This window comes from Methylocella tundrae (genome assembly GCF_901905185.1).
Classification (GTDB): domain Bacteria; phylum Pseudomonadota; class Alphaproteobacteria; order Rhizobiales; family Beijerinckiaceae; genus Methylocapsa; species Methylocapsa tundrae.
Genome location: NZ_CABFMQ020000057.1, coordinates 1 through 56,245 on the forward strand (window position 1 = coordinate 1; position 56,245 = coordinate 56,245).

55 protein-coding genes, 1 tRNA gene and 1 pseudogene (1 of these 57 cut by a window edge) are annotated in these 56,245 nt (G+C 60.2%); 16 read left to right on the forward strand and 41 right to left on the reverse strand.

What is annotated here, in order from left to right; all coding sequences use genetic code 11:
* The 3 genes and pseudogenes from MPC4_RS05370 to MPC4_RS05380 all read left to right on the forward strand — a co-directional run.
* Positions 1 to 128, forward strand: a pseudogene (locus MPC4_RS05370) (IS5/IS1182 family transposase); the annotation flags it as partial.
* A 392-nt stretch (positions 129 to 520) separates the two neighbouring features.
* Positions 521 to 1,093, forward strand: a complete 573-nt coding sequence (locus MPC4_RS05375) for a TetR/AcrR family transcriptional regulator (RefSeq protein WP_174511618.1) — start codon at positions 521 to 523, stop codon at positions 1,091 to 1,093.
* Between the two features lie 141 nt (positions 1,094 to 1,234).
* Positions 1,235 to 1,453 (forward strand): hypothetical protein, encoded by a 219-nt coding sequence (locus MPC4_RS05380; protein WP_174511619.1) that lies wholly within the window; start codon positions 1,235 to 1,237, stop codon positions 1,451 to 1,453.
* 163 nt (positions 1,454 to 1,616) lie between these two features.
* Here the strand turns inward: MPC4_RS05380 and MPC4_RS05385 are convergent, their stop codons facing one another.
* The 4 genes from MPC4_RS05385 to MPC4_RS05400 all read right to left on the reverse strand — a co-directional run bounded on the left by MPC4_RS05385 (position 1,617) and on the right by MPC4_RS05400 (position 7,138).
* Positions 1,617 to 3,293, reverse strand: a complete 1,677-nt coding sequence (locus MPC4_RS05385) for a formate--tetrahydrofolate ligase (protein ID WP_174511620.1) — start codon at positions 3,291 to 3,293, stop codon at positions 1,617 to 1,619.
* Positions 3,294 to 3,319: 26 nt separating this feature from the next.
* A complete protein-coding gene (locus MPC4_RS05390) occupies positions 3,320 to 4,261 on the reverse strand; it encodes a D-2-hydroxyacid dehydrogenase (protein ID WP_174511621.1) in 942 nt (313 codons plus the stop codon).
* A 254-nt stretch (positions 4,262 to 4,515) separates the two neighbouring features.
* A complete protein-coding gene (locus MPC4_RS05395) occupies positions 4,516 to 5,709 on the reverse strand; it encodes an aminotransferase class V-fold PLP-dependent enzyme (protein ID WP_134490998.1) in 1,194 nt (397 codons plus the stop codon).
* A gap of 157 nt (positions 5,710 to 5,866) precedes the next feature.
* The gene (locus MPC4_RS05400) at positions 5,867 to 7,138 is read right to left on the reverse strand and encodes a glycerate kinase type-2 family protein (RefSeq protein WP_174511622.1); all 1,272 of its coding nucleotides are present in this window, start codon (positions 7,136 to 7,138) and stop codon (positions 5,867 to 5,869) included.
* Positions 7,139 to 7,561: 423 nt separating this feature from the next.
* On the opposite strand from MPC4_RS05400, the gene MPC4_RS05405 reads away from it, so the two are divergent.
* From MPC4_RS05405 to cutA, 5 genes are all read left to right on the forward strand, one after another.
* Positions 7,562 to 8,746: a malate--CoA ligase subunit beta gene (locus MPC4_RS05405; protein ID WP_134492606.1), complete on the forward strand. Its 1,185-nt coding sequence runs from the start codon at positions 7,562 to 7,564 to the stop codon at positions 8,744 to 8,746.
* A 78-nt stretch (positions 8,747 to 8,824) separates the two neighbouring features.
* The gene (sucD, locus tag MPC4_RS05410; RefSeq protein ID WP_174511623.1) at positions 8,825 to 9,757 is read left to right on the forward strand and encodes a succinate--CoA ligase subunit alpha; all 933 of its coding nucleotides are present in this window, start codon (positions 8,825 to 8,827) and stop codon (positions 9,755 to 9,757) included.
* A 312-nt stretch (positions 9,758 to 10,069) separates the two neighbouring features.
* The gene (locus MPC4_RS05415; RefSeq protein WP_174511624.1) at positions 10,070 to 12,829 is read left to right on the forward strand and encodes a phosphoenolpyruvate carboxylase; all 2,760 of its coding nucleotides are present in this window, start codon (positions 10,070 to 10,072) and stop codon (positions 12,827 to 12,829) included.
* A 40-nt stretch (positions 12,830 to 12,869) separates the two neighbouring features.
* Positions 12,870 to 13,847 carry an HpcH/HpaI aldolase/citrate lyase family protein gene (locus MPC4_RS05420; RefSeq protein WP_134490992.1) on the forward strand — a complete coding sequence of 326 codons (978 nt, stop codon included), beginning with the start codon at positions 12,870 to 12,872 and terminating at the stop codon, positions 13,845 to 13,847.
* A 95-nt stretch (positions 13,848 to 13,942) separates the two neighbouring features.
* Positions 13,943 to 14,260, forward strand: a complete 318-nt coding sequence (gene cutA, locus MPC4_RS05425) for a divalent-cation tolerance protein CutA (RefSeq protein WP_174511625.1) — start codon at positions 13,943 to 13,945, stop codon at positions 14,258 to 14,260.
* On the opposite strand, the gene MPC4_RS05430 is transcribed toward cutA, so the two are convergent.
* Entirely contained in the window at positions 14,257 to 14,688 is a 432-nt protein-coding gene (locus MPC4_RS05430; RefSeq protein ID WP_174511626.1) for a hypothetical protein, read from the reverse strand. The two genes, cutA and MPC4_RS05430, sit on opposite strands and share 4 nt — an antisense overlap.
* 172 nt (positions 14,689 to 14,860) lie before the next feature.
* Here MPC4_RS05430 and MPC4_RS05435 point away from each other — a divergent pair, with 172 nt between their 5' ends.
* Positions 14,861 to 15,349 (forward strand): molybdopterin-dependent oxidoreductase, encoded by a 489-nt coding sequence (locus tag MPC4_RS05435; protein ID WP_174511627.1) that lies wholly within the window; start codon positions 14,861 to 14,863, stop codon positions 15,347 to 15,349.
* Between the two features lie 31 nt (positions 15,350 to 15,380).
* Here MPC4_RS05435 and ada read toward each other — a convergent pair whose 3' ends face one another.
* The 17 genes from ada to MPC4_RS21120 form a co-directional block, all read right to left on the reverse strand.
* Entirely contained in the window at positions 15,381 to 16,466 is a 1,086-nt protein-coding gene (gene ada / locus MPC4_RS05440) for a bifunctional DNA-binding transcriptional regulator/O6-methylguanine-DNA methyltransferase Ada (protein WP_174511628.1), read from the reverse strand.
* Between the two features lie 232 nt (positions 16,467 to 16,698).
* Entirely contained in the window at positions 16,699 to 17,148 is a 450-nt protein-coding gene (locus tag MPC4_RS05445; protein ID WP_174511629.1) for a hypothetical protein, read from the reverse strand.
* A gap of 587 nt (positions 17,149 to 17,735) precedes the next feature.
* A tRNA-Glu gene (locus MPC4_RS05450) sits at positions 17,736 to 17,811 on the reverse strand.
* Positions 17,812 to 17,903: 92 nt separating this feature from the next.
* Positions 17,904 to 19,721 carry a single-stranded-DNA-specific exonuclease RecJ gene (recJ, locus tag MPC4_RS05455; protein WP_174511630.1) on the reverse strand — a complete coding sequence of 606 codons (1,818 nt, stop codon included), beginning with the start codon at positions 19,719 to 19,721 and terminating at the stop codon, positions 17,904 to 17,906.
* A 66-nt stretch (positions 19,722 to 19,787) separates the two neighbouring features.
* Complete coding sequence (locus MPC4_RS05460; RefSeq protein ID WP_134490973.1) at positions 19,788 to 20,243, reverse strand: arsenate-mycothiol transferase ArsC; 456 nt, start codon at positions 20,241 to 20,243, stop codon at positions 19,788 to 19,790.
* A gap of 40 nt (positions 20,244 to 20,283) precedes the next feature.
* Positions 20,284 to 20,772, reverse strand: a complete 489-nt coding sequence (locus MPC4_RS05465) for a UPF0262 family protein (RefSeq protein ID WP_174511631.1) — start codon at positions 20,770 to 20,772, stop codon at positions 20,284 to 20,286.
* Entirely contained in the window at positions 20,769 to 22,070 is a 1,302-nt protein-coding gene (gene hisD, locus MPC4_RS05470; RefSeq protein ID WP_174511632.1) for a histidinol dehydrogenase, read from the reverse strand. Before hisD ends, MPC4_RS05465 begins: the two co-directional genes overlap by 4 nt.
* A gap of 1,257 nt (positions 22,071 to 23,327) precedes the next feature.
* Complete coding sequence (locus MPC4_RS05475; protein WP_174511633.1) at positions 23,328 to 23,597, reverse strand: hypothetical protein; 270 nt, start codon at positions 23,595 to 23,597, stop codon at positions 23,328 to 23,330.
* Positions 23,584 to 23,814 carry a hypothetical protein gene (locus MPC4_RS05480; protein ID WP_174511634.1) on the reverse strand — a complete coding sequence of 77 codons (231 nt, stop codon included), beginning with the start codon at positions 23,812 to 23,814 and terminating at the stop codon, positions 23,584 to 23,586. The genes MPC4_RS05475 and MPC4_RS05480 overlap by 14 nt, the downstream gene beginning before the upstream one ends.
* Positions 23,811 to 24,260 (reverse strand): hypothetical protein, encoded by a 450-nt coding sequence (locus MPC4_RS05485; RefSeq protein WP_174511635.1) that lies wholly within the window; start codon positions 24,258 to 24,260, stop codon positions 23,811 to 23,813. The genes MPC4_RS05480 and MPC4_RS05485 overlap by 4 nt, the downstream gene beginning before the upstream one ends.
* Positions 24,261 to 24,264: 4 nt before the next feature.
* Complete coding sequence (locus tag MPC4_RS05490; RefSeq protein WP_174511636.1) at positions 24,265 to 24,630, reverse strand: hypothetical protein; 366 nt, start codon at positions 24,628 to 24,630, stop codon at positions 24,265 to 24,267.
* A 75-nt stretch (positions 24,631 to 24,705) separates the two neighbouring features.
* Entirely contained in the window at positions 24,706 to 25,482 is a 777-nt protein-coding gene (locus MPC4_RS05495) for a glycosyl hydrolase 108 family protein (RefSeq protein ID WP_174511637.1), read from the reverse strand.
* An 81-nt stretch (positions 25,483 to 25,563) separates the two neighbouring features.
* The gene (locus MPC4_RS05500) at positions 25,564 to 26,829 is read right to left on the reverse strand and encodes an SGNH/GDSL hydrolase family protein (protein ID WP_174511638.1); all 1,266 of its coding nucleotides are present in this window, start codon (positions 26,827 to 26,829) and stop codon (positions 25,564 to 25,566) included.
* Positions 26,830 to 26,833: 4 nt separating this feature from the next.
* Positions 26,834 to 27,838, reverse strand: a complete 1,005-nt coding sequence (locus MPC4_RS05505; RefSeq protein ID WP_174511639.1) for a hypothetical protein — start codon at positions 27,836 to 27,838, stop codon at positions 26,834 to 26,836.
* 14 nt (positions 27,839 to 27,852) lie between these two features.
* Positions 27,853 to 28,326, reverse strand: coding sequence for a hypothetical protein (locus MPC4_RS05510; RefSeq protein ID WP_174511640.1), 474 nt, complete (start codon positions 28,324 to 28,326; stop codon positions 27,853 to 27,855).
* A 71-nt stretch (positions 28,327 to 28,397) separates the two neighbouring features.
* A complete protein-coding gene (locus tag MPC4_RS05515) occupies positions 28,398 to 29,321 on the reverse strand; it encodes a hyaluronate lyase N-terminal domain-containing protein (protein ID WP_174511641.1) in 924 nt (307 codons plus the stop codon).
* Positions 29,318 to 31,915, reverse strand: a complete 2,598-nt coding sequence (locus tag MPC4_RS21120) for a phage tail protein (protein ID WP_244628862.1) — start codon at positions 31,913 to 31,915, stop codon at positions 29,318 to 29,320. Before MPC4_RS21120 ends, MPC4_RS05515 begins: the two co-directional genes overlap by 4 nt.
* Positions 31,916 to 32,025: 110 nt before the next feature.
* On the opposite strand from MPC4_RS21120, the gene MPC4_RS05525 reads away from it, so the two are divergent.
* Positions 32,026 to 32,298 (forward strand): hypothetical protein, encoded by a 273-nt coding sequence (locus tag MPC4_RS05525; protein WP_174511642.1) that lies wholly within the window; start codon positions 32,026 to 32,028, stop codon positions 32,296 to 32,298.
* Between the two features lie 74 nt (positions 32,299 to 32,372).
* Here the strand turns inward: MPC4_RS05525 and MPC4_RS05530 are convergent, their stop codons facing one another.
* From MPC4_RS05530 to MPC4_RS05610, 17 genes are all read right to left on the reverse strand, one after another.
* Positions 32,373 to 33,218 carry a DUF2163 domain-containing protein gene (locus tag MPC4_RS05530; RefSeq protein WP_244628863.1) on the reverse strand — a complete coding sequence of 282 codons (846 nt, stop codon included), beginning with the start codon at positions 33,216 to 33,218 and terminating at the stop codon, positions 32,373 to 32,375.
* Positions 33,219 to 33,235: 17 nt separating this feature from the next.
* On the reverse strand, positions 33,236 to 33,844 hold the full coding sequence (locus MPC4_RS05535) for a DUF2460 domain-containing protein (protein ID WP_174511644.1): 609 nt from the start codon (positions 33,842 to 33,844) through the stop codon (positions 33,236 to 33,238).
* Positions 33,841 to 36,105: a baseplate megatron protein TIM-barrel domain-containing protein gene (locus tag MPC4_RS05540; protein ID WP_174511645.1), complete on the reverse strand. Its 2,265-nt coding sequence runs from the start codon at positions 36,103 to 36,105 to the stop codon at positions 33,841 to 33,843. Before MPC4_RS05540 ends, MPC4_RS05535 begins: the two co-directional genes overlap by 4 nt.
* A gap of 17 nt (positions 36,106 to 36,122) precedes the next feature.
* Positions 36,123 to 37,382, reverse strand: coding sequence for a hypothetical protein (locus MPC4_RS05545; RefSeq protein ID WP_174511646.1), 1,260 nt, complete (start codon positions 37,380 to 37,382; stop codon positions 36,123 to 36,125).
* 128 nt (positions 37,383 to 37,510) lie between these two features.
* A complete protein-coding gene (locus tag MPC4_RS05550; RefSeq protein WP_174511647.1) occupies positions 37,511 to 37,747 on the reverse strand; it encodes a hypothetical protein in 237 nt (78 codons plus the stop codon).
* A 62-nt stretch (positions 37,748 to 37,809) separates the two neighbouring features.
* Positions 37,810 to 38,118 carry a hypothetical protein gene (locus MPC4_RS05555; protein ID WP_134490938.1) on the reverse strand — a complete coding sequence of 103 codons (309 nt, stop codon included), beginning with the start codon at positions 38,116 to 38,118 and terminating at the stop codon, positions 37,810 to 37,812.
* Positions 38,118 to 38,855, reverse strand: coding sequence for a hypothetical protein (locus tag MPC4_RS05560; protein WP_174511648.1), 738 nt, complete (start codon positions 38,853 to 38,855; stop codon positions 38,118 to 38,120). The genes MPC4_RS05555 and MPC4_RS05560 overlap by 1 nt, the downstream gene beginning before the upstream one ends.
* 90 nt (positions 38,856 to 38,945) lie before the next feature.
* On the reverse strand, positions 38,946 to 39,392 hold the full coding sequence (locus tag MPC4_RS05565; protein ID WP_174511649.1) for a hypothetical protein: 447 nt from the start codon (positions 39,390 to 39,392) through the stop codon (positions 38,946 to 38,948).
* 48 nt (positions 39,393 to 39,440) lie between these two features.
* Positions 39,441 to 39,887: a phage virion morphogenesis protein gene (locus MPC4_RS05570; RefSeq protein ID WP_174511650.1), complete on the reverse strand. Its 447-nt coding sequence runs from the start codon at positions 39,885 to 39,887 to the stop codon at positions 39,441 to 39,443.
* A complete protein-coding gene (locus MPC4_RS05575; RefSeq protein ID WP_174511651.1) occupies positions 39,884 to 40,711 on the reverse strand; it encodes a hypothetical protein in 828 nt (275 codons plus the stop codon). The genes MPC4_RS05570 and MPC4_RS05575 overlap by 4 nt, the downstream gene beginning before the upstream one ends.
* Positions 40,712 to 40,794: 83 nt before the next feature.
* Positions 40,795 to 41,259, reverse strand: a complete 465-nt coding sequence (locus MPC4_RS05580; protein WP_134490928.1) for a hypothetical protein — start codon at positions 41,257 to 41,259, stop codon at positions 40,795 to 40,797.
* Positions 41,260 to 41,343: 84 nt separating this feature from the next.
* Complete coding sequence (locus MPC4_RS05585; RefSeq protein ID WP_174511652.1) at positions 41,344 to 42,861, reverse strand: hypothetical protein; 1,518 nt, start codon at positions 42,859 to 42,861, stop codon at positions 41,344 to 41,346.
* Between the two features lie 172 nt (positions 42,862 to 43,033).
* Positions 43,034 to 44,158 carry a hypothetical protein gene (locus MPC4_RS05590; protein ID WP_244628864.1) on the reverse strand — a complete coding sequence of 375 codons (1,125 nt, stop codon included), beginning with the start codon at positions 44,156 to 44,158 and terminating at the stop codon, positions 43,034 to 43,036.
* 148 nt (positions 44,159 to 44,306) lie between these two features.
* Positions 44,307 to 45,662 carry a phage portal protein gene (locus tag MPC4_RS05595; RefSeq protein ID WP_174511653.1) on the reverse strand — a complete coding sequence of 452 codons (1,356 nt, stop codon included), beginning with the start codon at positions 45,660 to 45,662 and terminating at the stop codon, positions 44,307 to 44,309.
* Positions 45,663 to 45,714: 52 nt separating this feature from the next.
* Positions 45,715 to 47,022 carry a phage terminase large subunit gene (locus tag MPC4_RS05600; RefSeq protein WP_174511654.1) on the reverse strand — a complete coding sequence of 436 codons (1,308 nt, stop codon included), beginning with the start codon at positions 47,020 to 47,022 and terminating at the stop codon, positions 45,715 to 45,717.
* A 1,031-nt stretch (positions 47,023 to 48,053) separates the two neighbouring features.
* Positions 48,054 to 48,569 carry a hypothetical protein gene (locus MPC4_RS05605; protein WP_174511655.1) on the reverse strand — a complete coding sequence of 172 codons (516 nt, stop codon included), beginning with the start codon at positions 48,567 to 48,569 and terminating at the stop codon, positions 48,054 to 48,056.
* 2 nt (positions 48,570 to 48,571) lie between these two features.
* Positions 48,572 to 48,913 (reverse strand): hypothetical protein, encoded by a 342-nt coding sequence (locus tag MPC4_RS05610; protein ID WP_134490920.1) that lies wholly within the window; start codon positions 48,911 to 48,913, stop codon positions 48,572 to 48,574.
* Between the two features lie 141 nt (positions 48,914 to 49,054).
* Here MPC4_RS05610 and MPC4_RS05615 point away from each other — a divergent pair, with 141 nt between their 5' ends.
* From MPC4_RS05615 to MPC4_RS05635, 5 genes are all read left to right on the forward strand, one after another.
* Positions 49,055 to 49,690, forward strand: coding sequence for a S24 family peptidase (locus MPC4_RS05615; RefSeq protein WP_134490918.1), 636 nt, complete (start codon positions 49,055 to 49,057; stop codon positions 49,688 to 49,690).
* A 91-nt stretch (positions 49,691 to 49,781) separates the two neighbouring features.
* Positions 49,782 to 50,126 carry a hypothetical protein gene (locus MPC4_RS05620; RefSeq protein ID WP_174511656.1) on the forward strand — a complete coding sequence of 115 codons (345 nt, stop codon included), beginning with the start codon at positions 49,782 to 49,784 and terminating at the stop codon, positions 50,124 to 50,126.
* A 243-nt stretch (positions 50,127 to 50,369) separates the two neighbouring features.
* On the forward strand, positions 50,370 to 51,659 hold the full coding sequence (gene egtB, locus MPC4_RS05625) for an ergothioneine biosynthesis protein EgtB (RefSeq protein WP_174511657.1): 1,290 nt from the start codon (positions 50,370 to 50,372) through the stop codon (positions 51,657 to 51,659).
* Positions 51,659 to 52,630 (forward strand): L-histidine N(alpha)-methyltransferase, encoded by a 972-nt coding sequence (gene egtD / locus MPC4_RS05630; protein ID WP_174511658.1) that lies wholly within the window; start codon positions 51,659 to 51,661, stop codon positions 52,628 to 52,630. Before egtB ends, egtD begins: the two co-directional genes overlap by 1 nt.
* Positions 52,631 to 52,739: 109 nt before the next feature.
* A complete protein-coding gene (locus MPC4_RS05635; protein ID WP_174511659.1) occupies positions 52,740 to 53,408 on the forward strand; it encodes a sterol desaturase family protein in 669 nt (222 codons plus the stop codon).
* 118 nt (positions 53,409 to 53,526) lie between these two features.
* On the opposite strand, the gene MPC4_RS05640 is transcribed toward MPC4_RS05635, so the two are convergent.
* Positions 53,527 to 54,690, reverse strand: a complete 1,164-nt coding sequence (locus tag MPC4_RS05640; protein WP_174511660.1) for a glycosyltransferase — start codon at positions 54,688 to 54,690, stop codon at positions 53,527 to 53,529.
* Between the two features lie 201 nt (positions 54,691 to 54,891).
* Here MPC4_RS05640 and mutM point away from each other — a divergent pair, with 201 nt between their 5' ends.
* Positions 54,892 to 55,770, forward strand: coding sequence for a bifunctional DNA-formamidopyrimidine glycosylase/DNA-(apurinic or apyrimidinic site) lyase (gene mutM / locus MPC4_RS05645; protein ID WP_174511661.1), 879 nt, complete (start codon positions 54,892 to 54,894; stop codon positions 55,768 to 55,770).
* A 95-nt stretch (positions 55,771 to 55,865) separates the two neighbouring features.
* Here mutM and MPC4_RS05650 read toward each other — a convergent pair whose 3' ends face one another.
* On the reverse strand, positions 55,866 to 56,245 hold the 3' portion of the coding sequence (locus tag MPC4_RS05650; protein WP_174511662.1) for a L,D-transpeptidase. It continues 370 nt past the right edge of the window; 380 of the gene's 750 nt are visible here — the last part of the coding sequence; its start codon lies beyond the right edge, outside the window; the stop codon is at positions 55,866 to 55,868.

The window sequence follows — 56,245 nt, forward strand, 5'->3', positions numbered from 1 at the left end:
TCTTCAACAAGATCAAGCACTACCGCGGCGTCGCCACGCGCTACGACAAACGAGCCGACAATTTCCTCGCCGGAGTCAAGCTCGCCTCAATACGCATCTGGTTGCGCCATAATGAGTCGATGACCTAGAGCGGAATGCGTTCAAGCAAAATCGCATTCCGCTCTTTAAGCCTTTGTTTTACCGCATGATGTGGGCCGGAAAGTCTGCAACTTTTCGGCATCATGCTCTAAAGAGCCGGACGCGATTCTTATTGGATCGCATTCTGCTTTAGAGTTTCGGCGGCGAAACGAAAAAGCGCCGCCAATTTGCGGCTCTGATGCAATACACAGAAGGCGTGTTTTGGACCGAGCGGATCAGTCCCGCCGATGCCTGGCTCCCGCCTCCCCTACGCCTCGCCGAACGCTCGAGGGCGCCGCAATCATCGGGGTCGCCTTGCGTTTAAGGCGACCGGTCATATATGACCCTTACGACCGTTACACATAAAAAAATCAAATAAAAATCAAAAATAGGGGAGGAGACGATGGCTAGAGCGAGCCTGCGCGAGAAGATCGTTGACGCCGCCGTGGAGTGCTTTCACGCGCAAGGCTTCAACGGCTGTAGCGTCCAGGATATCACCGAAGCGGCCGGTGCGCCGAAAGGGTCCTTTTACAATCATTTTAAAACCAAGGAACTGTTGGCGCTGGAAGCTTTGACCCGCTATCGCAAGGAGAGTCGAACCGCCATGCTGTTTGAAGGCGACAAGCCGCCCTTGCAGCGTTTGAGGGCTCATTTCGAGTTTCTCGCCGAGAGGCTGGAAGGCTGGAAATTCGAGAGGGGATGCATGGTCAGCAACTTCGGAGCAGAGATGGCCGATGCTTACCCCGACATGCGCCGGGCGCTTGCGGAAACCCTGCTGGTTTGGAGCGCCAACATCGCCTCGGTCCTGCGTCAGGCTCAGGCCGCGGGGGATTTATCCAAAGACAAAGACCCGGAGCTTTTTGCGCGTTTCCTGGTCGACGCATGGGAGGGAGCCGTCAACAGGGCCAGAATGGTCAAGAGCCGCGCCCCTTTCGACGAATTCCTGATCGTCGCCTTCAAAGCGCTTCTGGCCTGAAGGGCGCCCTCATATGGCGAATTGCATTCGTTGACAGCACATCCCCATTATCCGTAAGCGGCGCCGTATTAGCGCCGCATCTTGAGCTTTCCATATGGTTACCGGCCGCGCCGACGGTCGGGCTCAGGAGGGGGAAATCATATGCTTCACGAGCTCAAGGCGCGTCGAAAAGAGATCGAAACGCTGGTCCAATCCTCTGAAAAGGCTCTTGTCGAGGCGCGCAATTCGGCCGCCCTCGGCGGACACAGCCGCGCCGTGCTGCTTCATCTTGAAAGAAAGGTCCACGCCGGCAAAAAGGATCTGGCCCGGCTTGATTCGCAATTGGCGATCGGGGCCGCCCCCATGGATGCGCGCGAATAGGCAGAGCGATCTCTATCGTCACGCGCAGAGCGATGACGAAACTTTGCCGAACGATCAAAACTCTGCTTTCGGCCTCAATATGAAATAACCGGCGGACGCGGCCGCCGGCTGGATGATTGACGGCATGAACATAAACGCGAGGAGCGGCTCGCGCCCTGCTCAATCAGAACAGCCCGACAACATTGCCCTTATCGTCGAGATCGATTTTCGTCGCCGACGGAACCTTTGGCAGACCCGGCATGGTCATCACATCGCCGCAGACGAGCACAATGAACTCGGCGCCCGCCGCGAGCCGCACTTCGCGAATGTTGATCTCGTGGCCGGTCGGCGCGCCGCGTTGCTTTGCGTCGGTCGAGAAGGAGTATTGCGTCTTGGCGATGCAAATCGGGAAATGGCCGTAGCCATCGTCCTGCAGCTTCTTGATCTGATTGCGAACCTTGGCGTCCGCCGTGACTTTGCTGGCGCCGTAAAGCTTGGTCGCAACCGTCGTCGCCTTATCCCACAACGTCGCAGACTCGTCATAGACAAAATGAAAATCGCTGGGGACCCTGTCGATCAGGTCGACAACCGTGCGAGCTAGTTCTTCGGCGCCCTTGCCCCCTTCCGCCCAATGGCGGCAGACGACGATTGGCGCGCCTAGATCGGCGACGCTCTTGCGCAACAATTCGACTTCCCCTTCCGTGTCGGCCGTGAAGTGATTGAGCGCGACGACGACGGGCAAGCCGTAATGATTGCGGATGTTGTTGACATGCCGCTCGAGGTTGGCGAGCCCTTTACGCAAGGCATCGAGGTTTTCGACGTTGAGCTCTTTGAGTTCAACGCCGCCATGATATTTGAGCGCGCGTATTGTTGCGACGATGACCGCCGCCTGCGGGCGCAGGCCAGATTTGCGGCATTTGATGTCGACGAATTTTTCGGCGCCGAGATCGGCGCCAAATCCCGCCTCCGTCACAACATAGTCAGACAGTTTGAGCGCCGTCTTGGTGGCCAGCACTGAATTGCAGCCATGCGCGATATTGGCGAAGGGACCGCCGTGAATGAACGCCGGATTGTTCTCGAGGGTCTGCGCGAGATTCGGTTTCAGCGCGTTCTTCAACAGCACGGCCATCGCCCCATGCGCGTGCAGATCGCGGGCGTGAACGGGCTTTTGATCGATGGTGTAGCCGATCACGATAGCGCCGAGCCGCTGCTTCAGATCATCGATCGAGGTGGCGAGACAGAAGATCGCCATCACCTCGGAGGCGACGACGATGTCGAAACCGTCCTGGCGCGGAAAGCCGTTGGCGGTTCCACCCAAAGCAATCGTAATGTCTCGAAGCGCGCGGTCGTTCATGTCGACGACCCGCTTCCATGTGATGCGGCGAACGTCGATCCTGAGCTCATTGCCGTGATGGACATGATTGTCGATCATCGCCGCCAGCAGATTTGTCGCGAGCGCGATGGCGCTGAAATCTCCGGTGAAATGAAGGTTGATATCCTCCATTGGAACGACCTGCGCGTGGCCGCCGCCCGCCGCGCCGCCCTTCATGCCGAAGACCGGACCAAGCGATGGCTCGCGGAGGCAGATCGAGGCTTTTTTGCCGATGCGATTGAGCGCGTCCCCGAGCCCCACCGTCGTCGTCGTCTTGCCCTCGCCAGCGGGCGTCGGGCTGATCGCAGTAACGAGAATCAGCTTGCCATCCGGCCGGTCTGCAAGGCTGTCGATATAGTCGAGCGAAACCTTGGCCTTGTAGTGTCCGTATGGCTCAAGATGTTCATCATCGATGCCGAGCTTTTCAGCGGCTAATTTGGTGATGCGCTCCATCTTGGCGCGCTGGGCGATTTCAATGTCCGAGGACATGGCGGCTCCTGAAACTGTCTTGAGGCTTAGGCTTCGACGACATTCTGCGGCTTGCCGGCGGCAAAGGCTTCGACATTGTCGATCAGCTGATCGGCGAGGATTTGCATCGCCTCCCGGCTGGCCCAGGCGACGTGGGGCGTGATGATGAGATTGGGAAGCCGGAGATCGAGCAGAATATTGCCTTGCTTTGGCGGTTCGACAGTCAAAACGTCGAAGCCCGCGCCGCCGATTTTGCCTGCCGTCAATGCCTCGGCCAAAGCCGCTTCATCGACGAGGCCGCCCCGGCCGGTGTTGATGAGCAACGCGTCGGGCTTCATCATGCCGAGTTCGCGCGCGCCGATCATGTTCTTGGTCTCGGACGTCAGCGGCGCATGCAGGGTGATGATGTCGCTTTCGCGGATCAAAGTATCGAGGTCGACGAGGCCCGGCTGCGGAAACACGTCATAGGCGAGCACCTTCATGCCGAAAGCCTCGGCGATGCGTCCGACCACTTTGCCGAGGGCGCCATAGCCGACGATGCCGATGGTCGAGCCGCGCATGTCGCGGATCGGATGATCAAAGAAGCAGAACTGGTCGCTTTGCTGCCAGCGGCCCGCGCGCACGTCTTCGACATAAGGAATTATGTTGCGGCGCAAAGCGAAGGCCAGCGCGAAGACATGTTCGGGAACAGTATTGAATGCATAGTTTCGAATGTTCGAAACAACAACGCCATGTGCTTTGGCGTAGGTCTTATCGACGACATCAGTGCCCGTCGCAGCAACCGCAATCAATTTGAGATTGGGCAATTGCGCGAGAGTCGCTTCGCGCAGCGGCACCTTGTTGATGATCGCGATTGTCGCATCGCGCAGGCGATCGACGATCTCCTCGGGCGCAGTGACCGCATATTCTTTGTAGCTGTGCGGAAAGGACGGCCTCCGCACATTGGCTTCAAGAGTCGAACGGTCGAGAAAGACGATCGAATGTGACACGGCGCTCCCTTCTGAAACTGTTATTTGAGACAATGTTGGCCAGCACGTCGCAGGACGGCGTCAATTCCCTAGCATAGTCCCGCGCCGGTCGGCAGCATCGACGCTCAACAAGCGAGACGGCCGGCTCATTGCAAGGCAAGGGGAAGGCTCCAAGGCCACGCGCGGCGAGCGAACGCGGCTCAAGGAAGGCGCGGGTCATGGGCCGCGCGGCAGGGAGCGGGAAAGCGCGTGGCGCTTTCCCCATTTTGAAAAGGCTAAGCCGCCTTTTCAGCCTTGGCCGCCGCGTTTGCGGCACGATAATGGGCCTGCGCCGCCGCGACGCCGCTGCCGAGTTCAACGGGGATGCCGACATCGGCCATCGCCATCTCGGCTCCGGAGATCGCGCCAAGCAACATCAGTTCGTTGAGGTCGCCAAGGTGGCCGATGCGGAACACTTTGCCAGCGACCTGCGACAATCCGGCCCCGAGCGACATATTGTAGCGATTGTAAGCCGTGCTGATAACGTCGACGGCGTTGTAGCCTGGCGGCACGACGATCGCCGTCACGGTGTCAGAATACCATTTCGGTTCTTTGGCGCAGGGCTGCAGGCCCCATGCCTTGACGGCCGCGCGCACGCCGCCAGCCAGCCGGTGATGGCGCGCAATGACGTTATCGAGGCCTTCTTCGGACAGGATCTTCAGCGCTTCGCGGAGGCCGTAGAGCAGCGGCAGCGGCGGCGTATAGGGGAAATAGCCGGTTGCGTTGGCCTTGGTCATATCCTCGAAGTCGAAATAGCAGCGCTTTGACGTCGCCTTCTTCGAGGCGGCGATCGCTTTCGGGCTCGCCGAAAGCACGCTGAGGCCGGCCGGCAGCATCAGACCTTTTTGCGAGCCGGAAATGGCGAGATCGACGCCCCATTCATCCTGACGGAAATCAAGGCTCGCAAGCGAGCTCACGGTGTCGACATAGAGCAGAGCCGGATGGCCGGCCGCGTCAATGGCCTTGCGCACGGCCCCAATGTCGCTCGCGACGCCGGTGGCGGTTTCATTGTGGCACGCCGTGACCGCCTTGATCTGGTGCGACTTATCGGCGCGCAAAATCTCCTCGATCTTTTCCGGCTTCACGCCGGTGCCCCACTCCTCCTCGAGAACCTGCACCTCGAAGCCGAGCCGCTGCGCCATATCGATCCACAAATGCGTGAACTGGCCGAAACGAGAAGCGAGAACCTTGTCGCCGGGCGACAAAGTGTTGGTGAAGGCGGCTTCCCACGCGCCCGTGCCGGAGGAGGGGTAAAGGAAAACCTGCCCATCCGTCGTCTTGAAGATCTTCTTCAGATCCTGAAACAGCGGCAGAGTCAGCTCTGGGAACTTCGGCGACCGGTGGTCTTCCATCGGCACGACCATAGCGCGCAGGACTCGATCCGGGACATTGGTCGGCCCTGGGACGAAAAGAAAGTGGCGGCCCGCCATTATGCATCCTCCATTAGTACTACTTTTGTAGTGTCCACGAAAAAGCCGACAACCGCAAGTCTTCGGCTAGAGCTAGACCGATTTCGCAAGAAATCGAATAAATTCTACTTCGCTCAGAACCCGGCGCGCGGCGCATGACCGCCCGCTCAATCAAGAGCTAGCCTTGCCGAGCGACCAGAATGGCCCGGAAATCATTCACATTAGTGCGCGTCGGCCCAGTCACGACTAGATTGTTAAGCGACGCGAAGAAGCCATAGCCGTCATTATTGGCGAGCCGGTCCTTCGCGAAGACGCCCGCAGCCGCGGCCTTCGCCAGACTATCAGGAAAAAGCAGCGCGCCAGCATTGTCTTCAGTGCCGTCGATCCCGTCGGTATCGGCTGCAAGCGAGCAGATGCCGGCATGCCCGTCGAGAGCGACGGCAAGCGCGAGCAGAAATTCCGCATTGCGCCCGCCGCGTCCCGCCCCGCGCACAGTGACCGTTGTCTCGCCGCCCGAGATCAGCACGCATGGCGCCGCCGCCGGCTGATCGAAATGATAGACTTGGCGCGCAATAGCGGCATGCACCAGGGCCACATCGCGCGCCTCACCCTCGACGTCATTGGCGAGAATGAGCGGCGCGACGCCGGCGCTTCGCGCGACCGCCGCGGCTGCCTCGAGCGACATTTGCGGCGTCGCGATGATCTTATTGACAACCCCATCAAGCCGGGGATCCCCCGGCTTCAGCGTTTCCGACTGCGTTGATTCCAGATAGGCCCGAACATGCGCCGGCGCGGCGATCTGATATTTGTCGATAATCGCGAGAGCGTCGGCCGACGTCGTCGGATCGGCGACGGTCGGTCCAGACGCAATGACGCTTGGATCATCGCCCGGCACATCGGAAATCAGCAATGCGATGACCCGCGCCGGCGCCGCCGCGGCCGCAAGCTTGCCGCCTTTGATCGCCGACAGATGTTTGCGCACGCAGTTCATTTCGGAAATGGTCGCGCCACTCTTCAACAACGCTTTGTTGACGCCCTGCTTGTCAGCGAGGGTGACGCCCGGCGCTGGCAGGGCGAGCAACGCCGAGCCGCCGCCCGAAATAAGGCACAACACCAGATCATCCGCGGTGAGACCTTCGACGGAGGCGAATATGCGCTCGGCCGCCTCCCGGCCCGCCGCGTCGGGCACAGGATGGCCCGCCTCGATCACCTCGATATGGCGGCACGGCGCGCCGTGACCATAGCGTGTGACGACCAGGCCTTCGAGCGGCCCCGTCCAATGATCCTCGACCGCCTTGGCCATTGCCCCCGCCGCTTTGCCGGCGCCGACCACGATCGTGCGGCCAGCCGGGGCAGGCGGCAGATGCGGCGGCAGACATTTCCCAGGCGAGGCTGCGTCAACGGCCGCCTCGAACATATCCAGAAGAAGTTTGCGCGCGTCGAAAGCCATGGAGAGTTTAATTGCCTAATGTTTTTTGTCGGGTTCTTATCGACGCTTTTCTGATCAGCCGCAACCCATCTAAGCATTGTGCGGCGCATAATTTTAATGAGGCTAAACTAAAAAAAATGAAGGCGCGTCCGCTACGGCGATGAAGCTATAAGAACTCCGGCGGCAAGTTACGGAAACTATGCCGAAGCCGTTAAGCTATTGTGATTGACTATAGCTTGATTGAGATTTTCTATAGCGCGTGGCTGAGGCGCGGATGGCCAAGGATCGAAAGGGCTGATAGTCTTGAGATTGGGTCCCGCGCCTTATTCAGCTTAGCGTAGAACTTCGTTAAGGAAGCTGGCGGCCTTAACGCCCGCCGCGAAAAAATGCAATATCGGGCAGGCCCGCGCGAAGCGGAGCGCCTTCAATGTGGAGGAGGGGAAGCTGGACATTCACGAGTATCAGGCCAAGGAAATATTGGCCAATTTCGGCGTCGCAATTCCGCGCGGCGCTGTCGCCTATAGTCCCGATCAAGCCGTCTATTGCGCGACGGAGCTCGGCGGCTGGCACTGGGCCGTGAAGGCGCAGGTTCACTCGGGCGGACGCGGCAAAGCCGGCGGCGTCAAGCTCTGCAAAACATACAATGAGGTGCGCGCGGCTGCGAGCGACATGCTCGGCAAGACGCTCGTCACCAACCAGACCGGGCCCGAAGGCAAGGTCGTCCAGCGCGTCTATATTGAGGTCGCCGAGCCCTTCGAGCGCGAGATCTATCTGGGTTTTGTGCTCGATCGCAAAGTCGAGCGCGTGCGCATCATCGCTTCGCGTTTCGGCGGCATGGAGATCGAGGAGATCGCCAAGGAGCATCCCGAGGAAATCCTGCAAGTCGTCGTCGAGCCCGCAGTCGGCCTGCAGCCTTTCGAGGCGCGCGAACTCGCCTTCGGCCTTGGCCTCAATCTGAAGCAGGTCAGCCGCGCGGTGCAGAGCATGCTTGGCTGCTATCGCGCCTTCCGCGACCTCGACGCAACGATGGTCGAGATCAATCCGCTCGTCGTGACAAAAGACGATCGCGTGCTCGCGCTCGACGCGAAAATGTCCTTCGACGACAACGCCTTGTTCCGCCGCGGCGCCATCGCCGACATGCGCGATCATTCGCAGGAAGACCCGCGCGAAGTTCAGGCCGCCGAACATAACCTCAACTATGTCGGCCTTGAAGGCGACATCGGCTGCATCGTCAACGGCGCCGGCCTCGCCATGGCGACGATGGACATGATCAAATATGCGGGCGGCAACCCGGCGAACTTCCTCGACGTTGGCGGCGGCGCTTCGCCGGAGCGGGTCGCCGCGGCGTTTCGCCTCGTTCTGTCCGACCGCAACGTCAGAGCGATCCTGGTCAATGTGTTCGCCGGCATCAATCGGTGCGACTGGGTCGCCGAGGGCGTCGTCCAGGCCTGCCGATCGCTCAACGTCGACGTTCCGCTGATCGTGCGGCTGGCCGGAACCAATTACCAGGCTGGCCGCGACATCATCGTCAACAGCGGACTGCCGATCATCTCCGCCGATACTCTCGCCAACGCCGCCCGGGCGGCGGTTGACGCGGTGGCCGCCGCGCCAGCCCGCGCCACGGCCTGAGCTGAACTGGGATCAAGAGGGCCTTTCCTGCGCGAGCCATAACCGGGCGAGCGGGAACAGGCCCGGGGAGCTAACGAGATGAGCATTCTAATCGATGAAAAAAGCCGGGTCCTGATCCAGGGCTTCACCGGCGACAAGGGCACTTTCCACGCCAAGGAAATGATCGAGTGCGGCACCAACGTCGTCGGCGGGGTGACGCCCGGCAAAGGCGGCTCGACCCACCTCGGCCTGCCGGTCTTCAACACCGTCAAGGACGCCGTGCGCGCGACCGGCGCGAACTGCAGCATCACCTTCGTCGCTCCGGCCTTTTGCGCCGACGCGATCATGGAGGCGGCCGACGCCGGCGTCGCGCTCGTGTGCTCGATCACGGACGGCATTCCGGCGCAGGACATGATGCGCGTGAAACGCTATCTGCTGCGCTATCAGCGCGGCCGCCGGACTTTGCTGGTTGGGCCGAACTGCGCCGGCATCATCAGCCCCGGTAAAGCCATGCTCGGCATCATGCCAAGCAACATTTACATGAAAGGCTCGGTCGGCATCGTATCGCGCTCCGGCACGCTCGGATATGAGGCCGCTTCGCAAATGAAGGATCTCGGCATCGGCGTTTCGACCAGCGTCGGCATCGGCGGCGATCCGATCAACGGCAGTTCGTTCCTTGATCATCTCGTTCTGTTCGAGCAGGATCCCGAGACGGAAGCCGTCATGATGATCGGCGAAATCGGCGGTCCGCAGGAAGCCGAAGCCGCCGCATGGATCAAGAGCAATATGACCAAGCCGGTCGTCGGCTACGTTGCCGGGCTCACGGCGCCGAAAGGACGCCGCATGGGTCATGCGGGCGCCATCATCTCAGCGTCCGGCGACAGCGCCGCCGAAAAAGCGGAAATCATGAAGTCCTATGGGCTGACCGTCGCGCCGAGCCCAAGCGAACTCGGCTCGACTATGGCCAAGGTGTTGGGGCGCACGGGCGCTGCAGGCCAAACGCCGGCGCAACAGCCCGCGCACGCGCACTAATCCCCAGGCTGGACTGCGGCGAAGCGCATTGCCGCAGTCCAGCAGCGCAAGGGGGCGCTCAAAGCCCGGCCGCTCCATGCTCCAGGAAATCCGCGAGAGTTGAGATTGGCTGGGAGGACGGCGGCTCGGCAAAGGATCGCACCGCCTCATATCCATTGAAGCGAACCGCCTGGCTTGGTTCGCTCGCGTTGTTTCACCATTCGATGCCGACGGGGGAAGCCAACCTCCGCAATCCAGCCAAATTCAAAAAGAGGGGACGTGCCCAGATGACGAACGGAAACGCTTTCTGGCGGTCTCTTCGGAGCGTTCGCCATGACTGAGGCCAAGTTTCACGGGCGCCGCGACCCGATCGTGAGCGCGGTCGACGTCAGCGACGGCGCGCCGTCCGGGGATCGCATCGCCGCCATCCTGTTTCAGCTGCTGCTCGAGGTCGTGCAGCGACAACACCCTGAGATCGCGCCGGTTCTCGCCGGCGAGTCCGTCATCAAGAGCGCGTCGCCTGAAACGCTCTCGCGCATCTTCCAGGCGCATGGCATCTGGTTCCAACTGCTGTCAATCATCGAGCAGGACGCGGCGATGACGGAACGGCGCCAGACCGAAAGCGAACGTGGCGAACAAGCGGTTCCGGGCACATTCGCCAACGCGATCGCAAAAGCCGCCAAGCTCGGCGTCGCCGCTCAAGATCTCGGCGAGAAACTGGCGTTGACCCGCGTGCGCCCGGTTATCACGGCGCACCCGACCGAAGCCAAGCGCGTGACCGTGCTGGAAAAGCATCGTCGCATCTACCGCCTCCTGGTCGAGCTCGAACAACCGCGCTGGACGCCACGTGAACGCGCCGGCATCATCGACCAGCTACGCGACGAAATCGAACTCCTGTGGATGACCGGCGAACTGCGGCTGGAAAAGCCCTCGGTCGAACAGGAAGTCGCCTGGGGTCTGCACTTCTTCCATGAAACGCTTTTTGACGGCGTCCCCGAACTTCTGAAAAAACTTGATCGCGCGCTGCAGCGCTCCTACCCCGGCGAGCATTTCGCGCTTTCACATTTCTTTCAGTTCGGCTCCTGGATCGGCGGCGACCGCGACGGCAATCCTTTCGTCACCAATAGAGTTACGCGGCGGGCTCTTACCGCCAACGCGATCGCGAGCCTGCGCTACTACGAGCAGCGGCTTCTTCAGTTGATGCGAAGCCTCTCGATCGCTGAGCGAGCGCTTCCGCCGCCGGCTGGTTTTCGCGAGGCGCTCAATCGCGCTCTGGCGGAAAGCGGCGAAGGCCCCGAAATTGCGCTGCGCAATCCCGGCGAGCCTTATCGCCAATTTCTGTTCTGCGTCCATCGCAAGCTCAAGGCCACTCTCGCGCTTTACGAAGGCGCGCGGCCGTCGGCTTCCCCTTACATCAGCGCTGACGACCTCATAGCCGATCTCGCCGTGACCGAGGAGGCGTTGGCCGAAAGCGGCAGCGTGGGGCTTGCGCTGGACCTCGTGCGGCCGCTGCGCTGGGCTGTGGAGGTGTTCCGCTTCCGCACGGTCAGGCTCGACCTGCGCGAGAATACGACGCGGCTGACCCAAACCTTGCAGGCGCTTTGGCGCTCCATGCACACTGAGGCGGACGGGGAGCCGCCGGCGCACGATTCCAAGGAGTGGAAGGCCTGGCTCCTTGCCGAACTTGCGCGTCCACACAGCGGGCCTTCGATCCATCGCTCCTTGCCGCCGGAAGCCGAAGAAACGCTCGGCATGTTCAAGCTTGCGCGCGACCAGAACGAAGAATTCGACCGCGAGGCTTTTGGCAGCTTCGTGCTCAGCATGACGCGATCAGCCGCCGATGTGCTTGGCGCCTATCTTCTCGCCAAGGAGGCTGACCTCTACCACGACGCAACGCGGGTCGAGGCCTGCAACCTGCCCGTCTCGCCCCTTTTCGAGACGATAACGGACCTTCGCGCGGCGCCTGCGATCATGCGCGAATTGCTGTCGCTGCCGCTTGTCCGGCGGAGCGCGCGCATGCAGGGCGGAACACAGGAAGTCATGATCGGCTATTCCGACTCGAACAAGGACGGCGGCTTCCTGTCCTCGAACTGGGAGCTCGCGAAAGCGCAGGACCGGCTGACGAAGATCGGCGCCGAAGCCGGCATCCCGATCTCCTTTTTCCACGGCCGCGGCGGGTCCGTCAGCCGGGGCGGCGCGCCGACGGCGCAGGCGATCGCGGCGCAGCCGGCGGGATCCATCAGCGGGCGCTTGCGCGTCACCGAGCAAGGCGAGGTGGTCTCCTTCAAATATGCCAATAAAGGCACCGCCGCCTATCAGATGGAGATGCTGGGGGCGAGTGTTTTCGAGCATGCGCTGATCTCGGAACGCGCCGCCCCGGCGCTGCGCGCCGAATTTGAAGAGGCGATGGAAGCCTTGTCCGGCGCCTCGCACGCGGCCTATGCGGGCCTCATCAATCATCCGGACCTTCTGACCTATTTTCAGTCGGCAAGCCCGCTTGACGAGATTTCGATGCTGAATATCGGCTCGCGTCCAGCGCGCCGCTTCGGCGCTCGTTCGCTGAGCGACCTGCGCGCCATTCCGTGGGTCTTCGCCTGGGCGCAGAACCGCCACGTCATCACCGGCTGGTACGGCGTCGGCAGCGGCGTCGCCAGCTTCCTTGATGTCCGCAAGGAGCGTGGGCTCGCTCTGCTCCGTCGCATGTTTGCAGAGTCCGAGCTGTTTCGCATGATCGTCGGGGAAGTGGAGAAAACCCTCGGCCTCGTCGATCTCGACATCGCGCGCGAATATGCCGGGCTCGTCTATGACGATGACGTGCGCGAGGCGATCTTCGGCATGATCACGGCCGAATATGCCCTGACGCACAAAATGATCTTGAAGATTACAGAGGAAGACGAAATCGGGCAGCGCTTCCCCTCTTATCGAAGCCGGCTCGAACATCGGCTGCCGACCATCAACAAGATCAATCGCGAGCAGGTGGAGCTCTTGCGCGGGTTCCGGGCCTGCACAAACGAACTGAGCAAAGAGGCCTATAAATCCAATCTTCTGCTCTCGATCAACTGCATCGCCAGCGGTCTCGGCGCCACCGGATGAAGCCGCACCAATATAGTATTTAGGAAAAGGAAATGACGCTATGAGCTTCACCATCATCGAACAAGCGACGCCGCGCTTGCATCGCTCGGAACTCGCCGTTCCCGGCTCCAACCCCGGCCTCTTCGAGAAAGCCGCGACGTCAGCAGCCGACATCATCTTCCTCGACGTCGAGGACGCCGTCGCGCCGGACGACAAGGAGCAGGCCCGCAAGAACATCATCGCAGGTCTCAACGAGATCAATTGGGGTTCAAAGACCATGATGGTGCGCATCAATGGTCTTGACACCCATTACATGTACCGCGACGTCGTCGACATCGTGGAGGCATGCCCGCGCCTCGACATGATCTTGATTCCGAAGGTCGGCGTGCCGGCCGACGTCTACGCGATCGACATGCTGGTGACGCAGATCGAGGCCGCCAAGAAGCGCCAGAAACGCATCGGCTTCGAGATCTTGATCGAGACCGCGCTCGGCATGGCCAATGTTGAAGCCATCGCGCAATCGAGCAAGCGCCTCGAAGCAATGTCTTTCGGCGTCGCGGATTATGCCGCCTCGACCCGCGCCCGCACCACCGTCATCGGCGGCGTTAACGCGGATTACGGCGTGCTGACCGATAAGGACGCCAAGGGAGACAGACAGTATTTTTGGGCTGATCCCTGGCACGCCGCGCAAACCCGCATGATGGTCGCCTGCCGCGCCTATGGCCTGCGCCCCATCGACGGACCCTTCGGCGATTTCTCCGATCCCGACGGCTTCATCGCGGCGGCCAATCGCGTCGCAGTGCTCGGCTATGAAGGAAAATGGGCGATCCACCCTTCGCAGATCGAGCTCGCCAATAAGGTCTTCACGCCGTCCGACGCGGAGGTCAACAAGGCGCGCCGGATCGTGGCGGCGATGGACGAGGCGGCGAAAGCCGGCAAAGGCGCCGTCTCGCTCGACGGCCGCCTTATCGATATCGCCAGCATTCGCATGGCGGAAGCCCTTCTGGCGAAAGCCGATTCGATCGGCGTCGCCGCCTGAGTCCAAACGGCAGCTCTTGAAAAGGTTGACGGCTCGGCCGAAACTCGCCCGCGGCGCAAGCTGCGGGCGAGTTCATTTGGCGATCGGCCTATCCGATGAAGATCTTTTACGTCACGCTCAACACTGTCGAAGAGGCTCGCGAGATCGCGCGGGCGGTCTTGGAGCGGCGCCTGGCCGTCTGCTGCAACTGGTTTCCAATTACCTGCGCCTACCGCTGGGAGGAGGAAATCAAGGAAGAGCCCGAGGTGGTTCTGCTCATCAAGACGCGGGCTGGTTACCGGCCAGCGGTCGAGGCGGCGATTGGCAGCGTCGTCAGTTACGTCAATTGCATTGCCGAATTCGCGCCCGACTCGGTGAATGCCGCATTTCTCGACTGGCTCAACCGCGACGTGCCTGAACCCGTGAAAAGCTAGGCTGGAACCGACAAGTGGACAGCTGCGCCTGCCGATCGCGCGCGCTCTTTCGCTTGCATGACGCCGTCCCAATCAGGAGCGCCGGTCGTCAGAAAATTGACGATCGCGCGGGCGGCGCCGCACGCCTCCGCCCGCCATCCGGGATGGCGATGGTTGACCGTGAAATCTGGGAAAAAGAGCGCCGCCAGCGGGCTGTCGCACTGGGCTTGATTTTGCACGTAACGGCGAGCGCCGCGAACGGAAATACCATGCGCGAGAGCCATGTGGCCGCCGATGCAGCCAACCGAACCGCAATCTGCAGCCGCTCGCGTCATGTCGAGCGCAACGGTTCCGTCCATAAGCTTCAACGCGAGCGTGATCAGCTCTTCTCTTTCCCATTCTTCGATGCCGAGCGCGGTTGCCGGCTGATAGGGGTCGTGGTGCTTCATCGACTGCTCCTGGAGGCGATTAACCTTACACGCAGTGACTTGTGAGTCTTGAAGCCTCTCATGAGAGTCAGGATGTGACAAGAGGCGCGTCGCCAAGGGCGGCTTTGATATGGAGCTTATGATTTCATTAGGATATGAAAGCGTGAGATTGGATCCAAGATTGGAAGATCTCATGAGACCGCTCTGCACGCTGACTGCCTTTTTTTTGATCGTCAGCGGCCCCGCGAGCGCTGAAGATGGCGCCGCGGGCGTTGCGCTCACGGGGCTCGGCGGCGAGCAGGCGTCGATAACGCGCGCCGAGCTCGACGCTCTCCCCCGCGTAAAAATCAACGTCGACCAGCATGGCGCCACTCATGCTTATGAAGGCGCCCTCCTCGGCGAGGTTCTGGCTAAAGTCGGCGTTCCTCGAGGCAAGGCCATCCATGGACCGGAGATGGCCGACATCGTCATCGTCGAGGCGCGTGACGGCTACAGGATCGCGCTCGACCTGGCCGGAACGGATGCGGCGACGAGAAGCGATCGCGTGATTCTGGCTGACACTATGGACGGCGCGCCGCTGGAAGATGAGAAAGGCCCGTTTCAGCTCGTCGTCGAAGGCGATCTGCGTCCAGCGCGGGCCGTCCGCATGGTTTCAGCGATCAAGGTCGAGCGCGTCCGCTGAGGCGCAAGGCAGCTGCTGGGTTAAGGAGCTTTCATTTCGCTTTTATTTCACGCGCGAGCAAAGCGCGTTTGCGCTCGACGCCCCAGCGATAGCCTGACAATGCGCCATCCTTGCGGATCACGCGGTGACACGGGATCGCGAGCGCCACCGGATTGGCGGCGCATGCGCCTGCTACCGCGCGGACTGCCTTTGGCGCTCCGATCCGCCGGGCGATCTCGGTATAATTCTCTGTCGAGCCCATTGAGATTTCCTGAAGGGCTTTCCAGACGCGCTGCTGAAAGGCGGTGCCGCGCACATCGAGCGGCAGCTCAAGACCAAGCGCTGGCGCCTCGACAAAACCGACTACCTTCGCGATCAGCGCCTCGAATGCCGCGTCAGCGCCAATGAGCCTGGACTGCGGGAAGCGATCCTCAAGGTCGTGCAAAAGCGCGGACGGATCATCGCCCATCGAGATGGCGCAGACCCCTTTGGCGCTGACTGCGACAAGAATCGCGCCAAGAGAGGATTGACCGATGGCGAAGCGGATTTCCGCGCCAGCGCCGCCGGCCTGAAAATCGGTGGGAGTCATGCCCAAGATCTGATTGGCCTTTGCATAGAAGCGGCCGCTCGAGTTGAAGCCCGCATCGAAAATAGCTTCGGTCACCGTCTTGCCGCTGGCAAGTTGGCCCCTGAGCTTGCGGGCCCGATGCGCGCTCGCGTAGTCGGTCGGCGTCAATCCCGTCGCCGCCTTGAAAACATGATGAAAATGAGAGGCGCTTAACCCTGCCGCCTTGGCCAGCCGGGCCAACCGCGGAGGTTCTTCGGCGGCTTCAATCAAGCGGCAGGCGTCAGCCACTTTCGCGGCGTATCGTTGCGCTAGCGGCGCGCCGTCGGGGCGGCAGCGCTGGCAAGGACGAAAGCCTGCGGCCTCCGCCGCCGCCGCCGTGGCGTGGAACCGGACGTTCTTCGGGTTGGGCCGCCGCGCCGGACAGGATGGGCGGCAGTAAACGCCGGTCGTTTCAACGGAATAGAAAAACGAGCACTCCGCCGAATGATCGCGGGCGACGATTAAAGTCCAGCGCGGATCTTGCGTCGCTGGCGCGTCGGGCTGCTGTCGTTGCCTAGGGCGCGGGTTCATGAACGGATCCTTTCACGATTCGTATCGTGAAGCGTCACCTGCCAGCTGACCGCTCGCGCCGCACTGCGAGTCTTGCTATTGAATCGAAAAACCTTTGGTCATCGTCGTCGCCGCGGACGGCGGCGCAAATATCGCGAAACGTCAACAATGCCGCTTCTCGTCGCAATTCTTTGTTTCGCGACGGCCAGATTTCAACACGTCGGAACGCGTTCCGCATGCTTAACCAATCCCGTCAATTGTAATAGCCCGCGAAAAAGGGCGTACCATAACCATCGACGGGGTCGAAAATGCCATGGCTATTGGTATTAACAAAGCCGTAGCCTTGATCAAAATCATAGCCAATTGCTTCGCTGGCCATCGCTGTGCCTATCGCGTTCCGATACTGGATTTTGCGATGCTGCCGCTCTTGCGCGGCGCCGATGCGATATTGTGGCGGCAGCGGATAGAACCCCGCTCCGCTCTCCCCGTCTTGCGAGAGGGCGACAAAGCCGGAAGATCCGTGTGCGGGCCGCCGCCGCCTTTCTTCCGCAGCGTAGCTGAGGCTGGTGCGCTCCGCATGAGCGCGGCGGTGGGACGCCGCGGTCCCTTTGGTCGCCTCGGAGGCCTGTCCAGCGGACATCATGAAAGCGAGCGCAAGAGTTGCGATGGCCGCAAGGGTGGCCGCCGTCTTTTGAAAGCGCATTATCCTCATCTCCAAATGCCGGCGAATCTCGCGTCTCGACCAAAAGAAAAGCCTCAAGCGGATCCGCCTTGGACGCATCCGCCAATAAAGAGGCAAGGCAATTGAGCTTCCTTGAATCGCTGTCCTCGACCTCCAACTTGGCATGTTTTCTTTAAGCCAACATCTTTCTGGCGAGAAGCTTTTATCGATACCAGGAGAAATCGCCTTCCCGAGGGGGCCTCGAGAGGGATTGGCCGGATTCGCGAAAATTCAAGCCATCCCCTTCATTTCTACGCGCCAAATGCGCGTTCGATGACGCGAAGGGCTGAATCGTTCTTTGTCATTTCGCGGCCCTCGTTTCCTCGCGGCGATCGGCCTGCCCGACTCCGGACGCAGACCCCTCCCTCGCCGGCCTCATTGCGCTTTTGGGTGTCGATTGGCCGGTCCGTTCCGACGTTCCACACGGCCACTTCAAGGCGGCTCGGTTGGACGATTCACGCGGCGCAAATGTCCGCAATGATCCACTGCCGTTCGGGACAGTTTTTCCGTATTTTTTCCGTACGTTCGGAGGGGATGGAGCCGGCGCGCGGCTAACTCATTGATTTCGTTGGCGCGCCCAAGGGGAATCGAACCCCTGTTTTCGCCGTGAAAGGGCGACGTCCTAGACCGCTAGACGATGGGCGCGCGGGCTGAAGCGCTCATGTTTCGCATGTTCGTCACCCAGCCGTGGGAGATATAAAGGGCGATTGGCGGCCTGGCAAGTTCAAGAAAGCGATTCACGCCACACGTTGGTCAACGCGAGCGATATCCAGCAAGCGCAGCTGAACGCGCTCCGCGCCGCCCCACTGATCCAAGGCCAAAGTCCCCGCCAAATGAACCATCGCGCCACGGGCTGCGCGAAGCGCATGCTCCAATGGCTGTCCGCTTGCGCGGAAAGCGATCCCGTCGATCTTCGCCCCATCGCCCGCTTGAGCGCGCAGCCGAATGTGTCCGGCGCCCACCTCAGAGACATCGAGAAGTCGATGGGCCGGCAAAGCGAAAACGGGTTCGGCATTGCCGGATCCATACGGGCCGGCGCGCTCCAAAGCCTTGACCAGGGTCGGCGTCGCGCCAGCCGCGGTCAGAGCCGCATCGATCAGGAGAGCCTGCTCCGCACGGCCTTCGGCCACCTTTTTAGCCAGGACGATTTCCAGAAAGGCGCGAAAATCCTCGACCCGCTCCGGTCGGATCGTAATTCCGGCGGCCATGGCGTGGCCGCCGCCCTTCACCAGAATCTCGGCCTCGACCGCCTCGCGGACGACGAAGCCAAGATCAACGCCGGGAATCGAACGCCCCGATCCTGTCCCAGATCCGCCATTTGGGGCAAAAGCAATCGCAAAGGCTGGCCGGCGGAATTTGTCTTTCAGCCTTGAGGCGACAAGTCCGACGACGCCAGGATGCCAATCGTCCGAAGCGACGAGGATCGCCGCGCCAACGTCATCGGCGCCAAGTCTGGCGAGCGCTTGCGCCTCGGCCTCCTCCACCGTCCCGCCTTCGAGCACCTGCCGCTCGCGGTTGAGGCGATCGAGCTCTTCCGCGATGCGTCGGGCGTCGGCCGGATCGGCGATGCTGAGGAGCCGTGCGCCGAGCGCTGCATCGCCGATTCGGCCACCGGCGTTGATGCGAGGACCAATCAGAAAGCCAAGATGATAGGGCCTTGGCGGTCCATCGATCTTTGCCACGTCAAAGAGCGCCGCAAGGCCCGGTCGCGCTCGCCGGCGCATGACCGCCAACCCTTTAGTGACGAAGGCGCGGTTGAGGCCGCTCAACGGGGCGACATCGGCGATGGTCGCCAGCGAAACCAGATCTAGTCCCGCAAGAAGATCCGGTTCCGGGCGAAAAGAAAAGAACCCCCGGGCCCGCAAGTTCCGATTGAGAGCTATCAGAGTCATAAATACGACGCCGGCCGCGCACAGCTGACCCAACTGTGAGAGATCATCCTGCCGGTTCGGATTGACGACGAGCGCGTCCGGCAACGTCTCCGGCGCCTGATGATGGTCGATGACAATCGGATCAAGGCCAAGGCGCCGCGCTTCGACAAGCGGCGCGTAGCTCATTGTGCCACAATCGACAGTAATCAGAAGCTTTGCGCCGGCTGCGGCCAAAGTTTGTATGGCGGCGATATTCGGACCATATCCTTCAAAAATGCGATCGGGGATATAAACGACGGACAATATGCCGCAAGCCTCAAAATAATCAGCCAGCAAGGCTGAGGACGCCGCGCCGTCGACGTCATAATCGCCGAATATCGCTATTTTGTCGCCGCGCTCGACCGCATGTGCGATTCTGTCCGCCGCAGCATCCATGTCCTTCAGGCAGTGCGGATCGGGCAAGAGTCGCCGCAAACTCGGATCAAGATAATCTTCCGAGGTCTCGGGGCCAACTCCGCGGCCGGCGAGAATGCGGGAAAGAATGTCGCCGTGACCCTGCAGTTGGGCGATGGCGAGGGCTCGCGCCTGTCCGTTGGCGTCAAGCCGATCTCGCCAGGAGAGCCCAAGCGCAGAGCGCTGCACGCCAAGAAACAGACGGCTCGACAAGGTAATAGAATCGCTCATGGCTTATCTTAGCGGTTCGGCCGGCGCAGAGCGAGCTTGACCGAAGCGACATAGCCCGCAGGAATCTCATAGATTCCCCATCGGCCGATAATCCAGCAATTTTTCGATGCGCTCCAAAAGCCCGTCTCGGACGTTGCGATAAGCGTCGAGTACGCGCTCCCGCGAACCTTCGACAGCCGTTGGATCGAGCGTCGGCCAATATAACACTTCAATCGCAAGCGTCCGCGTGAACTCAAGCGCCTTGTGATGAGCCTCCGGCGAAAGGGTCACGATGAGATCGAAAGAACTGTCTTCAAGATCCTCAAAAGTATGAGGTCGATGCTTGCTCATGTCGATGCCAAGTTCTTCCATGGAAGAGACGGCGAATCGGTCTGGTTCGCCCCGTTTCAATCCAGCTGAAGCAAAATAGATCTCTTTCCCAAAAAAGTGTCTCCCCAAAGCCTCCGCCATAGGTGAACGCACCGAATTTTGCGTGCAGGCAAAAAGGATGGATTGCGGACGATCCTTGACCCCGACCTTCATCTCGGCGGCGCCTTGGCGTCCCCTTCCAAAGGCATGGATCCTAGCCCTTCCAGTGCAATGCGGCGACTAGCGTGAAAATCCGGCGCGCCGTATCGATATCGCAATCGATTTTGCCTTTGAGGCGCTCTATCAGCATCTGGGCGCCTTCGTTGTGGAGCGCCCGCCGTCCCATGTCGATGGCCTCGATCTGTCCTGGCATCGCCGTTCTGATCGCGGCATAATAGCTTTCGCAAACAAAAAAGTAGTCTTTGAGCAACCCCCGCAAAGGCGTCAAAGAAAGAATATGCGCCACCAGCGGAGCGTTGCCTTCGTCGAGAATTTCCAGGACGAGCTTCGAATCCTGGAGGCCAATCTTGAGCGCATAAGGGCCGGCGTCGTGTCCAGGCACGCCAAAGCTGTTCTCTTCCAGTAAATCGTAGATCGCGATCTGGCGCTCGTGTTCCTTGTCAGCCGTGCTCCGGCCGATTGAGGCCTCGTCAAGCGTCACAGATACGAGCCGATTGCGGGCGCCGGGATCCGTTCCGCTCATGATGACCCTTTATCGAGGCGGAGCGCGACAGAGCGCGCATGAGCGTCGAGGCCCTCGGCCTGCCCGAGCGCGATTGCAGCGGGCCCGAGGACGGAGAGGCTTTGAGCGACACATTTCAGGATCGACGTCTTCTTCATGAAGTCGAGGACATTTAGACCGGATGAAAATCGCGCGGAGCGCGCGGTGGGCAAGACATGGTTGGAGCCACCGACATAATCGCCAATCGCCTCCGGGGTATAGGCGCCAAGAAAGATCGCGCCGGCGTTTCGTATGCCGAGGCTCAGCGCCTCGGGGTCCGCCGTAACGATTTCAAGATGTTCAGGCGCCAGACGATCCGCCAGCGGTATGCTATCTCGCAAGTCGGCAACAAGAATGATCGCGCCAAAATCGCGCCAGCTGGCGGCGGCGATTGCCTGGCGCGGAAGCGACGCCAATTGACGCTTCACAGCGGCTTCGACAGCGTTGGCGACGCTTGCATCGTCAGTAATGAGGATCGATTGAGCCGCCGCGTCATGCTCGGCCTGGGCGAGGAGATCGGCCGCGATCCACTCTGGGTTAGCGTGCTTGTCGGCGATGATCAAGACTTCGGACGGTCCAGCAATCATGTCGATGCCGACGGTCCCAAAAACGCGGCGCTTGGCGGCCGCGACATATGCATTGCCTGGACCGACGATTTTGGCGACCGGCGCGATCGTCCTCGTGCCATAGGCCAGCGCCGCGATCGCTTGCGCGCCGCCAATGCGATAGACCTCATCGACGCCAGCAAGTTTTGCCGCCGCCAAGACCAGCGGTTTGATTTCGCCTCCCGGCGCGGGCACGACCATAACAACACGTTCGACGCCGGCGACCTTAGCCGGGGTCGCATTCATCAACACCGACGAGGGATAGCTTGCGGTCCCTCCAGGCACGTAAAGCCCGACAGATTCAATCGAGCGCCAGCGCCATCCGAGTTCAACCCCCAGCTCATCCGTGAAGCGCTCATCGTGCGGATATTGCCGCTCGTGAAAGGCGACGATTCGTGTGTGCGCCAGCCTGAGCGCGGCTAGAGCTTCCTCGTCGCAGAGACCGAACGCAGCATCAACGTCGGCGGAGCTGACGCGCAATCCCAGTTCAGCGAGGTCAACTTTGTCGAATTTTCGCGAATAGCTGATGAGCGCATCGTCTCCGTTCGCGACAACATCGGCGATAATCCCCTGCACGAGTTGATCGACGTCTTCGGCCGCCTCCCTTTTCATGGCGAGAAGCGCCTGAAAGGAAACGCTAAAATCCGATCTCCTGGCATCCAGCCGCAAGGGCATAAACCGATCTCCTCAATCTCTGCGCAGCTTTTACGTCGACCCGTGTAGCCGTCTGCGCAGAGGGTGGCAACATTTTGGCGCGCCCTTTCATGCTCCGCCCGAACACGCGTCCAGCGACGCTTTCGTAACAAAGCATCACGAGCGCCATCAGCCGGGAGGGGGACCGTGCGAAGGGTTGTTTGCAACGGCCGGAGCTTATAGCAATCTTTCGATTTTGACCGAAAGGCTTTTTTGGCCTTCTCAATGCGCAAAAAGTCCACGGTGGCGCTTGAGCTTCACGCGATTCAGTCTAGTTTATTTCTCTGATCGGGATGAAAGCGCCACAACATGCTAGTTGTAAATAAATAACAACTGGTCTCTTTTGTTGTATTTCATTTATTATAGTGCATATATTACAATTTTTACTTACATAATAAGCTTTTACTTATATAATAAGCGTGAATAAGTGGCCCAGCGCGGGAACAAGGCTCCAACCTCTCGCGTGCAATAGGGCTACGATGGAGCAGAAACTCTGCGCCGTCGATGCACCCGGCTTACCGATTGCTGGGTTGCGTGGATACAGCTTGACCGAATGGTGACGCCAGATTGATCCAACGCTGTCTTTTTGGGTTTGTCGCGCTCGCCCCGCGCGCTTCTTCTACGGATCGGTTTGAAGCTAGCGCAAATTCCAGCAGCAACCTGGATGATCGGGATCAACCTTTCCCCCAGCGTTCAAGTCGCACTTGTAGAAATTCCGAGGACAGACCGCTTTGTAAGGACGGCCTGCCGCGGGACTCCAGCAGCAACCGGGATTGGCCGGATCAATCCGTCCGCCTTCATTCAAGGAACACGCATAGTAATTTGTGCGGCATTCCTGGGCGTTCACAGCACTTGCGTTTCCCAACATGGTGATAATCACCGCGACAAGCGTAGTCAGGACCCCGAAGATTTCACAGCGCATGACGAGCCCTTAACGACTTCGGTTCCCACGGATCAGTGCACGGACGACGCCCTTGCGCACTCCTCTTACTAAGAGCGCGCATAATGCGAAAATCAAGAAGATCGCATGAAAAATGTCAACAGTTTCTGAAATAGTTGCGATCATTTACGCACAAACGGTTGTACTTATTGAAAGATACTTCAGAAAAAGGGCATACTGAAGTGTTTACACGGGTAACCAGACCTTGCAGCCCACTTTTGACGTCGGCTCGTGGCGTGCAGAGGCCGCTTGAACCGCCGAGACAAAGCGGCGGCCCGCTACCTTCAGACCACCCCTGCTCATATTCCAATTCCGCGACTCGCTTTCGCCTCTTCGAGCGCTTTGGTCAGGGCGTTGACCTTTGCCTCGAGTTTCTGAATTTCCTGTTGTAGATCGTTGACGTGCTTTTCATATCCTTCGATCAGCGTGCGGATGCGTGCATCAACCAGGACAGCCATCGGCGGCTGGCGATTGATCATGGCGACGATGATCGTGCCGAATACCCCAAGCGCCGTTCCGATGCTCCCGGCGCCGATTGTCGTCCACATGGCGGCGTCAGGGTCGGCCATTGGCGGCATGCTCCTCTTTCGCTGGGCGCCCGCAGATGATCTTGGTCCAAAGGCCTTCCTGGCCGCGCGGATCGCTCGCGGCCGTCGTCAGGCCCGCCATGGCGCATTCCATGACCGAACCGGCGACGACCTCGCGCACGTCGATTGCGGTTTGCTTCGTACAATCTTCCTGCGGCGTCGTGGCGAGACAGGTGAGAATCAGGATGATGATTTTCATTTCGCCTTCCCGAGCCAGGAGGAGACGTTGCTTGTCCCGAGCGTCACGGCATGGACCAGGAAGAAGCTGGAGACGATCGCCCATTCGAACGTGTCATAGGGCGCGGGCAGCTTGGCGACGCCGAAAAAGGGCGCGCCCATGAAAAGCTTCGACGCCAGAATGGTGTCGATAAAGATTAGCCCGAAATGCAGCGCGGGGGGAACGCCGGCGATCAGCATGATCAGCCGATTGACCGGCTGGCCGTAGACCTGGACTTTCAGCACGTTCAGCTGAACGTCGCTGATCAATGCCTGCTGCAAGACAGAGGCGTCGGCGGCGGCGCCGGCCGCAAAGCCCTGCTCCCTGATGGTCAACGTGTTGGCTTTGTAGTCCGTCCACGTTTTCGCAAGAGTCGTCAGCACGCCGCCGAGAAGTGAATTCAGAATGGGAAGAAGGATCGCCAGCATCGGCTCAATCCTCCTTTTTCGGCTCGATCTTGGCGGCCGCCGCTATGCCGAAGATATGCGTCACCGTCATCAGCAACATGATCGCGCCGCTGATCTTCAGGGCGATGTCGGCGGTGAAGAATGCCGAGAAGTCGACGAGATGCAGTTGTTCGAGCGCGCCGGGCAGCGCCGTCACCAGAACGCCGATGAGGCCGGAGAGAGGCGTCTTGAGGCCAAGGAGCCAGAGCCTGATCTTCTGCCAGCGGGTCACGCCGTCTGCTTCAATCTTGGCGATGATGTCGGCCGTGACGCGAAACTTTTGCAACTCCGGCAGGATGATTCCGAAGAAGACGCCAAAGCTGGCGACGGATACGAGCAAAAACCAGAACATAGGGATCTCCAATTGTGATCGCGCTCGCGAAAGTGACCTTTCGCAAAGCGGCGGAATCGGGCGAAATCTTTCGGATCAGGATTTGGCGGGAGCGGTCGCCGGCGCCGCGGCCTTCGCGGCGGCTTGTGCTGCGTCCGCCGTCTGGGCCGCGGCGGCGTTGGCGAGGATTGTCGCGCGCTGGCCCTGCCGCCAGGCGTTGTAAGCCGTAACAGCCGCGACGGCGACGATTGCCGCCACAACGGCAATCGTGACCCACAGATGGCTGCCGGTCGCGTGCGCCCCGGCGCCGGCGACCGCTGCGATCGGCGTTGCCGATTTGGCCGATTTGGAGTTAGCCTTTTGCCGCGCCTTCGCGGCCGTGGCGTTCGGCGCGATCGGCAGAGCGGCCATCTTGAGGCTTGCCGCTTCGATGCGCGCCACGCGCGCGCCCCAGCCGCGGCCAAACGCCTGCCACGTCGTGAGCCCGTGCAGAAACGACAGCCGCGCGGTGGCGATGTTCCCTATGACTTTGGCGAGCGGCGGCGCGCCGGCGTTCGCCTTGACGATCGCGGATCTGGCCTTCGCCGGCCCCGAGTTCACGGCATAATCGAAGCCCGATAGATCCTCGCCGGGCCGCAGCTGCTCGGCGCCGATCGCGTCCCAATAGCCGGTGCGATAGAGATCCTGCAGCTCGCTCTCTGAAATCAGCGAGACGCTTTTCGGCTGCAGGCGCTTCGCCGCGCGATACTGATCATAGCGCGCCTGCGTCACCCCCCGATTGGTGTGGCCGCCGGGATCGCGCGGATCGTTCGATTCGCCGCCTTCTTCGCGAAGAGTGTACGGCAGGCAGACCAAGAATTTTCCGATGGCCATGATGAGCTCCGGATATGAAAAAGCCGCCCGAAGGGGCGGCGGAAGGAAGAGGAAGCGGTCACTCTTGTGAGGCGCCCTGCGTTACGCCTTGTTCGCGATGGCGGTCAGCACCCCATCGGCCATGCGGTATCCGAGATGAAGATGGCCCGCGACATTCGGGTGAGGGCTACCCGAGACCGCGAAGTAGAGGTCCGAGTTTCCATCCCCGGCGGGCGCGGCGACCGAGCCGGACCCGGTAAAGGTTGGGCCGGCGGGATCGGTGACGATCGGGACATAGATGATGTTCGGATCGTTGAGGAAGGACAGATAGGCCGAAAGCGACGCCTCCCAGGAAACATGCGCCGCCGCCAACGCGCCGCCCGCGCTTCCGATGACGCCGAACACAAGGATCGGAAGGGTCGCCGAATAAGCCCTCGCCTGTCCTATGCAGGACGCGAGGCCGGGCTCCGACGCGGCCCATCCGAAGGCCGAGTCGTCATTGATCCCGGCGCAGAGGCCGATGATATCCGGGCTCCAGTTCAGCGCGTCGAACATATGCTCCTGCATCCGCAGGCCGGCGCCGTTGTTGTTCGCGGCATATCCAGTGCCGCCATTGCCCGCCGGCCGGTAGTCGCTGATGCCGAGGCGGTCCGCCATGACGTGCCCGAAGCCGTCGCCGGGAACCGCGGGAGTTCCCGTCATCGTGTCGAAAGTGATGCTGTCGCCCATCTGGATGTAGCGGACGCGGTCGACGCTCGATACAGCGTAGAGGCCCTCCGTCGGGGCAACATCGACGCCAAACAATGCGGTGTTGCTTTCCACTTCAATTGATATGCGCCGGCGCTGGCGGCCTCCGACGGTCGTGAAGTCAACAAGGGTAAAGCTCGGCGATGCCGCGCCGGAGACGGTCGGCGTGAGGCTCATATATTTGCCGTCGACGATCAGGCGGAAGTTCGAGCTGCTGGTCGTTGCGACCAGGAACTTTGCGGAGTCCGCGATAAAGGTATGTCGCCCGGACGATGCGGAGATATTTGGATTGGAGCCCGCATTGCCATTGCCGGTCGGGAATGTGGTTGTACTCGGCAATCTCAGATAGTTTGTGGCATACCAAACCGGCCATCCCCCCGTCGAATAGAAGATATTTGGATTCGCCAACGCGGTATAAATTTTCGAATATCCCGCCGTCGTCGCCGCCGCCTGATTGGCGTACGCGCCTGCCGTGATCGTCGGCGGGTTCGCCATAAGCTGCGGCAGGCCGGTGGTCGGGTCAATCATATGGGGGTGATTGTCCTTCGCCACGCCCGCGACGCGGCGGATTTTGGCGTAAATGGTTTCGCCGGAAGCAGCGTTCGCTGGAAGAGCGCCCATTTTCTTAGCCCTCCCAGGCGGTGAATTGCTGGAATGCGACCTGCCCAATTACGGATATAGCGTTGCTTGGAACGCGATTCGCAGCCCACTCATACCCCCCGCCGCTTGGGTAGAACGTAGCGGTGCCGAGTGAGCCAAATGCGGCCGCGCCGGAAAGCGATACGCCTAGATTCGCGGAGGCGCTTTCGTTGCGGATGGCGAGATACTGACGCCCGGCGTTCGACGTCGCGACCTGAGTCGAAAGGGGCGTGAAAGTCGCAAGATTGACCGTCGCACCCACCCCCGACCCCGATGTTGAAGTCGGCGTCACGGGATTGGTCACGGGCGCCGTATAGACGCCCGGCGTTGTGACCCCGAGAGCCAAGATCGCCATCTTGAGGTTGACCACCGCGCCCGTGAGGCCACCGCCCGTGACCGGCTCCGAGGCCAAATTCGTCGGATTTACGGTGTAATTGCCGGCAGCGCTGATGGAGCCGATCGCCATGAGCACGCCACCAGCGATCGTGCCCGACAGAGTAAACCTAGTGCCGGTTCCGGTCGTGCCCGTCAATGTTACGGCGCCGTTGGTACCGCCGGATCCCGCATTGACTAGAGTGGGAACCGCACCAAGCTGCGTGCTCTGCACAGTGAGAACCGCCGGCGACGAAACGCCAGCGCTCATCGGCAGGGTAAGCGTGTCGCCCGGAGCCCAGCCTTGCGTTCCGATCGACTGGACGGTCGCCGAAGCCACCCCACCGTTGATATAGCCGGAGCGATCGGTGACCGAGATTGCCGCATCCCCAGACTGGATCGCGCTGAGGATGGCGGCTAGGCTGCTGATTTCAGCGGTCTGATTAGCGGCGGTGGCCGCGCCTGTTGGAAGCGGCAGCGCCGATGCTGTGACTGCAATGGCGGATTGATCCGTCGCCAATGCGACCGAAATACTGCTTGCAGTCACAGCGGGGGCATTCGGCAACGTGTTGATCGTTGCGCCAGATCCAGGAGTGACGTCTAGTGTCGGTAAAGCCATTGATCAGCTCCACATTAGGCTGCGAGCGCAGCGATCAATCCACTATTCAGAGGATTGCTGAAATCCAGATTGACCACGCCGGCAGGCGCGGTAACCGTAAACGATCCGGCACTCTCATCGATTTCGACGCTGAAGCGGTGCGGCCCCGGCGTAAGCGTTCCCGTCGGAATTGACCAGGCGCCTGTTGCATCGGCGATCGTCACGCCGGCCGGCGTCGCCGCGCCATCAATGTAAAGCCGCACTCCGACGCCTGCGGAAGAGCCTTTCGGAGTTTGCACGACGCCGCTGACGACGCCAGATGCATAGGCCGAAGTTGTCGCCGGCGAGAGCGCTCCTGCGCCATCAGTCCATCCGTTTGCTTCGAGCGTCGGAACGTCGAAAGTCGGCACGACGATCGCGACGCCAGGCATGCTCTCATAGAGGCGGCCGTTGACGATCACAGCGTTACGGCGTCCGTCCTCCGGAGGCATCAGGAATTGTGTCATCATGCGATTTGACCCCGACGACGAAAACACAAAGGCCGCCATCACGGCGGGCCTTGAGGCGGATCTTGCAATTATCAATTCAACGCTTCGATAATAAGCTGGCTTAATTTGATCTGGTTCACTCCAGTTCCCGCAGAAGCCCACAGCGTCGAGATTTCGAGAGCAAGCGCGCCATTTGTCGGAACAAGGACAGGCATTGGCGTCACACTTGTGTTGGTCGCACTGCCAACACCGCTTGGGATTGACGATAGCGCACATTCGATGCCGGATGCGCCAGAAGGATCTGCGATAGCCTGGATAAGCCAGGACACCGCCGCCTGCACGTTCGTCTCTCCGGGATTTGGCGTATATCCGCCAGTCTGGCCGACAATCACGGAGCCCAATTTGATCTTATGGGTTAGAAGAGGCGGCGCCGATCCCACCGTCACCCGATAGTGTGCCGAGACGCGAATGGTTCTCCCCGCTCTCAGGAAGTTAGGCGGAATCGAAAATGCTAGTGAATAATCATGGTCCAGCCCGGCTCCAGAAGAGGAATCGTTGACGTCGCCACTATTTTGAATAGACAGTGTCCTTTGCACAATGCCATCGATCCAAGTAGACCCATCGGCCGACGTCTTGAGATGGAAGTTGTCATCTCCGCAGAGCCCCATCTCAGCGCGCCCCGAATACCCAGTCTGATAGAGTAACGAGGCGGTGTCCGTACCTGCGCTCTTGTTGACCTTGAACTGTACACCATGGCCAATGTTGTCAAAAAGGACCGCCGAGGATTTGACCGCAAGCTTGTTCGTTACGTCAAACGACGTGTTTACGCCAACCCCTGGCGCATTCTGCAGACTCGGCACCTCTGAGAGAAGAGCCACCGGATGCCCCCCTGCGGTGGCGCCATCATGAACTTGTACTCGCCATGCGGTTGTGTCGACGAGCAATTCCCCCACCGCACCGACATATGTGGAAAGGAAGGAAGCCGCTTCGCGGCGCCTTTTGACTTGAACGCTCATGCTGATGCCAATCCCAAATCGATAGTGACCACATAAGGATCAGAGGCTACGCCGAAATCATCAGATTCATTGACGCCGGAGGCCGCCGATCCATAATCAAGGGCCGCCCCAACCCCAAGCGCCTGAGCCACCGGTCCGCTTATACCTGACCCAACTGGAGTGTACGTGTATACCGCGCAGGTCGACAAATCTTGCACGGACGCCCCGAAGATATTAAAGCTCGGGAATTTCAAATAGACCGGCATCCCAACGAAGGCGGCTGGCAGAGGATACTTGAAAATCGAGTCATCGAGGCGAGCGAAAGGCGCGTTCACATTGTGGGATGACGCGACAGAGCCATAAAGTCCGCGCTCCAAATAGGTCAGCGCGTAGGTGTTGGCTCCTGTGAGGGTCGCCGTTTTGTAAGAGAACAGCTCATGATCAACAATGCAGATTGTTACTCCGTTCCGAGCGTCAGCGGCCGTGCCCGACGCAAGAGCGCCGCCGCTCCCTGCAAGGTCCACCGAAATCGCGTTTGCGACATCCGGATTGCTTCCAGTTGGTGCGGGCGCCGAAGCCGTTAATACGCCCTGGCGCGAAGGTCCGCTGATCTTGCCGATCTGCGCGTAGGTGGCATTGTCTGTCGAAAGATAAACAAGCGCTCCGCCCCAATAGGGATCCGCCGCTCCCGCGGACCCCTCGGGCGTCGCCAGCGTCGTCGCCACGATCGTCGCGCCGATTAGCTCGGGCGCGTTAGCTGATGCCGACAAGCGTTCGAGTCCGGTGGCGAGCTCTACATCCCAGACATAAAGGCCGCTTCCGGGCGCGCCAGCATACGAAATCGTCCCGATGGGGTTCGCGAGACACAGTGAAAAAGACGGCACGGTGGAAGCGGCTTTGAGTGGAACCGACGCCGAGATCACTTTAAATCCACGAGCCCCTTCAACAATAGAGACCGCTGAGAATGCGCCCACCGTGCTTTGCGTGGCGGTCATTCCGGTCAGATCAAAATCACATTGGCTGATCGCGACGCCATCATTTGCACGCAAGCTGACGGCACTGCGTTCCGCAGCCTGAATCAAAATGGTGATGGTAGCTATATCGCCTATAGCGCCAACTGGTCCATTCCACCTCGCTTCATGATTCCCCGTCGTTCCGTCCTCAGCCAGCTTATATATCGGCGCGAGGCCACCGGAGATGGCGATCCACACCTCCGCAACGCCGTTCGTCAGATCCGGCGGCGGTTCGAATATGATGACCTGATTGACTGGCGAGGGAGATACGCCATGATCCAAGGCCGTATTCGACCCCGCCTGCACGGGATAGGCCGCCGCGGTTGCGGCTCCTCCTGTGAAATCCTCAGCCGTAATGCTGAGAATCCCAGACCCATCCTCTTCAATGGATACAATGCGTACAGGAAATTTATTCATTCCCAGGCCTACGTCGCTAATCGTGACGAGGTCCATTGGTTCGAGCAAACAATACTCGAATCCCAATTTGAATTGGTAGGTGTTTCTAACGTACAGACTGCGCTGAAGAAGTAGCTGCGCCGATATTCGACCAATCGATGGATCGCAAATCTCATGCGCCGTGATTGAGGAGTCCATGTGGAGTCCATACAGCTCTATTGCGTTCTGATCCCACACTTGAACGGGCGTCGCGTCATACCAATTGTTCCGGTCGAGGATTTCAAGGGTCACCCAATTCTTTGCCGTAAAAGGATCGCTTCTTACGACCTCAACAGGGTCGGCGTCGTCGCTGATGACAAAGTCATCATCCGCCAGATCGTAGATCGGCGTGACGTTCGGAATGAAGGAAACGCCGCTCTGCGTTAAGGGAGCGTCACCATAGGTGATGAATTTCAACTTGCCGCCGGACCACACAGCGGCGGTATTGGTCAATTGAAGCCACCGGCTGAGGATGCTGCTTGCCGCTTCCTGGTTGGCGAGCACAGGGGAAAGGGCAAGGTGCGCCGCAGTACAGTAGGCCTGGTATGACGAGCCTCCCGAACCACCCAGCAGAGTTGTCGAGTCGATGCTAGCTGCTGGAAAGCCGACGCCATATTGTGGATTAGTTAGAAGATCCTGGATCACGAGCGCCGGATTCGCGTCCCACGAGTTAATGAGCCCTGTCCCTACGAGTAATCCATGCACGTCGAAGGAAAGCGAAGGCAAGCTGGGGCTAGACCCAAGATCAAACGACGCCGTGGCGACATAGGCAAGTCCGCCATACGCCAGATCTTGTCCCGGAAAAGAAGCCGTCAAATATCCCCAAGGGGTCTGGGGCATCGAGCCGTAGAAGAGCCCTAATCCGAGATTCCACAGATATGTAATGGACTGGCCGCTCCACACACCACCAACGGCATTGATTGGGCCTTCACACAAGCCGAGGGCGAAGCCGCATCTGTAGTCATAGCCGCTAATGGATCCGCCACCTTTCCCCGCCTTCGTCTTCTCCGTTGTATAGCTGAACCCTCCTGTCCATATGACGTTCGGCGCAATCTTGTTAGCGCCGTAAACAATTTGGATCGGAACAGCCGAGCTGGACGTCTGGATTTGAAGGCCCGTATAGAGCGGGATTTGCGATGTAGTTTTCCTCTGGCGCAGGAAGCTCACAATTATTCTCCTTTCCAGAGACTAAAATACCGTCTTGGCCTCTTCGGCTCGACCAGCTGAGCGTTCCGCCTCACCTCTTCTTCGAAAACGACGCCGTATGGCTGGAACGCATGAACAATCGTGATCGGATTTTCTTCCGTCACAATGGCTCCATGACTAAAGCATCGGCCATATTTAAAGACGACGATGTCGCCCGACCGCGGCGCCGCTATCTCTTTGCACGTCTTTACTATGAACCCAAGATAGCGCTCAGCGCTCCGATGCAAATGCCAATCTTCCGGATAGGGACGCGGATCGAAGGGCGGCACGAGCCCGAGATCAACATACACCCGGACGAGCAGCATACCGCAGTCGACGCCGGCTCCCAGAATGTCAGCACATGAATGATAGGGCGTGCCAATCCATCTGCGCGCCTCCGCTACGATCCGGGCGCGTTGGCAATCGTCAGTATTCATGTCTACAACGCATAAGTAGGTGGCGGGACGTAGGGAAACCCTCGAAAATTCGCAACGTTGCCAAACTTGGCTTGGCAGGTCGCCTGAGTATGATCACACCCTTGGTAGACCGTGAATGCGTCTCCAGCCGCTGGAACATTGAGCAGCGGCGCGCTTAGATAGAGCGTTGCCGCATCCGCTGATTTTACATTCGCAGTCGCGCCCGTATTCACGCCCGATGAGAAGGTAAGTGTTCCCTGAGCGTAAACGCTGCTAGAACCTGACCAGAGAATCTTCAATCGCGTCGATCCACCGCCAGCCGTTGCCTTCGCGCCGTGCGCATTTTTTATCAACCCACACCCGGAGTCATAGAGGACGTGCTGGCAGTTCGGCGCATAGAGATTTCGCGGCATGTTTACATCCAGCAAGACAAGATCAGAGTTCACAGTGATCTTCGCACTTGTGCGCCCGACACTGTCGACGGTTCCCACGCGGCCTTTGAACAGAACAACGCTTCCGACCGGCGCCTCCGTCCACGAAGTCAGAAAGGCGCGTTCACGCTGAACTTCGGCGCCATCGAGGATTCCATTTCGAATGGCCTGCAGGAACGGAATACCGCCGATGGTGTCGGTCGGCTGCGCCGCCAGCGTGATCTGCTGCTGATCCACCTGGAGGCCCACTTCGCATTTGAAAGTCAGTCCATCGACCAACACTGAGTTCGCTGCGAAGATTGCGCCATTGAGCGCGATAGGAACGTCCGCGCTCGTATAGGTGAGAATCAGACCTGTCTGCAAAATGAAGGTATAGCAATCAGCGACGAGGGCTAGCGAGTCACGTTGTGAGCGCAGGCCATCGAGAAAGGCTATCAAGGCCTGTGACGTAGCTCTCATGGCTTCACCGATCTGAATTTCAACGACTGAACTTGCCAGAGCCCGGCCATATAATTCTCAAAATCATTCTGATCATCGAGAAATCTGCATTCAAAGGCGAAGATGAAATCCGCCGAGATAAGCACATTACCCGCTGGAGGCGCCACGAAAGTCAGATTATTGGGCGTTGATAAGGTCCACCCACCTGTTTGGCGCGCGCCGTCCAGGTAGACGTTCTGAACGGAAAGCACCCACCCGACAGGCTCCGTAAAGCCCCCCAATGTTCGGACGAATGGAAAAGCCGTCGTAACTCCATCGCCAACGGCAATGGCCTGTCCAACCATAGCGCTGTCACCCGGATCCGTGTAGAGGAAGGTGCCGAACTGACCCTGGCATTGCAAATAGAGCCCTAGCAAACTTTGGAGGGAGTTCGCGCCGAGCCCGGGAAGCGCCGAAGTCGAGGCGAGGCCTTCAAAGGTCAATTCGAATTCATATAGCGGATAAGCATAGAGTGGCGTTCGCGCTTCCCTGCCAGAAGAGTTGCTGACGATTCGGGTCGAGAATGTTGGTCGCTTGTGGACAGACCATGCTTGTCCAGGCAACGTGGGAAAGGCGGGCGGCGTCATATCTTTACAGTCCTCAGAACCACAGTTTTAGCCTGCCAGATTTGGTTCATGAACGCCTCCAGATCTGCTTGGTCGTCTGCAAAGCGACAAAGAACAGTCGGACCAAGGCCGAGCGCGGGTGAAACAGGAAACGCAAAGGGCGTTGTCTGCCCGCGGGCTGATTCATAGAACCCGGCCAATACTTCCAATTCATGATGAACGTCATCCATGCGCAAGGCGTCGAATGAGAGTTCGATTTCCCAAACGGCCGTCGCCATTCTCGCCATCCTGCTGGCGCGACCGGATGCGCGTTCGGTCGCGACCGTCGCAAAAGACGGCTTGTAATGGACAGACCAGCTCTGCCCGTTCAATGTCGGAAAGCTCGGCGGACTCGCCGGCGTTGGCGCTAGATCCAGAACCGGCGGGGGTATGAAAGGCCCCTTGCCACTCAGCCAATTGCCGGAGGGCCAGTTGGCCGCATCTCCCCAGACATCGCTACGCGCAGGAAATGCAGGAAAAGGGCGCGCATCCCAGTTCCACGCTGACATGAAGGTCGGCTCGATCATCTTTACGCCGGCGGCGGATGTCTCGTTCTGCCCGTCGTCTACCCAATATTCATAGATCGCCTGCAACGCCAACAGTGTGAGATTTGCGTCTTCCGCTGGGGCATATCTGCCGACCTCGGCCGGTTGCCAGACTGACCAGAACGGCGTCGCGCTCTCGCTGGACTTTGCGTCAAAGAACACATTCGGCTGATTGGTTGCCCGATCGCAGGTCGGGAAGCCGTATTCGGTGAAGGTAATTGGCTTCGATTGTGCGGTCCATGCCGTGCTCGGTCCGTGTTCCGCGAAGCCATTTCCGTCGCCGTCATCGTAGATCGCCCGGTGCGAATTATTCCACCACCAGCGCAATTTCTTGTTCGCAAGTAGTTCCTGGTTTGCGTAATAGGGTTGGCGGTCCTGTGCGAGTCGGTCGCCACGTGGAAGTGAGACCCGGAGGTCCGTGCCGTTGGGATCGAGTCCCCGCCCCAGATTTGTGCTGTCCCCATAAAACCAATTGAATTTCTCTCCGCCTTCGATATTCGCTTTCAGATAGGCTTTACTCGTGAGCGTCGGCGGTCCGGTGAGACCAAGGCCAACGCTGGAGACGTCAGGAGGCGGCCAGCTTGATGGCCGCGGCGATGCCCAATTTCTGGCGTCTATCCCGCCACCACCGGTGGTCCAATCGCTCAGAGGAAGATAGTTGTCAAAACAGACGAGATCGATATTCTCGTGAGCCCACAATTGATCGAGATGTGGCCATTGTCCGTCGGCGGCTGGATGCTGATAGCCCATCCACGCGGACCAATCGGCCGCGTAGGAAATGAGATTATGCAAGCCGGTCTCGTCTTTGGTCAGACCCGCCTGGTCGAACACGGAGCGGACGTCGTCGCACAAAGTCATGAGACCCGAGACAAAAGGATAATCCCAGACCGCGGCGCCCGACGCGTCACGAGTTCCAGCCTTGGTCCAGGCCGGCCCACGAATTGTCTCAAGTCCGCGAAGCTCGGATCCGAGCAGGAAGAGATCGACGCCTCCCCCTACAACGCAGAGGTTCGCATAGTGCAAAATCATCCGTCTGAATGAATAGTCCGTCGGCGAGCCGCTGTAGGCGACTGTAAGATTGGCCGTATCGCGCGCGAATTGTGCCGCCGTCGCGGCGCCAAGAAAGCTTGCGGCCGCGGCCGAGGCGCCAGATGAGACATCATCGGATTGATAGGCAATGCGCCCGCGCCAGGGAAATCCTGGCGCATCCATTAACAGGAAAGGGTAGAAAACCACGCGCAATCCCCGCGCCTTCAGATCGCGGATACAGCGCACGATAGATTGGTCGGAGGGAGTGCCGCCATAATTGAATGAAGCGCCATTCGAGGAAATCGGGATAAGCTCCGGCGAAGTCTGCGTCAGCCCGGAGCAGCGCCAGACATCTGGCGCCCACCCGGCGCCGTCCCACTTCTCGAACACGCCGCCAATGTAGGTTGTGGACGGATAGATCCTGCAGCTCGATGCGTCGACCGAATCGCCGAACCACGCGACGACGAGCGCGACCGTTTCGCAGTCCGGAAATTCGGCCTGCAATTGATCGATAGAGTAATCCAGATCTGTCCTTTGTCCGCCGGGGGCAAAGTAGGTGTTAATCGGGGTTAATGCCAATTCGGTCACGCGCCTGCCGAGATATGGCGTAGTGTCATAGGTCCACTCCCCCGTGGCGGGGAGCAGATTGACTCCTTTGATATAGCCCATGTGATATAGCCCATGTGTCAGACCGCGCCGCCGATTTTGCTGAGTCCGAGGTGCGAACCGGTGCGCACGCCATCATTGATCGTGCGCAAGATTTGTCTCCCGTTGTTTTTGAAAAATTGTTTCACGCCCGAGGCGTCGATAGCCTGGACGCTAAAATTCGTCGAATGATGAACGTGCACGGTTCCGGCGCCGCCCGCTCCGCTGGACAACGCATTTCGCAAGGCGCCCGCTGGTCCTGCCGGAACAATCATTTCGCCCTGATGCACCTGTGCGATCATATCGCTTGGCAGGCTCCATGCGCCGACTGCGAAAGAGGCGAGCCCTGTTGCAACGCTCAGAACCGTGGCCTCGCCGGCCGCGGCGGGTCCGGCGGCCGCCGGACCCATCACCGGCGCAAGGAAGCCGAAGATCCCGGCAAAGGCCTCGCCCGCGGACGCGGTAATGCTTTTCAGCACATTCGAGACGATGCTCGCGTTGGAGGCCGCCGCCGCGGTGCTTTCAAATCCCGCCCGCGCAGAGGCGCCAGCGGCGACGGCGCTCGTCTGCGCGGTCTGCGCGGCCGTTGTCGCAGCCGTATTTATCGCTAGGCCGGCGAGCCAGTCAGCTACGAATCTCACGCGCGCCGCAATGAAAGATTGGACGATCGACAAAGCGACGCCTTGAGCGGCCTGTCCGAGCGTCCGCTGCCCTTGAACCAGGCCCATCATGGAATTTGTTACGCTTGATCCGATCTGCTCGAAGGTGCGCTTGTAATCAGCGTAAATCTGCTGGTTGACCTGGCTTTCGATCTGCTGCCGCTTTAGTGCCGACTGGCTCGCAAGTTCCTCGATTTGGCGCTGGACCGTCGCATAGGCGAGCGTTCCTTGTTGATAGTCGCCTTGAAGAACCTGAAGATGCTGCGCCTCGATGTTTTCGCGTTGCTTTTCCGACGCTAACAGGCTCGCAAGCTCTTCCTGCCGCGAGATCTGCCCTGTTTGCGCCTGCTGCTTGATCAGCGAGGATTGCAGCGCAACGCCGTTGAGGGCGATATTATAGCGCCCCTGCTCCGTCTGGCGCGCAATTGCAAGCTGAGTGTCGCTGGCGGCCTGCGCCGATGTAATTGTCTGCGCGGCATTGGCCGCATAGGCTTGCGACAGGGTGGCGAAAGAAGCGTTTATTTGCGTCGCGCCGCTGCGGAGCGCCCCCGTGGTCGAGTCTACAGCGGTCGACGCCTGCCGCAAGCCTTTTTGCAAATCTCCGACGTCAGCGGTAAATCGGATGGAGACATCATCAGTCATGCGCAAAGATCCTTACATGATTTGCTCGCAATCGTGACTGAACGAACGAGGCGATTTTGTAACGTCGGCCAGATCGCGCGCAATGCTTCGCGGGACGCGACGGTGATTGCTGGACGAGGTTCGGGAATTCACCCGCCTTCCGCCGCGCGCACGAACCCATCCGGATATCGTGCGATCAAGCCGCCGATTCCGCTCGGGTCGGCGGCGCTCTTCGATGAAACAACCTGAGGCTTGCGTTCGATGCGATGAACGCATTTCAGGATCTCATGCGCCGGCGGATAGTCACGCCAGTAGGAAAAAAGCGCTAGGATATCGTACAGCGTCATCTCGTCGATCTCGGCCGGAGTATAGCCGCAGGCGGTCATGAGCCGGGCGTAGATGTGGTCGAAGTCTATGCGGGCGGCGGCATCGCATCCGCCGCGCCCGCTCAGGCTTCCCCCGCGCCGGCGTCTCCTTCTGCCGACGAAGGAAGAAATCCGCCGAGACGCAGGATGGCCGCCATCGCGGCGGCAATTTCGGGGGACGTCGCCTCGACGTCTCCAAGCGACGCCGCCGCCTCGGCATGATCGCGCCGCAACGCGATCGCCACGATCGCCATCGCGGCGGCGACATTGCCTTTCGCTTCTGATGCATTCGCCATGAGAACTGGTTCGATTTCCTGTACCTGGCGCAGCGTCAGGGGCCTGATCGGCCATTCACGCTCGCCAAGCCTTATCATCTCGGTGCGCATGCGCATCAGGAAGCCTCCGCGAAGGACCAGGTCATCACATTGCCGGCCGGGTCGGCAAAGCAGGAAAAGTCAAATTCCGGCATGACGAAATCTTCCAGCTTGGTCTGGAAGCTCAGCTTGCTCGAAGTGCAATTATTGAGTTTCAGCGAAAGGGCCTGGCCCTGGAACGTTGTGTAGAACACCGCCTGGAAGGTTGGCGTCGTGCCCAGCAACTGATTGCTCACCGTGAACTTCTGCCCCGAATTGTTAGCGGTATATGTATAGCTTATCAGCACTGCCGTGCCTGCGTCGGCCGCGTTGAATGTCACGACGCCAGAGGAGATGGAATATTGCCCGGGAGATGGAGCCGAGGCGACTTTGGTCAGCGGCAGGCCCGTCGCGGCATAGAGAACGCCCTGGTCGTCCACGAAATTCGTCGCATTTGCGACGGTGACCGCGTAGGGCGCCGCCGCCGGAACCGACGCCGCTTCGGCAAAGGATGTCGCGACTTGCCCAGCAGAGGGCGCGACGCCATAAAAGAGATTGGCCAAGGCCAATCCGGAAATGCGCGCCACCTTTGCCTTTCCCGTTGTCTTGATCGTGCCGCGCGCAATAGCGACCGGGCGCTGATACTGCCCGGTCAGTTCCTTGATACTCGCGGTTTCCTCGATGGTGACTTCCTGCACCAGACCGAAATTGACTGGCGTCGCGTTCGCAATATCCGTGCGGGTTCCGAGCAGAACGCCCGAGCCGAAGCTATACATGGATGACCTCTTTTGTTCGACCAATGCTAATGCCGTCGCCGCCGCCACTCCACAGGATGGCGGCCATCGCGACCGCGACTTTCGGAACGCTTATGGAAGTATCAGCTTCACGGGAACGATCAGCAGCGCGTCGCCGTCAAGATCGCCCGGATCCTTCAATGTCTTGCCGTCGATGCGGCAATGATGAACAGCGCCCCCCAATGTGTTGCGGCCCATGGCCAGATCCGCTCCCGAAAGCGCGAATGCGTCATCCAGCGCGTCCATAACGTCATTGATAAGCGTGGCGCCAATGACCGCGGGGTCTTTGGCGTTGAGGTAGACGAAAAGTTTAAGATCGATCGCCCGCTTCGGCGTTGCGCCTTCATTCCAGAAATATGTTTCCTGTCCGCCCTCGAACATGAAGCACGCTGGCCGGCTCGTCGCCGGCACGTCGCTCCAGAGCTTTAGACGCCGCGCTGGCCCCATCTTCCACGGGTAGGCGCCCGAGACGAGGCTTTTCAGCGCTTCGATGGCGATTTCACGCCTTGCCGCCGTCATGCCTTTTCCTTTCCCGCTATTGCGCTGACGTCAGCAACGCCGTCAGCCTCAGCCCTGTCCCAACGCCTCGAGCGCCGCCTGTTTCAGGCCAGCGGCGATCTCATCGCTCATTTCCGCAAAGGAGCTGCCGATGTAGGACCGTGACGGGATAGTCGAACCTGGATGATGAACCCTCTTGGCGAAACTCTGCCCACCGCCGGCGCCGAAGGCCAACGCTTTCGCCTTAACTGCGACGATGTCGTGCGCCGCGGTCTTGCCGCCGAATTCCTGGATCGCGGCATAGGGAACCCCGCTGCTGGATCCGACTATCGCCACGGCGGAGCCGTCATCTTCGACCGAAGATTGAATTGAAGCGGCGAGCGCGCCTGATCTTGTGCGCAGGACTCCACCCGACAGCTTCTGTTGAATCCGGGATTCGAGGACATTACGGAGCGCATCCGCCGCTTGAACGAGCGCATCCTGCACGGCCCCGATGTCGAGCGTGACCTCGATCATGGCGTCACCAATCGGCGGTATGGCTGCAATGCCGCCGCGACGAAGTCTGGAACGTCCTTTACGATGAACGCCATCGTTTCCTGACCTCCAAGCGATTTCGATTGCTGCCCGATGCGCGAGCGATAAGCGTAGCGCTCGGCCGCCCAATCCATGCAGCAGACCGCAAGGTCGGCTGGCACATAGCCGTATGTGATGTTCAGTGCAGCGCCCGCGTCGGACGGCGCGAATGTGTACACGCCATTTTGAACAACATATTGCCCAGCGACGGGGTTCCCAGCGACGGGCGACAATGCAACGCCATTCGCATAAGCGACGCCGCCGTCGCTGGCCCAGTCTCCGTAGGGCGCGAGCACGGAGATGGCGTAGGGCGGCGCCTGCGGCGCCATTGCCGCCTCTCCCGTGATTTGATAGCCCGCCAGATAGGAGACCTGGACATTTTGCACGCCAGCCGTGAATCGGCGACCCCGCAGCGATAACCGCTGCATCCGCCCCGGTGGCTCGGAGTCCGCGCCGTCAAGGACAAATCCGGCCTGGAAGGCGGCTCCAGCATCAATGGGCGGCGCCGGTGGGATCGGAACGCCGTTGACGCCGCAAAGCGAAACAGAGTTGACCGGCCACTGCCGCAGGATGATCGAACATTCGTTGCCGCCGTCATATGTCTCCAAATAGTTCCCAGGCAGAATGCAGGGCCGATCGAGTATGTTGAGGATCGCCCGGCTGATCTGCGTAATGAGTTGCGACAGGAGAAGATCGTCCTCGCTTCCCGCTATATCTAGCCAGGTTTTGAGATTGGACAGGTTGGTGAGATCATAGGCAGAGGCCATAAGCTGGGGTCCTCAAAGTGACGCGGCCAAGAACTCGATCGGGGTTCGTCGGCCTTGTTCCGCGGAAACGGCGCAAGGCGGCATCACGCGAGGCCCATCGCCTGACGCGCCATGGCGCGCAATTCCTCATTCGTCACAGGGAGGGAAACCGAGACGCCCCTGCCCTTGAGGAAGGCGAAAAGCCCCTGGCGGCTCAAGGCAGACACGGACTCAGCACTGGCATTGACGTTAGCCCCTGCTCCTGCCACGCCTGATGTTTGCTCGAAAGGCAGAACCGATGCCTCCGAAGCCGTTAGGCGGGTCCGAATTTCTTCCGTGCCGATCGTCTGCAAAGCTCGCAGCGTCGCGTTCATCGCAGCGACGATGAGCTCTTCACGGTTCATCGAGGCAAGCTCGCGGAGATCCTCCTCCTCCCACAGGCGGAAGCCATGGGCGGAAAGAGCGGGCCAGTCAGCGTCATCAACCTCTATCGAATTATCCTCGGCAATTTCGAGGCTCCGCCCGAGATGCGAAACGGCGCCGCAACCGGCGGGAACACGTAGTTTCATGGCGACCATCCTTGTTTGCGCCGCGCTCAATTTACCCGGCTTCGAAGCAATCCGGGCGGCCGCCGACGACCGCCCGCACAACGGTCAGCCGTTGCCGATGTTTGTGATCAAGGCCAGAGCCGGGGGGAAATAATGCTGCAGCACTTCATCGGCATAAACGCCATATTCATATTTGCGAGTGCGCAGCGGCCACTCGATCTGATAGTAGTCTTGCCGGGTGCGGATTTGCATGACGTTGCCGACGCCGGCGAGCGGGTATGGCAGACCCTTCGTCGTGAAAAGAATCGTGCCGGCCGGCATGTTCGGATGAACCTTGATATCCACGACTCCGCCACCCTGCATCGAGAAGCGGTTGAGGTAGGTGCGGACCATGATGCCGCCGCCCACGAGATCCTGCGCCGTCTCGAACACGAAGCGTTGCGCCGAGCTCTGCGAGGCCGCCAGTATTTTCTTCGAAATATTCAACGCTTCCTGCGAGCTCACCCACATCGTGTCGGGCGACAGGCGATAATCATCCCACATGGATTTCAGCACGGTGTCGATTTCGATGATGCCGCCGGATCCATCGGCGGTCAGCGGCGAACCGGTACCTGCGGTCCCCGGGCTCGTCGTATAGACCGACGCCCCCGACCCAGGCTTGAACGCCTGATAAATGAGGCCATCGAAGGCCAGCGCGTTAGCTGAATTGTCATTGCTTCCCAGTGAAGCCGCCGTCTGTGATCCGGCCGCCGCGGCGCTGATCACAACCGAATTGATCGTCGTGATCGCGCCAAGCACTTCAGCGCCGGCGGCGCCCCAGAACCACGCGTATCCGAGCGCGCCCGGAACGGGCATGACGCTTGCGCTGATCGAACCAGTCGCGCCCGTTGTCGCCGCCGTGGCGCTTGCGCTCTTTGCAGCGACGCCGCCACCGAAGGTGTCGGACGAACCATCGGCGTTGGTGCGGGTGATCTGGCCCTGCACGCCCCCCTGGATTGAGCCGTTCATCATACCGTCGAGAGTCAGCGCCGCGCATATAACGGACCATGTCTGCGCGGCCAGCGATCCTCCGCTCGTGGAAGCCGCGAGAGAGGGCGTCGGCGTGACTCCAAGCGCGCCCGAAGCGCAACCTCCAAGGATCATCGCCTCTTCGCCGAGCATCAGCGCTTCGAGGCCGGTCTTGGCTCCGATCGCCCGAACGTCGTCAAATTCCTGACCCGCGAATTGCGCTTCAAAATCGACGCTTGTTTCAACACCGATGCCCTTGTAGGAGGCGGTGTAGTCCTGCGTCGCGACCGCAAGCACGCCGCCGCGGTTGGCTGACGAAACGCCAAAGCGCAAGCCCGTCGTATTGATCTTCGTGATGGCGCGCCAGGCCGCCTGAATGCCGCCCTTGCCAGAAACGCGCGGGATCATATTGCGCAATGGAGTCAACACCGGATAAAGAAATTTCGCGCCGAGTTCGAGATCGTAGAAGGTCAGCCCCGAAGTCGCGCTCTGACTCTGCGAAAACGTGCTTTTCTCAAGTCCGATCAGGCTCTTGAAGCGCGGGTCGCCGAGCGGCTTCGACTGCGCGGTCTTGAGCCGGTCGAGGACGTCCTGCGCATCGGTGTGCATGGTCATAGCTTACTCCTGGCGGATGGAATTGCTGGAAGAAACGTAAGGGAAGTCGGACGTCCGCACGCTGTGGGGGGACGTTCGGTCGAGACCGGCTAACCGCGCATAAGCGCGCTTCGTAATGTCTTGACCGATGGCGCTCCGGAACGCGGGCGCGGGCGCTAGTCACACAGTGTTGTCATCGCATCGGCGCGCGCCCATTGCGCTGCGCGAGTTTGATCGCGAGAACGGAGAGCGCCTCCGGATCAAGAAGGAGTTTCTCGACAGCATCGCCGTTGCGTGTGTCCAAACCCGCGTCTTCGCTTTTTGAAATCGATCGCGCCGAGCCCGCGAAGGGAAGCGGAAGGGGTTGCGATTCGATCTGCTTCACGCGGCGCAGCACGTCGTCAATTGTCGTCGCCAGCGCATCGAAGCGCTTTTCCAATCCGCCGGACATGCTTTTTTGTGCGTTGCATTCGGCGCCGAGATCGACGGATGTGTCATGCATTTGCTGCACGCGATGTTGGTCGGCTTCACTATTGCGGGCGCCGATCTTTGACAGCTTGGCGCTGGCGCGAGGGCGGCGCACAGAAGGCGCCGCCGACATAGCCAGAGATTGCGCCCCAGCGGACTGAGCGGGGCCCAGCTCCGCAGTTTCTTCATTCGCCATCGCGCGCAAAATGGCCGAGGCCCGCGTGACGAGATCACGCAGTCTGTCGGGCACGTTTGAATCATCCTGCTCAGCATTCGCTTCAGAGGCGGCGTCGCTTTGCAGGTCATTCAATTCGTCGATGAGACAGGCCAGGCGCGCGACCGCATCGAGGTCTTTGCCAAAGCTGCGCAGCTCCCTTGTGCCATCGGCTTTGATCATCTCAAACTGAGCCTGTGGGAGGCAAGGCAAATCGACGAGTGAAATCTCGGTGGGATCCGCCGTATAGCGCGTCAACCCATCCTCGTCCGTCCAACGCCGCGCATAGGCGCCGCCTTGGGAGAAGCCGGTATAGACGCCTTCCGCGACCTTCACCCATTCCGCGTCATCAATCACCTTGGCGCAGATTTCGATCTGTTTGCGCGTATCGTTGAAATTGATCTCCGTCACTTTGCCCGCCGCCACCGGCCCATGCATCGCACGGAGATTGCCAAGCGACTTCCCCGCGGTGGATTTGGCGATCTCGGCCGACCATTTTTCATAAAGGGGCTTGGTCGAGGCGTAGTCACAAATTTCGCCGGCGCGGTCTTCCGCCTCCGCCGTCGCAAGGCCATAGACGAGGCGCTGCGCCGCGTCGACCTTCGTAATCGGGATGAACATTCGCAACGCGGACATGCGTGCTCCTTGGTTTTCGTTAAAGTAATGGAGGCGCGGGGATGGCAAGCAGACAAGCCGGCGGCGCGAGGCCTCCAGCGCCTCTGCGTAAAATGCGGAAGCAACTGCGCGAGGAGAAAGAGCAATCCAGCAAGCGCTGAGCGTTTCCCTACTCCGGCAGCGGCACATAGCCCCCAGCGGTCAACGCCATCGCCATATTCGCCGATGCCGCGGGCAACGGCGGACGGCCGAGCGCGGCGCGCGCCTCGTTGATTGTCAAGATGCCCTTCGATGTGAAATTCGAAAGGATCGTTTCCTGAGTCAGCGGATCGGTCTCGTGGCCAGCACTCCAGATGAATTCAAGATCTGGCGCGTCGAGTTCGTTCGCCAGAATATCGTCGATCAGCGCTTTGACCCAGGCCAGGATTGGCGCGAGACCTTCCTCTTCGGCAAGGTCCTTCTGTGTTTCCGCGGTGGCGCGATTCAGCGTTTGGGTCAATGCTTGCGGCGAGATCGAGAACGCAAAACACACAATGCGCGCCAGCCACTCGTCGAAGGGACCTTTGAGTTCGGGCTCCTTGGTTTGAATGAAGGTTTTGGCGACCCCTCCGGGGACGAATTTTGCGCGCCGTCTACGGCCGAGCTCACCGTCGAAATAGGCGTCCCAATATTTCTGATAGGTGGCAATCTGGTCAGGCGTCCAGTTCTCCGGCACGCCGATCAGACTGTCTGGAATATTGCCTTCTGTAAAATAATCGAGGAGATACATTTGGCGCCGCAACGCGATATTCACTGTTGTGACGATCTGCTCGACGGGACTCATGCCGTAAACGCGGTTGACGCGGAGATTGCGCGGCCTGTAGATCAGGTCGCGCACCGAGTAGTCAATAGCTGGGTAGCCTTTGAGGATCTGCTGGTAGGCCGTCGGATAGACCAATGCGCCACCGTCCAGATATGGCTCTGGCGTGCGGCCGAATCCATCGATCACAGGCTTGATCGTCGCGCCATCGAGCGGCATAAGCGCAGTCAGCCGACCGGAGCGATCACGCCGCAGATACAGCGCCGCCGCGTCCGTGACAAAAACCTCTTCCAGTAGAATGCGCAGCCAGTCGGCAAAGCAGCGGTGGCCATCCGGCCGAGCGATAAAGTTCGTCGCCGCGGTGATGCGATCGACATTGCCGGCGATGAGGGTGGTCTTGTCACGCGCAACGATGGTCCACGATTGGCGTGAGGCCTGATCCTTGCGCGTCTCGATCACGAGCCGAAGAAGATCGTAGCCGTCAGCGAGGCCGCGCAAGGTTGCAAAAGTGATCGGCTCGAAATTCCGAGCCGTTGTCGATAGATTATAGCCGGATGGATAGTCCCATTGCCGTCCGGTGACTTCGGGCGGCGCCAACGGAGTCATTGGCTCCAATGGGCCAAACCAACCATTTTCCCCGGCGGCGGCGGTGGAATTGGCGAAGCGAATATCGATCTCATAAGGGCTGAGCGACCAGCTTCTTGTCCCGGCGCGGCGATCGACCATGCTGCTTCCTTCGTGATTTGACGTTGTTGTGCGGTACGCGCCAACGGGCGACTCAGGCGCCGCTTCCGCCTTCCGCCTCGCGACGATAGAATTCTATGATGCCTGCGCCGTCGTCGCGCCCGAAGAGATGCGTCAGCGCCCAGATCGCCGCATCCGCGTGGTCGGGGCTGCCGCTGCCGCTGTAGCCAGCGCTCGAGAACGCGCAGAGCTGATCCTCGAGCTTCCCAAACCGGCCGACATGATGAACCTGGCCCTGCGCGTAGCGGACCGAAATTGGCTCGGCCCTCACTGCCTTGCCGCGACTGGCGGTAACAAGGCGGACGGGAACATTTCGATCCGCCGCCTGGATTGTGGCGCGAACCATTTCACCACCGAAATTGCTCTCCGCAACGATGCAATCCGCCCGGTATTTGTGAAAAGCGATGACAGCGCGCCGGCCCCAAACGATGGGCGCTTCCCGGCAGGACAGATCATCGAGTATGTAACCGTCGCCATCAAATCCCCGGGCCGCCACAATGATCCCGATTTCATCCGATCCGAGATCATCACGCCCCGCGGCTCCGGAAGGATCAACGGCAACGACCACGGCGGCGCGCTTGTCCGCTGGAATGGTGTCTTCGGGGCGCCGGTTCGCGTCGATCAAACCATAGGTCCAGAGAGCGCCGTCGACTTCATCCACGTAGATCCCTTCATAGAAACGTTTGCGTTGTTTCTCCGGCAGGTTGGAGAGGCTCATCAGGAATTCCGTCGAGAGATTTGCGCTGTTGTCCGGTGGATTGAGAAAGGTGCGGCAGTAGTTTTCCGGATCATTCAGATGCTTCATCGAAACGGGATCGCGCTTTTCGCCAAAGAGCTGATTTGTCCAGTGTGTCTTGCCGACGGGGTTGAGATCAACGAATGCCCGCTGAGGGATATTTGGGGCGACTTGCGCGAGGCGCGTGAAGGCGATCAGCGCCGACGAGTAAGGGATCTGCGAGGCTTCATTCAAGAAGACAGTCGAATATTCGAGACCCAGGATCTTTTCGACGCGATCCTTATCGTCGAGACCCCCGATCCAGATGCGCGAGCCATTGTCGAACTCAAAATAGCCGTCCTGCCGGCGCTCCTTCAGCGGCGTTCCGGGAAAGCAGCGCCGCATCACCTGAGGGAGCGAATCGAGAGCGATGGAGGCGCGCGCGGCGTTGGCGTGGAAGCGCAGAATCGCATGACGCGTTCCTTCAGCCTGAAGCGCACGGCGGACGATCGCGCGGATGATAAGAAATGTCTTGCCTGAGCGCGTGCCGCCGGCGAGACAGGCGTAGCGTTGCGGTCCCTCCAGCATACGGCGCGCCGCATCCTGGCCTGGGCTGAATGTCACCATGCGCGATCCAGTCTTCGTAAGTGAAGGATTCAGCAAATTGAAACGCCCGGCATGCGAGCGTTAAGACCTTCATTGGGCAAACCGGAATGACGGCGATGGGCTATCGGCGCCTTGTCTCAGACATCCCGGATCGGCTGACGCGATAACGTCGGGAGCGCATTTGGGCGCTCCGCCACGCAATGCCGAAGGTGTGTTTCGTTGAGCAAAGGCGTGTAAATCGTAGATGCAGATCGTGCACTGCATACGCGCATATTGCTCTCACAATCTGTTGCAAGTCAACGCTTGGCGCCGGTAGTCGATTTGCCAATCTTACGTCATTTGCTCCGTCAAAGCGCAGAGTCCAAAAGCAACTGTCAAGATCCAGAGCCGGTACGCGCTCGGCTTGGACGAAGTCACACATCAATGGTGGTTGATGCTGGCTCAAGCGCACGATTAAGATGATCAAATGCGGCGGACGTGTCTGGCGCGACAGCGGTTCACCGCATGTGGATGATCAAGGCGAAAGGCAAGCTGAATGCCTGATGCAGTTGGGGCGCTGCATACGCGTATATTCGATCGCAAATTGTTGCAAGTCAATGCACCGGGTCCAGGGCGCAATCGCGCATCGTACATCATCGCCATGATCGAGCGAATGCGGTTCGAGTTTTGGCGATGCTGCATGACGCAGAAGCATAGGCTTGAACTGCGTGAGCAAGCGATGGCGGCCACGGATGATGGCGGAGAATTACATATCGCAATGGACATGGGATTGAAGCCGGCGCGCGATTGGGGCCTGAGGTTCGCGCATGTAGAACTTGCAATGCGACGCATGTCAACGCGTTCAGACCGCGGTCGCGATCGACGTCTTACCTGTTGCAAGGCTTCAGGACATGCACATCGTGGCGGCGCGGCCCCCAGACCGCCCGCGCGCCATTCGGCGCGAGGGGTCAGCTTTTGGGACGTGACCGCCGCAATCGAAATCTGTTGTTTCGCGGCGTCACATTCGCCAGTTTTTTTTGGGGCGAACGTCGATGGGCGCGACAGACTACAGGCTAGAAGACCAATACGCTGCGGGCGTTGAGCGAGGCGGCGAGATGAATCAAGGCCTTTGCTCGTTTGCGATAGAAAGTGTGAGGGGCCCATTTTTTTTCAGCGCACAGGGCCTTGACTGATCGCCCGCGCGCGGCGCGCAGAGCCCAGAGGCTGGTCACCAAGGCCATTCCACTGTCGAGCGTCCGCAATTCGCGCAACCAGTCGAGAGCCGCATCCATCTGCGCAATTTCGATGCTCGTGGGGCGCAGCATGGTTCGATTGCTTGCGGCGTTGCGAGCCTGGCGATCGCTCGGATCGATTTCGGCCTGCGCCAATTGGTCGGCCCACGCGACGGCATGGCTCGGCCAATGGCCGCCTGGTTCGCGAGGTCCCCGCAGGCGAGGCATCCGGTCGAGGGTGGCGAATGCCTTGACCAGTGCCTTCGCGACCTGCTCCGGGTCCCAACGCGCAGGCAGCGCGCATTGGCCGCCATGATCGTCCCCTTCAAGGGCGTTGATCTTCGCATCGAACTCCATGATCAAAACCCATCGTCGAGGATATTGTCGAGGAGCGCCGGGTCAGCCGCGACGACAAGGAGCAAGAGCCTGATCATGGCTTCTCGGGTCAGACTGCGTTTGGTGGCCGCCGCATCGTAAAGCTGCGTCGCTTCAGGTGGGAGGCGCAGCGCGAGGGCGGCCGCGGCGGCGCGAAAGGCAAGACCAAAGCGCTGCGCCTGGCGATGAACATTGTTCGGAGTCGACGCGATCAGGGGATCTTCGGCAATGCGGCGGGCGTCCCAGCCCATACCGAGGAGAAAACCTAGTCTGGCAATGCGCTCCCCCGTCCAGCGGGCTTTACGGATCTCGGTTTGAATAGTCACGGCAAAGTCTCCCTCGGCTGCCGATTGCGTCGCCGCAGGCTTCGGCTCTGTGGCGCAGGGGAACGTTTACGGTATTTCTACCGTGTTGTAAAGGTATTTTTACCTGATGCGCTCGCGGCCGAGTACGGTTATTCTACCGCAATGGATTTGGAAGACGTCCTCACGCGTATCGAAAGCCGCCTTACTGCTTTGGGCCTTTCCGCCCATGCGGCCTCGCTCGCCGCAAAGAAGCCCGACGCCATTCGCAACCTCAAGCGCGCCGTCAAGAACGGCGACAGGCGCGGCGTCACCACCGAGACGCTCATCGCGCTCGCGCCCGTGCTGAAAACGACGGCGGCCTGGCTGCTCGAGGGCGTTGGCGACCCGACGCCCGGCAATCGCGTCCGCGTCGTCGGCCGCATCGGCGCCGGCGCGGAGATCCTGCCCGAATTCGAGCAGATTCCCCCCGAAGGTCTCTATGAAATCGACGTTCCGTTCCCGATCCCTTCGGACGCGATCGCGTTCCAGATCGAGGGCGACAGCATGTGGCCCCGCTACGATCCCGGCGATGTCATTATCTGCTGGCGCGAGGGCGTCAACGCGGACGATGTGATCGGCTCGGAGGCCGCCATTCGAACCGCCGACGGCAAGCGATATCTGAAACGGATCCTGCGTGGCGCAAGGACCGGCACTTTCGACCTCGAGAGCCATAATGCGGCGCCGATCCGGAGCGTCAAAATCGAATGGGCGGCGGCGGTTCAGGGCGTGGTCCGATTCGGTCAATGGCGCCGGAGATGATCTGGTAAGATCGCTCAGCCTTAGGTACATATACCGTATGTATGGTAAAAATACCTGTTATGGTCGCCCCGGTCAATCCGGAGCCGAATCCATGTCACTGCAACTTTCATCCGCGCAAACGCAACTTTGCGCCACCTTTCAATCGCAGGCCGATCGGACGACCCGCTATCTGGTCAAATGCCGCGCACAAGCCTATGCAGAGCGGCCCGTCGATCTCGACGCCATCGCAACCGGCCTATCAGGCGCGGCGCCTGAAACACTCATCGCGATCGGAGCCGACCTGCTTCGCATCGAAGCGCTCACGCCAAAGCGCTGGTTCGGCTTCGGAAGCGAAACCGCGGCCTTAAACGCGCGAGCGCTCATGCTGCTCGGCCGTGCGCTCCGCCGGTTTGGCGCGCCCCGAAAGCTCGTGCGCCCTGTTCAACCAAGTGAATGACGCAGGCGCCCTTGTTCTCGGCCGCTGCTGATCCTAATTTTACCTTGATGTCGCTCGACTGAGGCGGAGCAGAAGCATGAGCGAAAGCCTTGGTCCCCCGGCGGCGGCCCACGATGAATGACCTCGACGATTTCAAACGATAAGCCTCATTTGCCACGATGTTCATGTCTCAGCGGCGCCGGTTGATGGAACCGGACCGCCAGCGTGTCGTTCTTTCGTCGTGGCGTCATAGGGAGAGTCGCAATGAGTGCGCCCGCAGTTGCATCATCAAAAGTCGAGCCGCTCACTACACCCTCCGATTTATCCCAAAGCCTGTTTCGCACGCGCCAACAAACGCTTTCCCTCGCAGCGCCTCTCGGCGCGGAAGATCAAGCGGCGCAGGCGAATGAAGACGCGAGCCCGACAAAATGGCATCTCGCGCATACGACCTGGTTCTTTGAGACGTTTGTTTTGCAGCCCTTTCTGCCTGGATATAAAGTCTTCGACGAACGCTTCAATTACTGTTTCAATTCCTACTATGAAACGCAAGGAGCGCGACAGCCGCGCCCGATGCGCGGTCTCCTCACTCGGCCGACCTGCTTTGAAGTGCAAGATTACCGCGCCTATGTGGATGAGGCGCTGCAATCCCTGTTTGGAAGCGCCGTCGCGGATGACCCAGAGACGCGGAGCCGCATCGCGCTCGGCGTCAACCACGAACAGCAACATCAGGAGTTGCTGTTGACGGATGTTCTCAGTTTGTTTGCGCTGAGCCCTCTGCGTCCGGCCTATCGCGACGGCGGCCGGACGCATGCCCGCGACGACGTTTCCCCCCTGAGATTCGTCGGTTTCGACGGTGGACGGCGCGCCATCGGCCACACGGGCGAAGGGTTCGCGTTCGATAATGAATCCCCGCGCCATGATGTTCTCTTGCAGCCGTTCGCACTCGCAGATCGCCTGATTACCAATGCGGAATGGCTCGAGTTCATGCGTGGAGGCGGCTACGGCGCCTCCAATCTTTGGTTGGCCGACGGCTGGGCGAGGATCACAAAAGAGGGCTGGGGCGCGCCGCTCTATTGGGAAGAGCGCGACGGGCAATGGTTGCAAATGACATTATGGGGCTTGCAAACGATTGATCCGGCGGCGCCTGTCTGCCACATCAGCTTCTACGAGGCCGACGCTTACGCGCGCTGGGCGGGCAAACGGCTGCCGACGGAATTCGAGTGGGAAGTCGCGGCGGAAGACATTGCGGTGGCTGGCAATATGCTGAGCCGGGGCGCTCTCCAGCCGCTTCCGGCGTCGGGGGGCAAGGGCGTGCGCCAAATGTTCGGCGATGCTTGGGAATGGACGCAAAGCGCCTATGCGCCCTACCCGCGCTATCGCTCCAGCGCGGGGGCTCTCGGCGAATATAATGGAAAGTTCATGTGCAACCAGCAGGTGCTGCGCGGGGCTTCCTGCGCGACCCCTGATTCCCATGCGCGACGAACCTACCGTAATTTCTTTTATCCCCACCAGCGTTGGCAGTTCTGTGGACTGCGCCTAGCGGATGACGCCTGATGTCACAGATCGCAGAAAAACAGACGCCCGACGCCCCCGGCTCGGCGAAGGATCCGGCCGCGCGCGTCATTTTGGCGGGTTTGTCGCAGTCGCGGAAAACATTACCATGTTTTCTTTTCTATGATGTCCACGGCAGCGAATTATTCGAGGAAATCACCCGGCTGCCAGAATATTATCCAACACGAACGGAAGCGGCGATCATTGAGGCCGCGGCCAAGGACATCGCCCTCCACACGCCGCCTGGAAGCGTGCTCGTGGAATTCGGCTCGGGCTCGAGTCGCAAGACCGAGATTTTGTTGAGCGCGCTGCCGAGCCTTTCAGCCTATGTGCCAATCGACGTCTCGAGAAGCGCCCTCGATGAGGCCTCCGCCCGGCTCGCAGTGCGATTCCCTAGCCTTCGAGTCTTTCCAACGCTCGGCGACTTCGCCGAACACTTATCCTTGCCACAAGCGCTTTCAAAGCGCCCGCGTCTTGGATTCTTTCCCGGCTCGACCATCGGTAATTTCGCGCCTGCCGACGCCTGCGATCTGCTGTCGCATATGGCGGAAAACCTCGGGCCTTCAGGGCGGCTCGTGATAGGGGTCGATCTTCGCAAGGATCTCTCGATCCTGCTTCCCGCCTATAATGACGCAGACGGCGTGACGGCGGATTTCAACCTCAACATTCTCGTCAGGCTGAACCGCGAGATGGGAGCTGATTTCAACGTCGATGATTTCGCGCATAGAGCGGTTTTCAACCGCGAGGAAAGCCGGATCGAGATGCATCTTGTCAGCCTCAAGGCCCAAAGCGTGGAATTGCTCGGGCACAGCTTCGCCTTCGCAGAGGGTGAGAGCATCCACACCGAGAATTCCTACAAATATTCCATTCCGCAGTTCAAAGAGCTGGCGCGGCGCGCCGGCTGGTTTCCGCGCGAGGTCTGGACCGACCCGAAGTCCCTCTTCAGTCTGCACGAATTGACCATCGCGCATTGAGGCGCCCGGGCAGTTCATTCGACCTTGCCTTCGGCGCGCGCCGGATTTCCGCTTTTCCAAAAAATGCTTTAAGAAGCTAGGGCATTGGCTTCTGGGATCCGTTCACATCATGACGCCGACGAAAAACAACTTCGATTACAGCATTCCCCAGCAGGTCGATCGCCTGCGCGCTTCGCCGCGGCTTTTCGACAATGCGTTGCTCGACAAACTATCGCGCGTGCACTGGTCTGTGCCCCTTTACGTCTATATTCCCGTCATCGCGCTTCTGGCCGTGAAGAGCTTCCAGTCCTTCAGCGCCATGGTCGTCATTGTCTCGGCGGCGCTTGGGTATCTTCTATGGACCCTCACCGAATATTTCGGGCATCGATTCCCGTTTCATTACAAGCATCCGAGCAAATTCGGAGCGCGCATCCATTTTCTGGTGCATGGCGTCCATCACGACCACCCGAACGATCCGCTTCGTCTCGTGATGCCGGTGCTGCTTAGCGCTCCGATCATGTTGATCGCGCTGCTGGTGGTCAGGGTCTTGTTCGGCCTGCCTTACGGCTATCCCGTCCTCATGGGCTTTATGATCGGTTATCTCGCCTATGACATGACGCATTATTATACGCATCATGCGAAGCCAACGACGCGGCTTGGCCAGACGTTGCGGCGGCTCCATCTCATGCATCATTTCCGCGATCCAACCCGCGGCTTCGGCGTCAGCGCGCCGTGGTGGGATTACGTGTTCGGCACGCAGCACGTCAAACAGGAGCGTGAGCGCGCCTCACAGGATTAGGGCGCGATCTGCAAAAAGTTGCTGACTTTTTGCATAAGATCAGGCGCTACGACAGGCAAAATGGAGAGCACGAATCGATTCCGTGAGGGACCCATCATGCTTCTGACGGACTGGCAGTTTACCCCTGTTTCTGAGTTGGCGCGCTTTTCTGCGAAGCTGGCGCTGGTCCGCGCCGCGCGTCGAATCGGCTGCTTGCCCAAATCACCTGATGCGTCGTCCAGCCGCGGAGCCACGCCGCAAGAGCCAGCACTTCCCGGCCGAGGAAGGCCACCGGCGACCAGACTGAAATTCGCCATCCCTTCGCCGCGGCGAACGCCGTTTCAGCGCAGAACCATCCGGCGAGCGTAACGCAAAAAGCGGTGAAAGCCGGATAGCCGGCAAGGGGCGACGCCAGCGCCGCCGCGAGCGCCGCGGGCAGCGGACTGGCGAGCGGCTCCAGCGGATAGGATAGCACATTGGAGCGCCGAATCACGCTCCATCGGACCTGGCGGTGGTACACGTCGCTTAAACGGCGAAAGCCGATCTCCTGCGCAACGGTGCGGTGGGCGAAGACGGTCTTCAGCCCGAGCCGCGCAAGGCCCATCGAGATGGCCGTGTCTTCCGCCAGATTTCCGCTCATCGCGGCAAGCCCCCCGGCGCGATCGAAGTCGCTGCGCCGAAAAACCATTATTTTGCCGACGCCGAAGCCAAGGCCCAGCACAGAGGCCGAAAGCAGAAGCCGCGCATGCGCATTGATAAGGCAAGCCTCGATCTCCCCGGCGACGGATTCCGGCCGCACGGCCACCGGGGTTCCGACGACAAGGCCAACGTCGGGAGCAAGGTTCTGGAGGAAAGCCGCCATGGTCTCAGGCTCGAGCGTGATATTCGAATCCTTGGTCATGACGACGTCATGCTTCGCTTCGGTCAGCGGCGCAGCCAGATTATTGAGCTTCGGACTGACTGCCAATCGGCTATCCGACTGCAGGAATCGGCATGGCCGCGAGGGATGCGCCGCCGCCAGACGACGGGCCGCGCTGAGGGCTGGCGAATCGACCTCGGCGGCGCTGATGAGGATCTCGTAATCGGGGTATGTCTGCGTGAAAATCGAAGCCTGCGCGGTCTCGAAACCCGGGTCGAGGTTTTTGATTGGCAAAATCGCCGAAACCGGAGGCTGTGCGGACGCGGTGGCGCGACGCCTTTGGACCAAAGGCTGCGCCAGTCCGAAAGCTAAAGTCAGCAGAAAAAGCGCAATGGCGAGGCACCACCAGATCGCTCCGGCAAAGCTGAAAAAAGTCGCCGCCATTCTGTTCCTATTCTCCCATTGCGCTCCGATAATGCCATGCAAACGGGAGCTCCGCCCGCCTTAGAGCATGTTTGACGTTCCGGAGCCATCCCTCGCGTCGCCGCGGCGCGCGCACGCCCCCCGGTTGCCAGTTCCGAGGAACAATGCCATCAAACTATTCTCAAAAAGACGCGTCTTCGGGCCGACAGTAAGGACGTCAGAGTGCCGGAACTGCCTGAAGTGGAAACGGTGCGGCGCGGGCTCGAACCCGCGATGATCGGCGCGAGAATCGTCGGCCTCGACCAGCGACGGCCGGATCTTCGCTTTCCATTCCCAGATCGTTTTTCGGAGCGCCTCACGGGCCGCGAAATCCTGGCGTTAGGGCGGCGGGCGAAATACCTTCTCGCGGACCTCGACGATTCCAGCGTGCTCGTCATGCACCTTGGCATGTCGGGATCTTTTCGCGTCGAGGATATGGGCGCAGCAAAAGCTTTGGCCTCATGCGGCGCGCCATCCAAAAACGCTGCGCATGATCACGTCGTCTTCACCCTGTCGACGGGCGCGCGCATCGTCTACAACGACCCGCGACGATTCGGCTTCATGCAGTTGCTGGCCCGTCACGAGCTCGCAGATCATCCCTTGTTCAGGGCGCTTGGGGTCGAACCGCTCGGCAATGAACTCGACGGCGCGGTCCTGGCCCGTCTTTTCACTGGCAAGACCACCCCTCTGAAGGCTGCCCTGCTCGATCAGAGTCTTATCGCCGGCCTCGGCAATATTTACGTCTGCGAGGCCCTGCACCGCGCGGGCCTGTCGCCGCGGCGCGCCGCCGGGAGCCTTGCATGCAAAGACGGACGGCCGACCCAGGGCGCGCGTCTGCTGGCGAAAATGATCCGGGAAGTTCTCGAGGAGGCCGTCGCGGCGGGCGGATCATCGCTGCGCGATCATCGCCAGACCAATGGCGCGCTCGGCTACTTCCAGCATAATTTTCGCGTTTACGACCGCGAACTCAGCCCTTGCCCCACGCCGGAATGCGGCGGCGTGATCCGTCGGATCACGCAGTCAGGACGGTCAACCTATTTCTGCGGCGTCTGCCAGCGTTAAACGGGCCCGCCCTTAAAGCAGCGCCCGCTCGCATTTATACGATCACGCAGGGCCTTCGTTCGAGCACGCCGCGCTGAGGCAGTTTCTTGGCGCGATCAGGAATGCGCGACTTTCTGCGGCTGCGCATTTCCAAGCACAACTACCTTGGTGCCTATGGTCGTGCGCTGATACAGATCCATCACATCCTGATTGACCATGCGGATACAGCCCGAGGAAACGCTCTGACCGATTGTCGCGGGCTCGTTTGTGCCATGGATGCGGAAATAGGTATCCACGTTGTCGTGCCACAGATAATGGGCCCGAGCGCCAAGAGGATTGGCCGGACCGCCAGGCATTCCCGTTCCACTCTGCAACTGGCTCATTTGCTTCAAAAGTTCGGGCCGGCGCTCCAGCATTTCCTTCGGAGGATACCAGTCTGGCCATTCCTGTTTGCTATGGATCGTCGCGTCGCCGGACCACGCGAAACCCTCGCGGC

Excerpts from the sequence above, each read along its gene's own strand:
- MPC4_RS05375 (WP_174511618.1), top strand. The coding sequence starts at position 521 with ATGGCTAGAGCGAGCCTGCGCGAGAAGATCGTTGACGCCGCCGTGGAG.
- MPC4_RS05380 (WP_174511619.1), top strand. The coding sequence starts at position 1,235 with ATGCTTCACGAGCTCAAGGCGCGTCGAAAAGAGATCGAAACGCTGGTC.
- MPC4_RS05385 (WP_174511620.1), bottom strand. The coding sequence starts at position 3,293 with ATGTCCTCGGACATTGAAATCGCCCAGCGCGCCAAGATGGAGCGCATC.
- MPC4_RS05395 (WP_134490998.1), bottom strand. The coding sequence starts at position 5,709 with ATGGCGGGCCGCCACTTTCTTTTCGTCCCAGGGCCGACCAATGTCCCG.
- MPC4_RS05400 (WP_174511622.1), bottom strand. The coding sequence starts at position 7,138 with ATGGCTTTCGACGCGCGCAAACTTCTTCTGGATATGTTCGAGGCGGCC.
- sucD (WP_174511623.1), top strand. The coding sequence starts at position 8,825 with ATGAGCATTCTAATCGATGAAAAAAGCCGGGTCCTGATCCAGGGCTTC.
- MPC4_RS05415 (WP_174511624.1), top strand. The coding sequence starts at position 10,070 with ATGACTGAGGCCAAGTTTCACGGGCGCCGCGACCCGATCGTGAGCGCG.
- MPC4_RS05420 (WP_134490992.1), top strand. The coding sequence starts at position 12,870 with ATGAGCTTCACCATCATCGAACAAGCGACGCCGCGCTTGCATCGCTCG.
- cutA (WP_174511625.1), top strand. The coding sequence starts at position 13,943 with ATGAAGATCTTTTACGTCACGCTCAACACTGTCGAAGAGGCTCGCGAG.
- MPC4_RS05430 (WP_174511626.1), bottom strand. The coding sequence starts at position 14,688 with ATGAAGCACCACGACCCCTATCAGCCGGCAACCGCGCTCGGCATCGAA.
- MPC4_RS05435 (WP_174511627.1), top strand. The coding sequence starts at position 14,861 with ATGAGACCGCTCTGCACGCTGACTGCCTTTTTTTTGATCGTCAGCGGC.
- ada (WP_174511628.1), bottom strand. The coding sequence starts at position 16,466 with ATGAACCCGCGCCCTAGGCAACGACAGCAGCCCGACGCGCCAGCGACG.
- MPC4_RS05445 (WP_174511629.1), bottom strand. The coding sequence starts at position 17,148 with ATGCGCTTTCAAAAGACGGCGGCCACCCTTGCGGCCATCGCAACTCTT.
- recJ (WP_174511630.1), bottom strand. The coding sequence starts at position 19,721 with ATGAGCGATTCTATTACCTTGTCGAGCCGTCTGTTTCTTGGCGTGCAG.
- MPC4_RS05460 (WP_134490973.1), bottom strand. The coding sequence starts at position 20,243 with ATGAAGGTCGGGGTCAAGGATCGTCCGCAATCCATCCTTTTTGCCTGC.
- MPC4_RS05465 (WP_174511631.1), bottom strand. The coding sequence starts at position 20,772 with ATGAGCGGAACGGATCCCGGCGCCCGCAATCGGCTCGTATCTGTGACG.
- hisD (WP_174511632.1), bottom strand. The coding sequence starts at position 22,070 with ATGCCCTTGCGGCTGGATGCCAGGAGATCGGATTTTAGCGTTTCCTTT.
- MPC4_RS05475 (WP_174511633.1), bottom strand. The coding sequence starts at position 23,597 with ATGGCCGACCCTGACGCCGCCATGTGGACGACAATCGGCGCCGGGAGC.
- MPC4_RS05480 (WP_174511634.1), bottom strand. The coding sequence starts at position 23,814 with ATGAAAATCATCATCCTGATTCTCACCTGTCTCGCCACGACGCCGCAG.
- MPC4_RS05485 (WP_174511635.1), bottom strand. The coding sequence starts at position 24,260 with ATGCTGGCGATCCTTCTTCCCATTCTGAATTCACTTCTCGGCGGCGTG.
- MPC4_RS05490 (WP_174511636.1), bottom strand. The coding sequence starts at position 24,630 with ATGTTCTGGTTTTTGCTCGTATCCGTCGCCAGCTTTGGCGTCTTCTTC.
- MPC4_RS05495 (WP_174511637.1), bottom strand. The coding sequence starts at position 25,482 with ATGGCCATCGGAAAATTCTTGGTCTGCCTGCCGTACACTCTTCGCGAA.
- MPC4_RS05500 (WP_174511638.1), bottom strand. The coding sequence starts at position 26,829 with ATGGGCGCTCTTCCAGCGAACGCTGCTTCCGGCGAAACCATTTACGCC.
- MPC4_RS05505 (WP_174511639.1), bottom strand. The coding sequence starts at position 27,838 with ATGGCTTTACCGACACTAGACGTCACTCCTGGATCTGGCGCAACGATC.
- MPC4_RS05510 (WP_174511640.1), bottom strand. The coding sequence starts at position 28,326 with ATGATGACACAATTCCTGATGCCTCCGGAGGACGGACGCCGTAACGCT.
- MPC4_RS05515 (WP_174511641.1), bottom strand. The coding sequence starts at position 29,321 with ATGAGCGTTCAAGTCAAAAGGCGCCGCGAAGCGGCTTCCTTCCTTTCC.
- MPC4_RS05525 (WP_174511642.1), top strand. The coding sequence starts at position 32,026 with ATGAACAATCGTGATCGGATTTTCTTCCGTCACAATGGCTCCATGACT.
- MPC4_RS05535 (WP_174511644.1), bottom strand. The coding sequence starts at position 33,844 with ATGACGCCGCCCGCCTTTCCCACGTTGCCTGGACAAGCATGGTCTGTC.
- MPC4_RS05540 (WP_174511645.1), bottom strand. The coding sequence starts at position 36,105 with ATGGGCTATATCAAAGGAGTCAATCTGCTCCCCGCCACGGGGGAGTGG.
- MPC4_RS05545 (WP_174511646.1), bottom strand. The coding sequence starts at position 37,382 with ATGACTGATGATGTCTCCATCCGATTTACCGCTGACGTCGGAGATTTG.
- MPC4_RS05550 (WP_174511647.1), bottom strand. The coding sequence starts at position 37,747 with ATGACCGCCTGCGGCTATACTCCGGCCGAGATCGACGAGATGACGCTG.
- MPC4_RS05555 (WP_134490938.1), bottom strand. The coding sequence starts at position 38,118 with ATGCGCATGCGCACCGAGATGATAAGGCTTGGCGAGCGTGAATGGCCG.
- MPC4_RS05560 (WP_174511648.1), bottom strand. The coding sequence starts at position 38,855 with ATGTATAGCTTCGGCTCGGGCGTTCTGCTCGGAACCCGCACGGATATT.
- MPC4_RS05565 (WP_174511649.1), bottom strand. The coding sequence starts at position 39,392 with ATGACGGCGGCAAGGCGTGAAATCGCCATCGAAGCGCTGAAAAGCCTC.
- MPC4_RS05570 (WP_174511650.1), bottom strand. The coding sequence starts at position 39,887 with ATGATCGAGGTCACGCTCGACATCGGGGCCGTGCAGGATGCGCTCGTT.
- MPC4_RS05575 (WP_174511651.1), bottom strand. The coding sequence starts at position 40,711 with ATGGCCTCTGCCTATGATCTCACCAACCTGTCCAATCTCAAAACCTGG.
- MPC4_RS05580 (WP_134490928.1), bottom strand. The coding sequence starts at position 41,259 with ATGAAACTACGTGTTCCCGCCGGTTGCGGCGCCGTTTCGCATCTCGGG.
- MPC4_RS05585 (WP_174511652.1), bottom strand. The coding sequence starts at position 42,861 with ATGACCATGCACACCGATGCGCAGGACGTCCTCGACCGGCTCAAGACC.
- MPC4_RS05590 (WP_244628864.1), bottom strand. The coding sequence starts at position 44,158 with ATGTCCGCGTTGCGAATGTTCATCCCGATTACGAAGGTCGACGCGGCG.
- MPC4_RS05595 (WP_174511653.1), bottom strand. The coding sequence starts at position 45,662 with ATGGTCGATCGCCGCGCCGGGACAAGAAGCTGGTCGCTCAGCCCTTAT.
- MPC4_RS05600 (WP_174511654.1), bottom strand. The coding sequence starts at position 47,022 with ATGGTGACATTCAGCCCAGGCCAGGATGCGGCGCGCCGTATGCTGGAG.
- MPC4_RS05605 (WP_174511655.1), bottom strand. The coding sequence starts at position 48,569 with ATGGAGTTCGATGCGAAGATCAACGCCCTTGAAGGGGACGATCATGGC.
- MPC4_RS05615 (WP_134490918.1), top strand. The coding sequence starts at position 49,055 with ATGGATTTGGAAGACGTCCTCACGCGTATCGAAAGCCGCCTTACTGCT.
- MPC4_RS05620 (WP_174511656.1), top strand. The coding sequence starts at position 49,782 with ATGTCACTGCAACTTTCATCCGCGCAAACGCAACTTTGCGCCACCTTT.
- egtB (WP_174511657.1), top strand. The coding sequence starts at position 50,370 with ATGAGTGCGCCCGCAGTTGCATCATCAAAAGTCGAGCCGCTCACTACA.
- egtD (WP_174511658.1), top strand. The coding sequence starts at position 51,659 with ATGTCACAGATCGCAGAAAAACAGACGCCCGACGCCCCCGGCTCGGCG.
- MPC4_RS05635 (WP_174511659.1), top strand. The coding sequence starts at position 52,740 with ATGACGCCGACGAAAAACAACTTCGATTACAGCATTCCCCAGCAGGTC.
- MPC4_RS05640 (WP_174511660.1), bottom strand. The coding sequence starts at position 54,690 with ATGGCGGCGACTTTTTTCAGCTTTGCCGGAGCGATCTGGTGGTGCCTC.